Origin of the sequence: Streptomyces sp. NPDC048106, from assembly GCF_040706415.1 — a bacterium.
Taxonomy (GTDB): Bacteria; Actinomycetota; Actinomycetes; order Streptomycetales; family Streptomycetaceae; genus Streptomyces.
In genome coordinates this window covers 145,908-202,939 of record NZ_JBEZND010000006.1, presented here as the reverse complement: position 1 = coordinate 202,939, position 57,032 = coordinate 145,908, and the positions used below count along the sequence as shown (strand labels likewise).

Sequence of the window (57,032 nt, the reverse complement as noted above, 5' to 3'; positions counted from 1 at the left end):
CCGGCGGTGCCGTGAACGCCGGCTCCGGCGGGCGGATGCGCGGCATCTCACCGATCGCCTTCACGAGCTCCTCCGGCGTGGTGCACGGCGCCTCGTGCCGGGACGCGGTGGCCCCGTCGTTGGCGAGCGCCCGCATGGCCAGCTCGGACAGGCCCCGGTGGATTCCGGCCCGCACCTGGTCCGGTGCGATGAGGCCGACGTCCTTGGGCAGGCCCGACAGGCCGTAGGCGTCGTCCTCGTAGGGCCAGCGCTGGGTCAGCGCCGCGTACAGGAGGGCGCCGATCGCCTCGGTGTCGGTGCGCTGCGGGGTGTCGGAGCTGATGCCGCGCAGCGCGGCGTTCACCGCGAGGCCGCGGATGCGCCACTGGCCGGTCGAGGTGCGCAGCACGGCGTTGGGGTTCAGCCGCAGATGAGCGAGGCCCTCGCGGTGTGCGGCGGCCATGGCGGAGGCCACCTGACTGACCATCTGGTAGGCGTCGTGCGGCTCCAGCGGACCGGCCGGGAGCAGCGTGGTCAGCTCGGTGGCGTCGGGCAGCCATTCGTGGACGACGTAGACGAGGTCGTTCTCCTCGACGGCGTCGAGGACCTGGACGAAGCGCGGGTCGCCGAGCAGCGCGGAGGACCGGGCGGCGGCGAGGACCGAACGGGCCCGTGGATGGTCGGCCGGCAGTATATGGACGCCGACGGCGCGGCGGAGTTTCTCGTCGACGGCACGCCAGCTGCTGAATCCGTCCAGACGGGTGACGCACTCCTCCAGCCGGTAGCGTCTGGCGAGCTTGTGACCGCTGTGCAGTTCGGGCGGCGAGGCATGCTTGCGGGGACTCTCCGCGTCGTTCCCCTGCACCTCGTCGCCGTCCGTGTCCCGCTCCGGGTTCTTGGCCACCCCGTCGGCCGTGGACTGGTCCGCCTTCGCGGTCAGCGGCTGCTCGCCGCTGTTGTCTGCCACGTCGACGGCAGCCGTGCTCCGTTCCGCCACCGTCGTCCCTGCCTCCCCATCCGTTGCACGCTGTCCGACGCCGAAACCAATTGTGCCCACAGTCCGCCGCTATGCACGACACACGGCAGCGGACGATGGTTGTGCGCCTACCCCCGCCTCAGCGGCCCAGACGCCCCCGCACCATTCCCACGAGCGAGTTCAGTTCGTCGATCCGCATTCGGCGGGCGGCGACGAAGAAGACACCGAACAGTACGGCGCCACCGACGATCAGCGCCGCGAAGGAGCCGACGACGCCCTGGCCGAGGGTGTGCCCGATGCCGTAGCAGGCCGCGCCGCTGAGCAGGGCCGCCGGCACCGAGGCGATGCACAGCCGCGCGTACGTCCGCAGCACCCGTGCGCCGTCCAGGTCGCCGCCCAGCCGCTTGCGCAGCCGTCGCCAGGCGACGATCACGCCGATCGCGTAGGCGACACCGTACGCGGCCGCCATGCCGGCGACCGCCCAGCGGGCCGGCAGCAGGAAGAAGCACAGGGCCGAGGCGCCCGCGTTGACCGCGGCGACGATGACGGTGTTGTAGAAGGGGGTGCGGGTGTCCTCGTAGGCGTAGAAGGCGCGCAGGACGACGTACTGCACCGAGAACGGGATCAGACCGAGGCCGAAGGCCATCAGCATGTAGCCCATGTTGGTGGCCGCGCTGGTGCCCGAGCTGCCGAAGATCAGGGTGCACATCGGGATGCCCAGCGCCAGGAAGCCGAAGGCGACGGGGACGATGGCGACCGCGGTGGTCCTGAGGCCCTGTGAGATGTCGTCGCGTACGGCGCCGCCGTCGCCCTCGGAGGCCGAGCGGGAGATGCGCGGCAGCAGGGCGGCCATCAGGGAGACCGTGATGATGGCCTGCGGCAGGCCCCAGATGAGCTGGGCGTTGGCGTAGGCGGCGAAGCCGGTGCCCGTGACGCCGGAGTCCTTGCCGGCCGCGGTGGACAGCTGGGTGACGATCATGGCGCCGGCCTGGTTGGCGAGGACGAACAGGACCGTCCACTTGGCGAGGGCCGCGGCCTTGCCCAGACCGTGGCCGCGCCAGTCGAACCGCAGCCGGATCCGGAACCCGGTCTCGCGCAGATAGGGGATCATCGCCAGCGCCTGCACGACCAGGCCGAGCAGCACACCGATGCCCAGCAGCCGCTGGCCCTGCGGCGGGATGTTCCTGACCGTCATGTGGGAGTGGGCGGCGGTGCCGTAGACCCAGATGAACATGCCCAGCGTCACGATGATGACGATGTTGTTCAGGACCGGCGTCCACATCATCGCGCCGAACTTGCCGCGCGCGTTGAGCACCTGACCCATCACCACATGGATGCCCATGAAGAAGATCGAGGGCAGGAAGTAGCGGGTGAAGGTGACCGCGACATCGTTGGCCGCCGGGCTGCTGGCGACCGGGTTGGACAGCATGCGCACCAGCAGGGGCGCCGCGAGCATCGCGAGGCCGGTGAGTACGGCAAGCGCCACCATGACGAGGGTCAGCAGCCGGTTGGCGAAGGCCTCGCCGCCGTCCTCGTCCTCCTTCATCGAACGGACCAGCTGCGGCACGAAGACCGAGTTGAGGCCGCCGCCGACGGTGAGGATGTAGATCATGGTCGGCAACTGGTAGGCGACCTGGAAGGAGTCGCCGAGGAAGCCGAGGCCGAGCGCGGAGACGATCAGCGCGGAGCGGACGAAGCCGGTGAGCCGGGAGACCAGGGTGCCGGCCGCCATGACGGCGCTGGACTTCATCAGCCCGCCGACCTTGCCGCCCTTCTTCGCGGGCGCGGCGGGCGCGGAGGGCGCCGCGGAGGCCGTGGGCGCCATGGCTGCCGCGGCCCCGGCCGGGACGGCGGAACCCGGGGCCCCGGCCGGTGCCGGCACCGGGGTCTGCATCGGGTTCTGGGCGGAGGCGTAGGGCGCGGCGGGCGCGGACGGGTATCCCTGCCCGGCGTAAGGGTTCTGCTGCTGCGGGTGCTGGCCATAGGCCGACGGGTACTGGCCGCCGGGCCCCGCTCCCATGCCCGGCGCGGCGGCCGGTCCCGGGACGCCCGGGGGATCCATCGGCGTATGCCCGCCGCTGTGCTGCTGGTCCTTGAAGAGATGCGCGAAGGCGTCCGGCTCGTGGTACTCCTCGCCGGAGTTCGAGACCAGGTCGTCCACGCCCACGAACTGGGTCGTGCGGGGGTCGTCGCCGTAGGGCAGGTAGGGCGCCGCGCCGTCCGGCTCGGGCGCCGGGGTCTGCGCCCACACTCGCGGGTCGGGCGCGTACGGCGACTGGGCGGGCTGCGCGTACAGCGGCTGCTCGAAGGGGCCCGGGGGCGGCGGGGGGTGCGCGGCACGGTCGTAGAGCGCCTCGGCGACCGGGTCCTGGGCGGTCAGGTCGTGTGCCCGGTAGGGATCCTGGGCGTAGGCGTCCTGGAAGTACATGTCCGCCGCTTGCTGCGGCGGCACCTGGCCGGGCTCGGGCGGTGTCTCGGGGTAGCCCGAGCCGGCCGCGCCCTGGCCGCGGTCACCGTCGTACGGCGCGTTCATGCCTTACCCCACCTCATCGTCCCGGGCCCACCGGCCACGACATCGCTCAACGGTCCACTCTCTCACCCGTCCCGGACGGGTCGGCGCTTTCCGGAGCGGTGTCCGGCGCAGGGTCACTCGGCTGCTCCGGGTCGTCTGCCCCGGCGGCGGAGTCGGTCTCCCCGGGGAGACGGTCCCCGGGTGCGTCGGGGTTCCCCGGCTCGTCGGAGTGCTCCCCCGCCGTGCCCGCGCCACCGTCCCCGGCCTGGCGGGCGGCCGCGCGCTTGCGCTGGGTGTACATCCGGAAGCCGGCGAGGACGAGGAGCAGCACGCCGCCGCCGATGACCAGCATCACCGTGGGCGTGACCTCGGTGACCTTCACATCGAAGCTGACGGGGGCGCCGTACTCCTGGCCGTCCTCGGTGTACAGCTGGGCGATCACCGTGGCCCGGCCGTTGGCGTTGGCCGACGTGGTGAACTTCACGGACTGTGCGTGGCCGCCGGCGATGTCGACGGGCTGCTCGGAGTAGGCCCTGCCGCCGATCTTCAGTCGGGTCGGCTGGGTGGAGGTGAGGCGCAGCACCAGTTGGCCGACCGGCTGGACGAGGTTGTTCTGGACGGTCACCGGGATGGTCGCGCTGCGTCCGGACAGCTTGGTCTCGGACTTGTCGATCAGCCTGACCTGGCCGGTCAGATCGTCCAGCCACGCCTTGACGCCGCTGCGGAAGCTGTCCCCGGCCTGGCTCCGGCCCCGCCACGACGTGGACATCCCGCGGTTTATGGCCCGCCCGAACGGGGTGACCACGCGGGACTGGTCGGAGAGGATCACCTGGAAGTCGTCGAGCTTGTCCTGGGTCCGGGCGATCTGCTGGAACGCCGAGGCCGGCAGCTCCCGCCGGCGCAGGGACGAGGGGTAGGCGGAGGTCGACGGGATGCGCGTGGTGGCGCTCGGGTCGGGCTTGGCCTTGGCTGCCGCCGTCAGGTCCTGCGCCTGGGACCAGGTGCCGCCCTGGAGCGCCCGCACCGCCGTGGCCATCGCCTTCGCCTGGTCCGCCGTGGGCATGCGCTGCGGGGCGACCACGATGCTGCGCTGCTGGTCCGTCTGCTCGTTGATCTCAAGGCTCTGGGCGAGGAACTCCTGCACGGCGAGCGTGGCCGAGTCCGCCTTCGTCAGATCGCCCTGGAAGGCCGTGGACAGCTTGGCGTCGGCGACGACCGCGGTGGTGCCGCCGCCGACCGGGCGGGCGGCGGAGGGCGTGTACGGCAGCCCGGCGGTCTCCTGGAGGCTGTCGCTGCGGGCGATCACCCGGTCCGCGCCGGCGGACGTCGCGACCCGCATGATCGAGGGGTCCACGGCGCCGTTCACGGGCCACGCGTAGTCGGTGCTGGGGGTGACGTGGAGCACGGTCTTCACCGTGGTGGCGGCGACGTCGGTGGCGTCCTTGAGATGGCTGAGGGAGCCGGTGACGCTGGTGCCGCGGTGCGCGAGGGAGGCCAGGTCGGGGTCGGCGAAGGGCAGCGCGACGACCTCCTTGCCCACGACCGCCTTCTGGAGGTTCGCCAGCCACTGCTTGGCCAGCGCCTGGTGCTCCTTGGGGCCGGGCACGGTGGTGTCGCCGTCTCCCTGGAGCCGGTAGTTGCCCGATGCCATGGCGTCCACGGAGGCCAGCAGGTCCGGGTCGATCACCCAGGTGACGTCCAGGTCCTTGCCCAGGCCGACCATCTGGTCGAGCCGGCCGCCCGGCGCGAGCTCCTTGGCCAGGTCGTCGTCGAGGAACACGGGCGTCTGCAGCTCTCCGGCGCCCGTCTTGGCCGTCATGTGGACGGTGGACAGCAGCGGCCACATGACCGTCGTCCTGGTCCTGGTGTCGGCGTCGGACGGCTGCCACGGCAGGAACGTCCGCTGGACGCCGAGCACCTGCTCCCAGGGCTGGGCTGAGGTCTGCCCGGACAGGGCGACCCCGAACTCGTAGACGCCGTTCGCGCCGAGGTCGAGCTTGTCCACCGGCACGGAGATGCTGAAGTGCTGGGCGATGCCCGGCGCCAGCTTGGAGAACTTCTGCTCGTACTTGCCGCCGACCTCGGGGCCGGTGACGCCCTGGAGCTCGTCGGGGTGCCGGGCGACGTCGTTGATCCCCGAGCGGGTGTTCAGTATCGGGCCGACCCGCAGGCCCACATGGGCGCCGGTGACGGCCTGCTTGCCGTTGTTGGTCACCGTGCCGGAGACGGTCAGGGTGTCGCCGTCCGTGGGGGTGTTGGGGCTCAGCGAATCCAGGGAGACGGAGACCGGGTCCCCGGACGCCGCCGCGGCGGGCGTGGCGGCGGGCAGCTGGCACAGTCCGGCCAGCAGGGGCGCCCCGGCGAGCAGCGCTCCGGTGCGCCGCAGCCATCGGCGCGCAGGTGAGGCACTGGTCCCCTGGAAGTCAGCCGCCTCGGCCACGCGCTCGCCCGTCCCTCGTCGTCTCAGTGGTCGTCGGAATGTGCGTCCCCGCATGGTAACGATGTGCGCCGAGCGGAAGTGCCGCGGTGTAGGTCACAAGATCGCTGGACGGCGACGACCCGTCCTCTATATCCAGTATCGAGGGGAGAGTGGCCGTACGCCGCAAGAGCTGTGCTTGCGCGGGTATGCCGGAAGCGGTCGGTACCCGCTCCGGCCGGGGCCTCCCGACCCTTGTGAGGGCGCCCCGGAGCGGCGGGACACGTACCCTCTTCTGTTGTGCCGAACCCCAACGAAGACACTCCCTCCGCCCTGAGCCAGGCGCAGCAGCGCGCGGTCACCGAGCTGCTGCGGGTGGCGCCGGTCGCCGACGATCTCGCCCGCCGATTCCAGGAGGCGGGGTTCTCCCTCGCCCTGGTCGGCGGGTCGGTGCGTGACGCACTGCTCGGCCGGCTCGGCAATGATCTGGACTTCACCACCGATGCCCGCCCCGAGGACGTGCTGAAGATCGTCCGCCCCTGGGCCGACGCCGTCTGGGAGGTGGGGATCGCCTTCGGCACGGTCGGCGTGCACAAGGGCGCCCGGGTCGAAGACACCGACATGACCTTCCAGATCGAGATCACGACCTACCGGTCGGAGGCGTACGACCGCACCTCGCGCAAGCCCGAGGTGTCCTACGGCGACTCCATCGAGGAGGACCTCGTGCGCCGGGACTTCACGGTCAACGCGATGGCCGTGGCCCTGCCGGAGAAGGAGTTCATCGACCCGCACGGCGGCCTCGTGGACCTCGCGGCACGCGTGCTGCGGACCCCGGGCACACCGGAGGACTCCTTCTCGGACGATCCGCTGCGGATGATGCGGGCCGCCCGTTTCGCCGCCCAGCTCGACTTCGAGGTCGCCCCCGAGGTCGTCGCCGCGATGACGGACATGGCCGGGCGCATCGAGATCGTCTCGGCGGAGCGGGTCCGGGACGAGCTGAACAAGCTGATCCTCTCCGACCATCCGCGCAAGGGGCTGAGCCTGCTCGTGGACACCGGGCTCGCCGCCCAGGTGCTGCCCGAGCTGCCGGCGCTGCGCCTGGAGAGCGACGAGCACCACCGGCACAAGGACGTCTACGAGCACACTCTGATCGTCCTGGAGCAGGCGATCGCGCTGGAGGAGAACGGACCCGACCTCGCGCTGCGGCTGGCCGCGCTGCTGCATGACATCGGGAAGCCGCGCACGCGCCGCTTCGAGAAGGACGGCCGGGTCTCCTTCCACCACCACGAGGTGGTCGGCGCCAAGATGACCAAGAAGCGCATGACCGCCCTGAAGTACTCCAACGAGCTGGTGAAGGACGTCTCGCGGCTCGTGGAACTCCATCTGCGCTTCCATGGCTATGGCACCGGGGAATGGACGGACTCGGCGGTCCGCCGCTACGTCCGTGACGCGGGCCCGCTGCTGGATCGTCTGCACAAGCTGACCCGCTCCGACTGCACCACCCGCAACAAGCGGAAGGCGGCGGCGCTGTCCCGGGCCTACGACGGCCTGGAGGAGCGCATCGCTCAGCTTCAGGAGCAGGAGGAACTCGACTCCATCCGCCCGGACCTCGACGGCAACCAGATCATGGAGATCCTGGGTGTCGACCCCGGCCCGGTGATCGGCAAGGCGTACAAGTACCTGCTGGAGCTGCGGCTGGAGAACGGCCCGATGGAGCACGACGACGCGGTGGCCGCGCTCAAGGAGTGGTGGGCCGGACAGGGCTGAGGGGCTCGGCCCGGCCGTTGTTTCACGTGAAACATCCGCCGGGGCGGTCACGCCGGGGTCGATGTTTCACGTGAAACATCGACCCTTTTCTCGTCTTCCCGCTCCTCGCAGCAGTCGATCGAAGTACGCCAGCGAGGCGGCGACAGCCGCGTAGATCACGGCGACCAGGGCGATCAGCAGCGGCGATCTGCCGTCCGGCGGGAGCATCAGGGCCGCCACACCGGCCGCGCCGACGAAGGCCACATTGAAGAGGACGTCGTAGACGGAGAAGATCCGTCCGCGGAAGCCGTCGTCGACGCAGGACTGGACGATGGTGTCGGTGGCGATCTTGGCGCCCTGGGTGATCAGCCCCAGCACGAAGGACGCGATGAGCAGGGGTGCGGTGGCGAACGGCAGGCCGAGCGCGGGCACCAGCAGCGCGGCCGCGGCCGAGCACACCACGATCCAGCGGATCGGCCCCAGCTGTCCTGCCGCCCAGGGGGTCACCGCGGCCGCCGTGAAGAACCCGGCACCGGAGAGGGCCAGTGCCAGACCGAGTAGCCGCAGCCCTTCCTCGGGGCCGGACGCGAGGGTGTAACGGCACAGCATGAGAAGCAGGACGAGGAGCGCGCCGTAGCAGAAGCGCATCAGCGTCATCGAGGCCAGCGCCCAGGCTGCCTCCCTGCGCCGAGGAGCGGCGAGATGCCGTATGGCCGCGAGTAGATCGCGTGCCGTGTCGGCGAGCGCGGTCAGCAGGTGCGACTGAAGCTGCTGCCGGTCGGGGCCCAGGAGAGCGGGCGCCATGCTCAGCGAGACCAGGCCCGCGCACAGGTAGAGGAAGGCGCCCAGCAGCACCACCGCGGCGTCGGAACCCGAGGACAGCAGCCGTACCCCGAAAGCGAGTCCGCCCCCGGCGGTCGCGGCGAGTGTGCCGGCCGTTGGGGACAGTGAGTTGGCGATCACCAGGCGCTCGGTGTCCACCACGCGCGGCAGGGCCGCGGACAGCCCGGCGAGGATGAAGCGGTTGACGGCCGTGACACACAGCGCGGAGACGTAGAAGAGCCAGGCCGGGACATCGCCCGCCATCAGCACGGCGGTACCGACGGCCAGCAGGGCGCGCAGCAGATTGCCGTAGACGAACACCTGACGGCGCCGCCAGCGGTCCAGCAGGACGCCCGCGAAGGGGCCGACGAGCGAGTAGGGGAGCAGCAGCACCGCCATCGCCGAGGCGATCGCGGCCGCCGAGGCCTGTTTCTCGGGGGAGAAGACGACGTAGGCGGCGAGCGCGACCTGGAAGACACCGTCGGCGCCCTGGGACAGCAGACGGACGTAGAGCAGGCGCCGGAAGTACCGCAGGCGCAACAGGACGCGCAGGTCACGGACGACGGGCATGAGGGACAGCCTCACATATGCGGAAGGTCCCCGGGCCGGGACCCGGGGACCTTCACAGCCCTGGCAGGAGCGATTTTGTACGAGCCGTTCCCCTGGCGCGTCGTGCTCCGAGGAGCCGACGCGCCACGCCGTCAGGCGATGCCGAGCGCCGACACGCCGCGCCCTGTCGAGCCAGCTGGCCGCGCCCTGTCGAGTTAGCGCTCGACGTCGCCGCGGATGAACTTCTCGACGTTCTCGCGGGCCTCGTCGTCGAAGTACTGGACCGGCGGGGACTTCATGAAGTACGAGGACGCGGAGAGGATCGGGCCGCCGATGCCGCGGTCCTTGGCGATCTTCGCGGCGCGCAGGGCGTCGATGATGACACCGGCGGAGTTCGGGGAGTCCCAGACCTCGAGCTTGTACTCCAGGTTCAGCGGGACGTCACCGAAGGCACGGCCCTCAAGGCGGACGTAGGCCCACTTGCGGTCGTCCAGCCAGGCCACGTAGTCGGACGGGCCGATGTGGACGTTCTTCTCGCCGAGGTCCCGGTCGGGGATCTGGGAGGTGACGGCCTGCGTCTTGGAGATCTTCTTGGACTCCAGGCGCTCGCGCTCGAGCATGTTCTTGAAGTCCATGTTGCCGCCGACGTTGAGCTGCATCGTGCGGTCCAGGATGACACCGCGGTCCTCGAACAGCTTCGCCATGACGCGGTGCGTGATGGTGGCGCCGACCTGGGACTTGATGTCGTCACCGACGATCGGCACACCGGCCTCGGTGAACTTGTCCGCCCACTCCTTGGTACCGGCGATGAAGACCGGAAGGGCGTTGACGAAGGCGACCTTGGCGTCGATGGCGCACTGGGCGTAGAACTTCGCCGCGTCCTCGGAACCGACCGGCAGGTAGCAGACCAGGACGTCGACCTGCTTGTCCTTCAGGATCTGGACGATGTCGACCGGCTCGGCCTCGGACTCCTCGATGGTCTGGCGGTAGTACTTGCCCAGGCCGTCGAGGGTGTGGCCGCGCTGCACGGTGATGCCGCTGTTCGGCACGTCGCAGATCTTGATGGTGTTGTTCTCGGAGGCGCCGATCGCGTCCGCGAGGTCGAGGCCGACCTTCTTGGCGTCCACGTCGAACGCGGCCACGAACTCGATGTCGCGCACGTGGTACTCACCGAACTGCACGTGCATCAGGCCGGGCACCTTGGACGACGCGTCGGCGTCCTTGTAGTACTCGACTCCCTGCACCAGCGACGCGGCGCAGTTGCCCACGCCGACGATGGCTACGCGAACCGAACCCATTCCGGTTGCTCCCTGTGTGTACGAGTGAGGCCCTGACTGGGACTCACGTGGCGGTGTCGCCGGGCGTATCCGTCCGGGAAGTGCTCCCCGGACGGGGCAGGCCGCCCGTCGATCCAGTGGTGGTGTCCTCTTGAGCGGGCCCCCCGGAAGCGGAACCCCTCAGGTCCCGTCCGGCTCGCTCGCTCTCGATGAGCTCGTTCAGCCAGCGCACTTCGCGCTCCACGGACTCCATCCCGTGGCGCTGGAGCTCGAGTGTGTAGTCGTCCAGGCGCTCCCGCGTCCGACCCAGGGAGGCGCGCATCTTCTCCAGGCGCTCCTCCAGGCGGCTGCGCCGGCCCTCCAGCACGCGCATGCGCACATCGCGCGAGGTCTGCCCGAAGAAGGCGAACCGTGCGGCGAAGTGCTCGTCCTCGTACGCGTCGGGACCGGTCTGCGAGAGCAGTTCCTCGAAGTGCTCCTTACCTTCCGCCGTCAACCGGTAGACGATCTTGGCGCGGCGTCCGGCGAGCGGAGCGGCGAGGGCGTCCTCGTGGGTGTTGCCCGGTTCCTCGGTCAACCAGCCGTTCATGACCAGCGTCTTGAGGCAGGGATACAGGGTTCCGTAGCTGAACGCGCGGAACACACCCAGGGACGTGTTGAGTCGTTTACGCAGCTCGTAACCGTGCATAGGGGACTCGCGCAGCAGGCCGAGTACGGCGAACTCGAGGATGCCGGATCGCCGGCTCATCGTCGCCTCCTCTCGGCCCGCGGCCCCACCGCAGGTCTCCCAGTGCCTTCTCAACGTCTTTATCTCGCGCTGATGTATCGACTCGATACATCACGACGATAGAACGGTGTCTCGCGTGCGACAAGGGGGACGGTGGTGAACGGGATCACATAACCGATTCGTAGGAGGCAACTTGCCTGATTTGCGGTGAACTTCGGGGCTCGGCGGGTTTTGGCGGTGCGTAGTCTGTGCGGCATGCAGACCACCGGGAACCATGCGCCGCCTGGGGAGCGTCGTCGTCCCCGGTGCAGTACGGGTGAATGCGCGACCGACCACATCCGTACGTCGGGGGGACCGGAAACCAGCCGCCAGTCCAGGCGCGCAAGGGTGCGCCTGCCCGAGGAGTAATCGTTCGATGAGCGAGCACCGTCGCAAACCGCCGCAGCCGCAGGGAGGCGGACGTGCCGCGGCCCGACGCGGCCAGCCCGGTTCGTCCCCTGGCCGCCGCGCGGCACCGCGAGGCGCCAGCGGATCGCCTGCCGACTCTCCGGGAGACGAGGGGCGGTCGCTCGGCGGCCGCGCCGAGGCCCGGCGTGCGGCCCAGAGAAGCGGCGGCGGCCGCCGCAGAGCCGATCCCGTCGGCCGCCGCGGTGGTCCCGGCGGCCCGTCCGGACCCGGACGCGGACGGGGGCGTACGGCCCCGCCCGGAAAGAAGCGGATCATCGACTATCCCCGCGCGGACAAGTACGGGTGGCACCGGTGGGTGCCGTCCTGGAAGCTCGTGTCGGGCATGTTCATCGGCTTCATCGGCTGTCTGGTGGCCGTCGCCGGCATCGGGTACGCGATGGTGAGCGTCCCCGACGTGGCCAAGACCGCGCAGGCGCAGAACAACGTCTACTACTGGTCCGACGGATCGGTGATGGTCGCGACCGGCGGTGAGACCAACCGCCAGATCATCAACTACGAGGACATCCCCAAGGAGATGCGCTACGCCGTCATCTCCCAGGAGAACAAGACGTTCGAGACCGACAGCGGCGTGGACCCCAATGGCATCGCGCGAGCGGTCTTCAACATGGCCCGGGGCGGTCAGACCCAGGGTGGCTCGACGATCACCCAGCAGTACGTCAAGAACGCCATGCTCGACGACCAGTCGCAGACCATCTCCCGTAAGTTCAAGGAGATCTTCGTCGCGATCAAGGTGGGCGCCACGGTCCCCAAGCCCAAGATCATGGCCGGTTACCTGAACTCGGCGTACTTCGGCCGCGGCGCCTACGGCATCCAGGCGGCGTCCCGCGCGTACTTCAACATCGACGCCAAGGACCTCAACCCCGGCCAGTGCGCCTTCCTCGCGGCGATGCTGAAGGGCGCCACCTACTACGACCCGGCCGGCGCGACCTCCCTCGACCCCGCCGCCACGGCCGACGCGAACAAGAAGCGTGCCCTGGGACAGATGCAGGACACCCTGGACAAGATGGTCAAGTACGGCCATCTCAGCGCCGCGGAGCGGGCCAAGTACACCACGCTCCCCCACTCGCAGAACCCGCGGTCGAACAGCCGGCTCAGCGGCCAGGTCGGCTATCTGGTCGACCTCGCCAAGTCCTACCTGATCAACAACAGCGACAAGACCCACGTCACCGCGGACGACCTGCAGAAGGGCGGCTACCGGATCCACACGACCTTCGACAAGAAGAAGGTCAACGCGCTGGAAGCCGCCGTCAAGAAGGTCCAGAAGGCGAACATCAAGCCCAAGGAACGTCCGAAGTACGACACCTACGTCCAGTTCGGCGGCGCCTCGGTCGATCCGAAGTCGGGAGCCATCAAGGCCATCTACGGCGGTGAGGACGCGACCAAGCACTTCACCGACAACGCCGACTCGACCGGTGCCCAGGTGGGCTCGACGTTCAAGCCCTTCGTGCTGGCGGCCTCGATGAAGTGGGGCGTGCGCGACCCGCACGGCCCGGCCTCACAGGGCGAGGACGAGCGTACGATCGCCTCTCCCAAGAGCCTGTACAGCGGCAAGAACAAGCTCAAGATCAAGAACTACGACCACACCGTCTGGACGGACAAGGACGGCAAGGAATGGCTCCAGACCAACGACGGTGATGCGTCCGTCGGTGACGCGCCGGACTACAAGATCGACCTCCGTGAGGCGATGCAGTACTCGGTGAACTCCGCCTACGTGCAGCTCGGCATGGACGTGGGCCTGGACAAGGTCGAGCAGTCCGCGCTGGACGCGGGCCTGCTGAAGAGCAGCCTGGCCAGCTCCAACTACCCGTCCTTCTCGATCGGAACCTCCGACCCGAGCGCCATCCGCATGGCCGGGGCCTACGGCACCTTCGCCAACAGCGGCAAGCAGAACGACCCGTACTCGGTCGACAAGGTCGAGAACAAGGACGGGGACGTCTACACGCACGAGGCGAAGCCGAAGGAGGCCTACTCCGAGGACGTGGCGGACAACGTCACCGACGTCCTGCGGACCGTGGTCGACAAGGGCACGGGTACCAACGCCCAGCTGCCCGGTCGTGAGGTGGCCGGCAAGACCGGTACCACCGACGGCAACAAATCGGCCTGGTTCGTCGGCTACACCCCGCAGCTGTCCACCGCGATCAGCATGTTCCGCCTGGACGACAATGCGAACAACAAGAAGCGCGAGTTCCTGGAGATGTACGGGACGGGCGGCCAGAAGGAAATCCACGGTGCCTCGTTCCCGTCGGAGATCTTCCACGACTACATGACCCAGGCGCTGCAGGGTCAGCCGGTGCTGACGTTCCCGACGCCTCAGCCCATCGGCGAGGTACTGAACCCCGAGCCGAGCGCGCCGCCGACTCCGTCGGCCCCCCCGAGCCCGTCCTCCACCCCGTCCACGTCTCCGTCGCCGAGCATCAGCGCCCCCCCGAGCCCGACGAACAGCCAGACCTGTGGCTTCTTCGGCTGCACCGACGGCGGCAACGGTAATGGCGGTGCCAACGGCGGTCCCGGTGGGAACGGCCCCGGAGGCGCGGCCGGCGGGCCGTCGCCCTCGGCGACGACCACCGATTCCACCAACGGCGGCACTCGGGGCAACGGCAACGGAGGAACACTCTGGGGAGGCGCGACGGGGTAGCCCCCGCCGGTCCGACCGATTGGCGGCCATATCGCCCGCCATGCGTGTTTCACGTGAAACATGGGCCGCCGCACCCACCAGGTGCGGCGGCCCACCGCGTTTTCATGGGTAGGTACGGCAGGATGTGGCCCATGCCCAGTGCAGAGATGACACCCCCGGGCGTGTACGAGCCCGAGCCGGAGCGGCCCGCCCCACCGGAGCCGGTGCGGCCGACCCGGGAGGACGAGGTCGCGGCGGCCGCCAGCGAGCTGGTCGGCGGCCCCATCGGGCGGTACGCCCTGCTCGGAACCTCCTGGTGGACGCCCGTGCGGGTCGTCGCGCTCGTGGCGATCGGCATGTTCGCCCTCGGCCTGGTCCAGAAGGCGCCGTGCTACCACAGCGCCTGGTTCTTCGGCGCCAGCTCGCAGTACACGAAGGCCTGCTACTCGGACATCCCGCACCTCTACCAGGGCCGTGGCTTCGCCGACCATCTCGTGCCCTACTTCGACCGGCTCCCCGACGCCCTCTCCGGCGGCATGGGCTACCTCGAGTACCCGGTGCTGACCGGAGTGTTCATGCAGGTGGCCTCCTGGCTGACCCCGCACAGCGGCAGCATCCAGCACCAGGAGCAGTGGTACTGGTTCGTCAACGCCGCGATGCTGATGGTCTGTGCGGCCGTGCTCGCCGTCTGCACGGCCCGCACCCACCGCCGACGCCCCTGGGACGGTCTGCTGGTCGCTCTGGCGCCCGCCGCGGCGCTGACCGCAACCATCAACTGGGACCTGCTGGCGGTGGCGCTGACGGCCGCAGCGATGCTGATGTGGTCCCGCAGCCGGCCGGTCGCCTTCGGTGTCCTCCTGGGGCTCGCCACGGCCGCCAAGCTCTATCCCGTGCTCCTGCTCGGCCCGCTGTTCGTGCTGTGCTGGCGGGCCGGCAGATGGCGGGAGTACGGACAGGCCGTGGCGGGCACGGCGGTCGCCTGGCTGGTGGTGAACCTGCCGGTGATGCTGTACGCCTACCCGGGCTGGTCGAAGTTCTACGCGTTCAGCCATGACCGGGGCGTCGACTTCGGCTCGTTCTGGCTGATCTGGTCCCAGAACTCGAGCAACCCGCCCAGCACCGGCTTCGTGAACACCGCCGCCATCGTGCTGGTGGTGCTGTGCTCCCTCGGCATCGCCGTGCTCACGTTCACCGCCCCGCGCCGGCCGCGCTTCGCCCAACTGGCCTTCCTGATCGTGGCGGTCTTCGTCCTCACCAACAAGGTCTACTCGCCGCAGTACGTGCTCTGGCTGGTGCCGCTGGCGGCCCTCGCCCGGCCCAAGTGGCGGGACTTCCTGATCTGGCAGGCGTGCGAGGTGGCGTACTTCCTCGGCATCTGGATGTACCTCGCCTACACGACCAGCGGAGACGCCCACAAGGGTCTGCCCACGCACGGCTATCAGTGGGCGATCGTGCTGCACCTGCTGGGCACGCTGTACCTGTGCGCCGTCGTCGTACGCGACATCCTGATGCCGGAGCGGGACGTGGTGCGCCGGTCCGGGGACGACGATCCCTCGGGCGGGGTGCTCGACGGAGCGGAGGACGTCTTCGCGCTCACAGCCGTGGGCCATCCGCCCCGGTACGCCGACCCGCACGAGGCACCGCAGGTGCAGTGGGGCAGGCCGGATGCGCCGCCACGGCAGGATGGTTCGCTGTGAGCGAACGGATCCCTAGGGCATGAAGAAGGCCGTACACGGCTCCGTGTACGGCCTTCCCGCTGCTGTGGGCCGGCAGGCTTCGCGCCCTGCCTCAGCAGTCCACGATGCGGTCGAACTGCGTGGTGGTGTGGCGCAGATGGGCCACCAGCTCGTCGCCGACCTTGGGCTCCGCGGCGTCCGAGGGGACGAACAGGATCGACACCTGCATGTGCGGCGGCTCGGCGAACCAGCGCTGCTTGCCGTCCCAGACGAACGGCGCGAGGTTCCGGTTGACCGTGGCGAGACCGGCACGGGCCACGCCCTTGGCGCGCGGCATGACGCCGTGCAGGGCCTTCGGGGCCTCCAGGCCCACCCCGTGCGACGTACCGCCCGCCACGACCACCAGGAAGCCGTCGGAGGCCGCCTTCTGCTGCCGGTAGCCGAACCGGTCGCCCTTGGCCACCCGCGTGACGTCCAGGACGGCACCGCGGTACTCGGTCGCCTCGTGGTCGCCCAGCCACAGCCGCGTGCCGATGCGGGCGCGGAACCGGGTCTGCGGGAACTGCTGCTGGAGCCGGACCAGCTCGTCGGCCTTGAGATGGCTGACGAACATCGTGTGCAGCGGCAGCCGGGCCGCGCGCAGCCGGTCCATCCAGCCGATGACCTCCTCGACGGCGTCCGAGCCGTCGGTGCGGTCCAGCGGCAGATGGATGGCGAAGCCCTCCAGGCGGACGTTCTCTATGGCCTGGTGCAGCTGCGGCAGCTCCTGCTCGCTGATGCCGTGCCGCTTCATCGAGGACATCACCTCGATGACGACGCGGGCGCCCACCAGGCCGTACACGCCGTCGATCGAGGAGACCGAACGGACGACCCGGTCGGGCAGCGGCACCGGCTCCTCGCCGCGCCGGTAGGGGGTCAGTACCAGCAGGTCGCCACCGAAGTAGTCCTTGATGCGCGCGGCCTCGTACGTGGTGCCGACGGCGAGCAGGTCCGAGCCGAGCCGGGTGGCCTCCTCCGACAGCCGTTCGTGCCCGAAGCCGTAGCCGTTGCCCTTGCAGACCGGGACCAGGCCCGGGAACTGCTCCTGCACGTGCTTGTGGTGCGCCCGCCAGCGCGCGGTGTCGACGTAGAGCGTGAGCGCCATGGCCGGACCCGGACCCTTTCTCGTGGCTGAGGTGTATCGGGGGTGTGAGTGCTGAGAACCCTATGGAATCAAACGCCGGCGGCTCAGCGGCGCGACATGTAGATGTCGAGCGCCTTGTGGAGCAGCTTGTTCAGCGGGAAGTCCCATTCGCCGAGGTACTCGGCGGCCTGGCCGCCCGTGCCGACCTTGAACTGGATCAGGCCGAACAGGTGGTCGGACTCGTCCAGCGAGTCGGAGATGCCGCGCAGGTCGTAGACGGTCGCCCCGAGCGCGTAGGCGTCGCGCAGCATGCGCCACTGCATCGCGTTCGAGGGCCGGACCTCGCGGCCGATGTTGTCGGAGGCACCGTAGGAGTACCAGACGTGCCCGCCGACGATCAGCATGGTGGCCGCGGAAAGGTTCACGCCGTTGTGCCGGGCGAAGTACAGCCGCATGCGGTTGGGGTCCTCGGTGTTGAGGGCCGTCCACATGCGCTGGAAGTACGACAGCGGGCGCGGCCGGAAGTGGTCGCGCACGGCCGTGATCTCGTACAGCCGCTGCCATTCGGCGAGGTCCTGGTAGCCGCCCTGGACGACCTCGACGCCGGCCTTCTCGGCCTTCTTGATGTTGCGCCGCCACAGCTGGTTGAAGTTCTTGTGGACCTCTTCCAGCGAGCGGTTCGCCAGCGGCACCTGGTAGACGTAGCGGGGCTGCACGTCGCCGAAGCCGGCGCCGCCGTCCTCGCCCTGCTGCCAGCCCATGCGGCGCAGCTTGTCGGCGACCTCGAAGGCGCGCGGCTCGATGTAGTCGGCCTCCAGGTCGCGCAGGCGCTTGACGTCCTGGTCCTGGATGCCCTTCTTGATCGTCTCGGCGTTCCAGCGCCGGATGATCACCGGCGGGCCCATCTTCACGGAGAAGGCGCCCTGCTGCTTCAGGTGCGCGAGCATCGGCTGGATCCAGTCGTCCAGGTTCGGCGCGTACCAGTTGATGACCGGGCCCTCGGGCAGATAGGCGAGGTAGCGCTTGATCTTGGGCAGCTGGCGGTAGAGGACCAGACCGACGCCGACCAGCTGACCGGTGCGCTCGTCGAACCAGCCGAGGCTCTCCGAACGCCACTCCGCCTTCACGTCGGCCCAGGCCGGGACCTGCATGTGGCTCGCCGCCGGCAGGCTCTGGATGAAGGCCAGATGGTGCTCGCGGCTGATGGTCCTCAGGGTCAGGCTCATGTAGGGGCGCTCCTCGGGCTGGTGTGTCCCCATGGGTACAGGGGCTCCGGCTCTCGCGCCGAAGCCTACTGCGCCGGGTGAGCGCCCCGACTGGGCGGACGGCTTAGAAGAGTCCGCCCGCGGGAGGCGGCCTCCGCGGAGGACCTTCGCGGAGGCCGCCTCGGGCGAGGCCGCGTCAGAAGAGCCCGCCGAACAGTCCGCCGTTCGACATGCCGATCAGCAGGCCGATCCCGGAGGCGCCGAGGCCCAGCACCAGCCCGAAGCGCTCGCGTGTGGTCACCGAGACCCACTGTCCGTAGGCGCCGGTGACGATGCCGACCAGACCGGCCCAGGATGTGATCAGGTGCAGGCCGGGGAAGAACGCGGTGATGAAGGACAGCAGGCCCAGGACCAGCGTCACGGCCATCAGGATGTCCGGGACTGGATGGGTCTTGCCGTCGCTGGCGAAGAGGGATCCGGCGGTGTTGGGCTGCAAAGCCTGTGCCATGGGGCACCTCCTGCGGAAGGCGGCGCATCGTAGCGCCGTACACACCCGACGTATACAGATTGGCGGCCCTCACGGCCGGATTTCAACCGGAAGCGGGTGTGCGGGTAGTCTGTACCGTCTGCACCGGTGTCTGCCCGGATCCGCGGCGGGGAATCCTCGCGGAGCCCTGATCGTCAGTGGAAACCCCTGATTGTCAGTGCCGGCCGATACCGTTGCGAACGCATCACGACCCTCCTGCCACGGAACGACCGTGGCCGCTGAGTCCAAAGGAGGTGGGTTCCACATGCGTCACTACGAGGTGATGGTCATCCTCGACCCCGATCTCGAGGAGCGCGCTGTCTCCCCGCTGATCGAGAACTTCATGTCCGTCGTCCGTGATGGCGGCGGCAAGGTGGAGAAGGTCGACACCTGGGGCCGTCGTCGTCTCGCCTACGAGATCAAGAAGAAGCCCGAGGGCATCTACTCGGTCATCGACCTGCAGGCCGAGCCTGCGGTCGTCAAGGAGCTCGACCGCCAGATGAACCTGAACGAGTCGGTCCTCCGGACCAAGGTCCTCCGTCCCGAGACCCACTGAGCCTCGCGCTCGGCTGATCCCGGGATTCGAGTAGCAGCAAGCAGCCAGCAGCAAACCCGCCGAGAGGTTCCCCCATGGCAGGCGAGACCGTCATCACGGTCATCGGCAATCTTGTCGACGACCCCGAGCTGCGCTTCACCCCGTCCGGTGCGGCGGTCGCGAAGTTCCGTGTCGCGTCCACTCCCCGCACCTTCGACCGTCAGACGAACGAGTGGAAGGACGGCGAGAGCCTCTTCCTCACCTGCTCGGTCTGGCGTCAGGCGGCGGAGAACGTCGCCGAGTCGCTCCAGCGAGGCATGCGCGTGATCGTGCAGGGCCGGCTGAAGCAGCGGTCCTACGAGGACCGTGAGGGCGTCAAGCGCACGGTCTACGAGCTGGACGTCGACGAGGTCGGCCCCAGCCTGCGCAACGCCACGGCCAAGGTCACCAAGACCTCCGGTGGTGGCGGTGGCCGCGGTGGCCAGGGCGGTTACGGCGGCGGTGGCCAGGGCGGCGGCCAGGGTGGCGGCGGCTGGGGCGGTGGCTCCGGCGGCGGCCAGCAGGGCGGCGGCGCTCCGGCCGACGACCCGTGGGCGACCGGCGGTCCCGCCGGTGGCAACCAGGGCGGCGGCTGGGGCGGTGGCTCCGGCGGCGGTGGCGGCTACTCGGACGAGCCTCCTTTCTAAGGGTTCAAGGGCTCGTATCCACACTTCTTGATCACACAGGAGAACACCATGGCGAAGCCGCCTGTGCGCAAGCCGAAGAAGAAGGTCTGCGCTTTCTGCAAGGACAAGGTCACGTACGTGGACTACAAGGACACGAACATGCTGCGGAAGTTCATTTCCGACCGCGGCAAGATCCGTGCCCGCCGCGTGACCGGCAACTGCACCCAGCACCAGCGCGACGTCGCCACGGCTGTGAAGAACAGCCGTGAGATGGCGCTGCTGCCCTACACGTCCACCGCGCGCTAAGGGAAGGGTGACCGACTCATGAAGATCATCCTCACCCACGAGGTTTCCGGCCTCGGTGCCGCCGGCGACGTTGTCGACGTCAAGGACGGCTACGCTCGCAACTACCTGATCCCGCGGAAGTTCGCGATCCGCTGGACCAAGGGTGGCGAGAAGGACGTCGCGCAGATCCGCCGTGCGCGCAAGATCCACGAGATCCAGACCATCGAGCAGGCCAACCAGGTCAAGGCCCAGCTCGAGGGCGTGAAGGTCCGTCTGGCCGTTCGCTCCGGCGACGCCGGTCGTCTCTTCGGTTCCGTCACCCCGGCCGACATCGCGTCCGCGATCAAGGCTTCCGGTGGCCCCGAGGTCGACAAGCGCCGCATCGAGCTGACCGCCCCGATCAAGACCCTGGGCGCCCACGAGACGTCCGTGCGTCTGCACCCCGAGGTGGCCGCCAAGGTCAACATCGAGGTCGTCTCGGCGTGACCCAGCGCTCGGTCTGAGCAGCTGAGAGAGGGGCCGTACCCATCGCGGGTACGGCCCCTCTCCCTTGCCGGGACGGCCCCGAAGGGGGCGCCGGCACATGTTTCACGTGAAACGGTCAGCGGGTCGCGCCCGTCACGAGCCAGCGGCCCGAGCGGCTGCGCCACCAGAGGGTGGCCATGCGAACGGCCATCATCAGCGTCATCGCGGCCCAGAGCGCGGTCAGACCGCCGCCGAGCACGGGGACGAGCAGGGCCGCCGGTGCGAACACCGCCAGGGTGAGCAGCATCGCCCAGGCCAGATACGGTCCGTCGCCCGCGCCCATCAGGACTCCATCCAGGACGAACACGATCCCGCAAACGGGCTGTGACAACGCCACCATCAGCAGAGCGGGCAGTGCCGCGTCCTTGACCACCTGGTCGCTGGTGAACAGCGGGAGGAAAAGCGGCCTGGCGGCTACGACAAGCAGGCCGAGTACGACACCGGTGGCGATGCCCCACTGGACCATCCGCCGGCAGGCCTCGCGGGCGCCTCGGGTGTCGTCCGCGCCGAGGTAGCGGCCGATGATGGCCTGCCCTGCGATCGCGATGGCGTCGAGCGCGAAGGCCAGCAGGCTCCACAGGGACAGGATGATCTGGTGGGCGGCGATGTCGGCGTCACCGAGACGGGCCGCGACGGCGGTGGCGATCATGAGGATCGCGCGCAGTGACAGGGTACGGACCAGGAGCGGGACACCGGCCTGTGCCGAGGCCCGGATACCGGCCGCGTCCGGGCGCAGGGACGCCCCGTGCCGACGGGCGCCGCGTACGACCACGGTCAGATAGACGGCCGCCATGCCGCACTGTGCGATGACCGTGCCCCAGGCCGAGCCGGCGATGCCCAGTCCGGCGCCGTAGACCAGGCTCACGTTGAGGGCTGCGTTGGCGATGAAACCGGCGATGGCGACGTAGAGCGGTGTTCTGGTGTCCTGGAGGCCGCGGAGCACGCCGGTGGCGGCAAGCACCATGAGCATGGCCGGGATGCCCAGGGAGGAGATGCGCAGATAGGTCGTGGCGTAGGGCGACGCTGTGACGGAGGCGCCGAAGAGGTCCACGATGCCGGGCGCCAGCGGAAGGACAACGGCGATGACGGCGAGCCCGAGCAGCAGCGCCAGCCAGATGCCGTCCATGCCCTGGCGGATGGCGCCCTGGCGATCGCCCGCGCCCACCCGGCGGGCCACGGCGGCCGTGGTGGCGTAGGCGAGGAAGACGAACACGCTCACGGCGGTCGTGAGCAGGGCGGAGGCGACCCCGAGACCGGCGAGCTGAGCGGTGCCGAGGTGACCGACAATGGCGCTGTCCGCCATGACGAAGAGAGGCTCGGCGACGAGTGCGCCGAAGGCCGGGACGGCCAGCGCGACGATCTCCCGGTCGTGCCGTCGGCGGGTGACCTCGGGAATCTCTGGGGCCTGGGTCATGGGCGCTAATGTAATCGTCCACAGGTAAGAGATGCAATTGCACTGTGCCCCTTACTTGTGATCCTGGCCGCTGTCCGCTCGCGCACCGTTCGAACCGATCTTGGCCCGACCGGGAAAGTTTTTCTTCTGCACAGCCGGTGGACGCTGAAACTGCAGGTCAGAGACGTGCCGTGGAGGGGGGCGAGGGCTTGTTCACAGGGCTGTCCACCGAGTCGTGCACAGGTTTCGGCGAGTTCTCCACAGCATCGGGGCCGTCGTCCACATGGCCTGTGGATAACCAGATTGGCTGACGGTGCCGACGGGCCTACCGTTGTCCGGCGCCCGCTCCTTCTCCCGGCCCCGGCAGACGTTCTCTCCGAGACCCGGGAAACGGCACAAAACCGACGCGCCTTGAGCGGAGTTGGGCCCCCTGATTTGTCAGTGACGTGCCGTAGAAAAGAGGACACGGCGAGGTCCGCCGTGTCACGGGAGGAGGTGGCTCGGTGAGCATTTCCGAGCCCTTGGACGATCCGTGGGCCGACAGCGGACCCAGCGATCGTCTGCCGGCCTCCCGTCGGCGGCCCGAGGGCGGCCGGGGTCGTGACGAACAGCACGACCGGGGCCGGGACAGCAGCGGCTGGGACGGCGGAGGTGCCGCCTTCGAGCGCGTGCCCCCGCAGGACCTCGACGCCGAGCAGTCGGTGCTCGGCGGCATGCTGCTGTCCAAGGACGCCATCGCCGACGTCGTCGAGATCCTCAAGGGCCACGACTTCTACAAGCCGGCACACGAGACGATCTACCAGGCGATCCTGGACGTCTACGCCAAGGGCGAGCCGGCCGACCCCATCACCATTGCCGCGGAACTCACCAAACGCGGCGAGATCAACAAGGTCGGCGGCGCCGCGTATCTGCACAGCCTCGTCCAGACCGTGCCGACGGCGGCCAACGCCGAGTACTACGCGGAGATCGTCCACGAGCGCGCAGTACTGCGCCGCCTGGTCGAGGCCGGCACGCGGATCACGCAGATGGGATACGCGGCCGACGGCGACGTCGACGAGATCGTCAACAGCGCCCAGGCCGAGATCTACGCCGTCACCGAGCAGCGCACCAGCGAGGACTATCTGCCGCTGGGCGACATCATGGAGGGCGCCCTCGACGAGATCGAGGCGATCGGTTCGCGCAGCGGTGAGATGACCGGTGTGCCCACCGGGTTCACCGACTTCGACTCGCTCACCAATGGACTGCACCCGGGCCAGATGATCGTCATCGCGGCCCGCCCCGCCATGGGTAAGTCGACCCTCGCGCTCGACTTCGCGCGGGCCGCGTCGATCAAGCACAACCTGCCGAGCGTCATCTTCTCGCTCGAGATGGGGCGCAACGAGATCGCGATGCGTCTGCTGTCCGCCGAGGCCCGGGTCGCCCTGCACCACATGCGCTCCGGCACGATGACCGACGAGGACTGGACCCGGCTCGCCCGCCGGATGCCGGACGTCTCGGCCGCCCCGCTCTACATCGACGACTCCCCGAACCTGTCGATGATGGAGATCCGGGCCAAGTGCCGCCGTCTGAAACAGCGCAACGACCTGAAGCTGGTCGTCATCGACTACCTCCAGCTGATGCAGTCCGGCGGCTCCAAGCGCGCCGAGAGCCGCCAGCAGGAGGTCTCGGACATGTCCCGTAACCTCAAGCTCCTCGCCAAGGAACTGGAGATCCCGGTCATCGCGCTGTCCCAGCTGAACCGTGGCCCCGAACAGCGCACCGACAAGAAGCCGATGGTCTCCGACCTGCGTGAGTCCGGCTCGATCGAGCAGGACGCCGACATGGTCATCCTGCTGCACCGTGAGGACGCCTACGAGAAGGAGTCCCCGCGCGCCGGAGAGGCCGACCTGATCGTCGCCAAGCACCGTAACGGCCCCACGGCCACCATCACGGTCGCCTTCCAGGGCCACTACTCCCGCTTCGTGGACATGGCCCAGATCTGAGGCCCACCTGTACCGGCACGCTGCTCAGCCCGGACAAGGCCCATGCGCCGGAAATGGATTCGACGCCCGGCGTTCCGGCAGGTGGACTGGGGGGATGACGACTTCACAGGATGCGCTGCTCCCGGGGACGCGGCGCGCGTTGCTGCACAGGATCGCCGTGGCGCAGAGCGAGGGGCGGGCGCCGTCGCTGGTCGCCGCCGTGGTGCGGGACGGGCGGACCGTGTGGCACGGGGCGCGGAGCTCGGTGGACGGGCACGGGCCGGACGAGAACGTGCAGTACCGGATCGGGTCGATCACCAAGACCTTCACCGCCGTTCTGGTGATGCGGCTGCGCGACGAGGGCGTGCTCGACCTCAACGATCCGCTGGACAAGCACCTGCCGGGCACCGGCGTGGGGGAGGCCACCATCGCCGAACTGCTCGCGCACACGGGCGGGGTGGCGGCCGAGTCGCCCGGTCCCTGGTGGGAGCGGACCCCGGGCTCCCTGCGGCCCGAACTCGGTGATGTTCTCGGCGAGCAGCCCCTGTTGCACCCCGTCGGCCGCCGGCACCACTACTCCAACCCCGGTTACACGCTGCTCGGCGCGCTGGTGGAGGAACTGCGCGGCGCCCCCTGGGAGGAGGTGCTGCGCCGGGAGATCCTCGAACCGCTCGGCCTGCACCGGACCTCCCCTCAGCCGCAGGCCCCGCACGCGGGCGGCTGGGCGGTGCATCCGTGGGCCGACGCCCTCCTGCCGGAGCCGGTGGAGGACCTCGGCCGGATGGCCCCCGCCGGCCAACTGTGGTCGACCACGGGGGACCTGGCGAAGTTCGCGGTGTTCCTGACCCATGGTGACGAGCGGGTGCTCGGCGCGGAGTCGGTGCGCGAGATGCGGACCCCGGCGGCGCCGGCCGAGGCCGCCGATGTCGTGGACGGAGTCACCTACGGCCTCGGTATGCAGCTCCACGCCCGCGACGGGCGGCTGCTGGTCGGCCACTCCGGCTCGCTGCCCGGCTTCCTGGCGAACCTCACCATCAGCGTGGCGGACGACGTGGCCGCGGTGGTGCTCGCCAACTGCACCAGCGGTCCGTCCCTGGGCGCGGTGGGCGACGACCTCGTACGGATCGTCGCCGAGGCGGAACCCCGCATCCCCGAGCCCTGGCGTCCGCTGCGCGAGGTCGACCCGGCGGTGCTGGAGCTGGCCGGGCAGTGGTACTGGGGGACCGGCGTGTTCGGCCTGCGGGTGACGGCCGACGGCCTGCTCTCGCTCGGCCCGCTGACCGGCGGCGGCCGCCGATCCCGCTTCCGGCCGAACGGCGATGGCACCTGGACGGGCCTGGAGGGCTACTACGCAGGGGAACGGCTGCGGCCCGTGCGACGCCCTGACGGGTCCCTGAGCCACCTCGACCTCGGCTCGTTCGTGTTCACTCGGCAGCCGTACGACCCCGACGCCCCGGTGCCCGGCGGCGTGGATCCGGAGGGCTGGCGAGGCATCGGCTGAGCCGAAGATCAGAGGCGCAGTTTGAAGCCCTCGTGCGAGGCGGTGAACCCGAGTCGCTCGTAGAAGCGGTGGGCGTCGAGGCGTGTCTTGTCGGACGTCAGCTGCACCACCTGGCAGCCGAGCCGCCGGGCCGTGCCGATGGCCCACCGGATCAGCTCGGTGCCCAGTCCACTGCCGCGCTCGTCGGCGTGGATGCGAACGGCCTCGATGAGCGCACGGGTCGCGCCCCGGTGGGACAGCCCGGGGATGATCGTGAGCTGGAGGGTGCCGATCACCCGGCCGTCGCGCACGGCGACGACGAGGTGCTGGTTCGGGTCCGCGGCCAGCTGCTTGAACGCCGACTGGTAGGGGGCCGGATCGTCGGGGGATTCCCGCTGCGCGCCCAGTGGATCGTCGGCGAGCATCGCGATGATCGCCGGAAGGTCGTCCGCACCCGCCGGACGTATCTCAAGATCTCCCATGACCGCACTCTATGCGGGCACGTGCAGCGACTCCACCGCCCGGACCAGGCCTGATCACACGGTCCGGAACGGACACAGGCCCCGCCGCTTCGTGCGACGGGGCCTGTCCGTGTCGTACGGCGTCCCACGACGTCGTACGGTGCCTCAACCGGCGGCCACCGTCAGCGGGGCGAACCGCCGCGTCCAGTCGCCCGGAAGCTCCGGGGTGCCGTACGTCATCACGGAGTTGGACGTCACCGATGCCAGGCCCCGCTCCTTGGCCCAGGCCAGCAGATCCTCGTGGCGTACGTCGATGTCGGTACGCAGCGGCCGGTCCGTGCCGGCCGCCAGCGAGGCGACGAGTGCCTGGGCGGTCTCCGTGTCCCGGGCGATCAGCGGCCCGACGACATGGGTGCCCATGTTGGGCCACGCGGCCGCGTACCCGATGATCCGGCCGTCCTCCTCGGCCACTCGTAGCTGGTCCGCGAAGGCGGGCAGCCGCGTGACCAGTGGCGTCCGGTCTGCGCCGAACACCTCCTCGTCCAGCCGCAGGATCGGGGGAAGATCCTCCGCGGTGGCGCTACGTGTCTTGACCTTGATGTCCGGACCGCCGGGAGTGAAGCGGCCCCTGAGCATCTCCGCCTGTCCCGTCACCTTGAAGCCCAGCTGCTCGTACAGGGGACGGCCGTTCTCCGTGGCGTACAGCGTCAGCGGGGTGTCGCCCATGGTGGACACCACATGCCGCATCAGGCGGCGCCCGACGCCCCGGCGGGCGTGGCGTTCGGCGACCAGGACCATACCGATGGCTCCGAGTTCCGGGCGCCCCCAGGAGCCGTACTCGGTGATGACGCACGCGGCGACGAGGCCACCCTGAGGGTCGTCGATGCCGAAGCCGCGGCCGGCGGTGAGGAGGAAGCCCCACTTGTGTTCCTCGCGTGGCCACCCCCGGTCCTCGGACAGGTCGGCGCATGCGGTGAGATCGCGGAGCGTCAGACGGCGGATGGGCAGTGCGTCGAGGGAAGGTGTTGGCACGCACGTCAGGCTGTCCGAAGCAGGCCCTCGGCGTCCACCCGTTTCACGTGAAACATGTCCTCGTCGGCCAGCCGGCGGAGGATGCCTCGCTACCCCAGGTCGGGAGCATGCATGGCCCGTACACCCTCGATGTTGCCGTCCAGATAGTGCCGCAGCGACAGCGGGACGAGGTGAACGGACGCGATGCCGACGCGGGTGAACGGGATACGCACGATCTCGTACTCGCCGGCCGGCTCTTCCACCTCGGGACCATGACGCAGGGACGGGTCCATGGACTCCAGGCGGCAGACGAAGAAGTGCTGCACCTTCACGCCGGTCGCGCCGCCGTCCTCACCGATGTGCTCCACGGTGTCCACGAAGCACGGCACCACATCGGTGATCTTGGCGCCCAGTTCCTCGTACACCTCCCGGTGCAGGGCGTCCACCACGGTCGAGTCCCCGGGCTCGACCCCGCCACCGGGAGTCACCCAGTAGGGATCGACGCCGGGCTTGGTGCGCTTGATCAGAATCAGGTCGTCACCGTCCAGCAGAACGGCACGGGCGGTGCGCTTGACCACGGGTCGGACGGTCATGGGAGAAATGTGGCCCGGCTGGTTCCACGTGAAACATCGCAAAGCGGGACCGGGCGACCGCGTTGCGTGGCCTTAAGGGCCTCAGCACCAGCTCACGGCCGCCCGCAGCAGCCATTCATGGGCGCGGGCCACGGGCGGCAGGGCGAGCGTGCCGGTGCGCACCACCAAGAAGTACGTGCGCAGCGGAGGCACCACCGGGTCGTGCAGGGCCACGACCGTGCCCCGGTCGAGGGCCGGTGCGCAGAGATAGCGGGGCAGTACGGCCAGACCCGCGCCCGCGATCGCACAGGCGAGCACGGCCCGCAGATCGGGGACGACGACCGTGCCGGGGACGGCTGGGCGGGCGTCGAAGACGGAGGCCCAGTAACGGGAGACGAAGGGCAGCGACTCATGGACGTCGACCACGGGCAGCTCCGGGAGCGCGGGCGCCCCCTTCAGCCGTAGCGCGTCCGGGGCGAGGCGCTCCGCCCAGCGGGGAGCGGCGACCAGTACATGCTCCTCGTCGCAGAGCGCCGTCGCGGTGAACAGGGCGCCGCGTGGCCGGGCGGTGCTGATGGCCAGATCGTGGTGACCGGCCGCCAACCCCTCCAGAACCTCCTCCGGGGTGCCGAAGGAGGCGCGCAGCGCCAGACCTCGGGGGCCCTCCCCGGCCAGTTCCGCGAGGGCGGGCAGGGCTCGTTCGGCGGTGAACTCCGGGGGCCCGGCCAGGTGCAGTGTCGTCGGCGAGGAGTCGTCGTCCAGTCGGTACTCGGCTATCTCCACCAGCGCGTCGAGGTGGGGCGCGGCCTTGTGCGCGAGTTCGTCGCCGATGGTGGTCGGGGTGACTCCGCGCGCCTGGCGCAGGAAGAGGGGCTTGCCCAGCTGGCGTTCCAGGGTGCGGATCTGGGATGTGACGGCGGGCTGGGACAGGCCGAGCAGGGCCGCGGCGCGGGTGAAGGAACCGGCCCGGTGCACGGTGACAAAGGTGCGCAGCAAGGCCAGATCCATGGCATGCCCTCCCCTGCCTCGCCCTCGTCCGGCCCCGGCAGGTGTCAACTATAAATAAGTCGATAGGCCCCTGTCGCTAGCGTGATTGGACACTGACAGAGAGTCAACTAGCCTAGGTCGCACGGTTCTTCGCAAGCGGAACCGGAGACGGTCCGAGCCACGAGGGGGGAGGCTCGGACCGTCGTTCGACGTGGGCCGTACGGCACCTCTCGGGGGCGCCCCGGCCGGCGGCGCCCGGGTTACTCCGCCGATTCGTCGAGGGCGCGCAGAATGTCCGCCACCAGGTCCTCGGGGTCCTCGGCGCCGACAGACATCCGGATGAAGCCCTCCGGGACGGCGTCTCCGCCCCAGCGGCCACGGCGCTCGGCCGTGGAGCGCACTCCGCCGAAGCTCGTCGCGTCCTCCACCAGGCGCAGGGCCGCCAGGAAGCGTTCGGCGCGCGCCCGCGTGGGCAGCGTGAACGACACGACGCAGCCGTAGCGCCGCATCTGCCGGGAGGCGATCTCGTGCGAGGGGTCGTCCGGCAGCCCGGGATGGCGCAGGCCGGTGACCTCCGGCCGCTGCCGCAGGGCCTCGGCGACGGTGAGCGCGGTGGCGTTCTGCCGATCGACACGGAGCTGGAGCGTGGCGATGGACCGGTGCGCGAGCCAGGCCTCCATGGGCCCGGGGATCGCCCCGACGATCTTGCGCCAGCGGCGCACGGCGGCCATCGCCTCGGCGTCTCGGCCGACCACGTACCCGAGGAGGACGTCGCCGTGCCCGGTGAGCTGTTTGGTGCCGCTGGCCACGGCGAAGTCGGCGCCCAGGGCCAGCGGGCGCTGGCCGAGCGGGGTGGCGAGGGTGTTGTCGACGGCCACCAGGGTGCCCTGGGCGTGTGCCGCGACCGCCAGGCGCCGGATGTCGCAGACATCGAGTCCCGGGTTCGACGGGGACTCGATCCACAGCAGCCGGGCCCCGTCCAGGACCTCCAGCTGGGCGTCTGCGCCGGTGGGGGCGGTGCGCACCTCGACGCCGTACGCCTCCAGCTGGGCGCGGACCAGCGGTAGCGCCTGGTACCCGTCGGACGGCAGCACCACCGCGTCCCCTGCGCGCAGCTGCGAGAACAGCACGGCGGAGATCGCGGCCATGCCGGAGGCGAACACCAGCGTCTGGATGTCCGCCAGCCCGGGAGCCTCCAGCTCGCCGATGGCGTTCTCCAGCAGAGTCCAGGTCGGGTTGTCGTCACGGCCGTAGGAGTACGGTCCCGTCACGTCGCCCGGTAGATGGAAATGCGCGGCGAAGACGGGGCCCGGCAGCGTCGGCTCGTGCTTGACCGGCTCGGGCAGCCCCGCCCGGACCGCGCGCGTGCCGTCGCCGACGGCCTCCTCGTCCACAGATGCGTCGTTCATGCGGCCCGTCCCTCCAGGTGTTCCCGCACGGCGGCGACCAGTCCGGCGCTCGCCTCCTCCACCATCTCAAGGCACTCCTCGAAACCGTCCAGGCCGCCGTAGTACGGGTCCGGCACGTCGAGGTCGTCGCCCAGGTCCGGGTCCGGCGCGAGGGCGCCGGGCGACCGGTGGGCGTACGCGCGCAACAGGCGGACCTTGCGCGCGTCCTCCTGGGTGGGCGCCAGGCGGCGCAGGGCCCTGAGGTGACCGGCGTCCAGGGCGATCACGAGGTCGCGGCGGGCGAACCAGGAGGGCTGGAACCGGCGTGCGACGTGGTCGCAGTCGTACCCGTGGTCGTGGAGGACGGCGACGGTGCGAGGGTCGGCGGACTCGCCCTCGTGCCAGCCGCCGGTGCCGGCGCTGTCGATCTCCACCCGGTCCGCCAGCCCGGCCTCCGCCACCCGCGCGCGGAAGACGTACTCGGCCATCGGGGAACGGCAGATGTTGCCGGTGCACACGAAGCAGACGCGGTAGGTCATGGGGCGCTCAGTCCTCGTCCGGCAGGATCATGTGCAGGGCCCAGGAGACGACCGAGATGATCAGACCGCCGAGGACGGCCGTCCAGAACCCCTCCACATGGAAGCTCAACTGGAGCTTGCCGCACACCCACGACGTCAGCATCAGCATCAGCGCGTTGACGATCAGGGTGATCAGGCCCAGGGTCAGGATGAACAGCGGGAAGGTGAGCACCTTCACGATGGGCTTGACCAGCCAGTTCACCAGGCCGAAGATCAGCGCGACGACGATCAGCGTGCCGGCCTTCTTGGCGGTGCTGTCACCGGTGAGAGTGATTTTGTCGAGGAGCCAGACGGCCACCGCGAGGGCACCCGCGTTCGCGATCGTCTTGACTACGAAATTCTTCATGTGTCTGATCGTGGCAGACCCGATCGGGAGCGAGCAGTGAGGCGAGGGCGGCAACGCAGATGAAGGCATTCCGGCTGGACGACCTGGAGGCGGAGCGCGCCGCCAACGAGGGGGCCTACCTTCAGTTCCTGCGGGAGCGGAACATGTCGGTCGGTCTCTACGCCCTCGACGCGGGCGAGCACGACCCGCAGAAGCCGCACAACCAGGACGAGGTGTACTTCGTCGTCAGCGGCCGGGCGTCGATCACCGTCGGTCTGGAGACGACCGAGGTGGCGCGGGGCAGCGTGGTGTACGTGCCCGCCGGCGTCGCGCACAAGTTCCACCACATCAGCGAGGACCTGAGAGTTCTCGTCGTGTTCTCTCCACCCGAGGCGTGAGGGTCGCTCCCCGGGATTCCCTAGGGGACGGTTCAGGGGCGGACAAGGGCCCCGAGGCCCCCGTGGGACCCTGCCGCGGCCCTAGCATCGAGTGCGGAACACCGAGACCGTACGAGACGTACACGTACGCATGAGACGAGAAGGACGAGGGCCATGCGAGGGATCTTCGCGGGACTGCCGTGGTGGGTGAAGTGGGTCGCGGTGCCGGTCATCGCCATGGTCGTGTTCGGCGGCCTGATAGCGAGCATCGTCGGATTCGTGATCGGCCTGCTGTTCAAGGCGCTGGTCTTCGTGGCCCTGGTCGGGGGGCTGATCTACATCGTGCGCAAGTTCATGTCCGGCTCCTCCTCGCGCGGCGACTGGTGAGGTAAGCGGGAACCGGTGACCGGTAAGGGGGTGCCGGTTCCCTCGGGGGAGGGAAGTTTCCCCGTGAGCCCGGCCACGCGTGGTGGCGGGCGGTTAGAGTCCGGAACTCCCCGTGGGGTGCGGCCCCGCGGGTGGCGCAGACACCCATCCGTGCTTCCCGCCCAGGCACGGGCTGCCCCCTCGCGCTTCCGGAGTAATCCTTGGCCACGGTCGACACCCCACCGGCGGAAACCGCCGCACTCCCCGCCCAGCCCCGTCCCCGCACATCTCCTTCCCGGCGGCCGCCCGGGATGGGCGTACCGTCGCAGCCTGCCGCCACGACCCTCATCGGCTCCGTGCAGCGCGCCATGCGCCTGCTGGAGACGGTCGCGGCCCATCCGTACGGCGCCCCCGCCAAGCAACTCGCCCGCGCGACCGGCCTGGCCCTGCCCACGACCTACCACCTGCTGCGCACCCTGGTGCACGAGGGCTATCTGCGGCGGGACAAGGGGCTCTTCTTCCTGGGCGAGGCGGCCGAGCGGCTGAGCAGCGGCGCGGCCCGGGAGAAACGTCGCGGCAAGGTCATGGACACGCTCGCGCACTGGCGCGATTCCATCGGCGCCCCGATCTACTACGCGATGTACCGGGACGGGGAGATCGAGGTCCTGTGCGTCGCCGACTCCCGTGAAGCCCCCGCGGCCGAGGAGTGGGCCGACTTCCGCGAGACCGGGCACGCGCACGCCATCGGGCAGTGCCTGCTCTCCCAGTTGGACGAGGGAGCCCGGCGGGAGCACCTCGCCCGCTATCCGGTGCAGGCGCTCACGCCGTACACCGCGCGGGACAGCGACGCCCTGCTGCGGCGGCTGGCCCGGGTCCCGCGCATGGAGCCGGTCACGGAGCGCCAGGAGTACGCGCTCGGCACGGTCTGCGCGGCGGTCCCCATCACGGTGGGCACGACCGCGGCCACCGTGGCCATCTCCCTCCCGGCCCACCAGGCCGACCGGCTGCTGCCGGCGGCCCGGCGGCTGCAGACGGAGATCGGACGGCACCTGGGGTCCCTCACCCTCTGTATCAGTATCTGAAAACTTACTCCTTGTAATTCGCTGTGTACTTTCAGCAAGATTTACCACGGTCAGAGGGATCAAACCCGGCCAGTCGATGTCATATGACGGGGTAGGCGATGCGCGAGTCCGTACAGGCAGAGGTCATGATGAGCTTTCTCGTCTCGGAGGAGCTCTCCTTCCGCATTCCGGTGGAGTTGCGCTACGAGACCGGCGATCCCTACGCCGTGCGGCTCACCTTCCATCTGCCCGGTGATGCCCCGGTCACCTGGGTCTTCGGTCGGGAACTGCTGATCGACGGCGTCGGACGGCCGTGCGGGGAGGGGGATGTGCGGATCTCCCCCGTCGAGGAAGAGGTGCTGGGCGAGGTGCTGATCAGGCTTCAGGTCGGCGGCGACCAGGCCCTGTTCCGCTCGTCGGCGTCGCCGCTCGTGGCCTTCCTCGACCGCACGGACAAGCTGGTGCCGCTCGGCCAGGAGGGTGCGCTCGCCGACTTCGACGCGCATCTGGACGAGGCGCTGGACCGCATTCTGGCCGAGGAGCAGAGCGCGGGTTGAGACGCCGCGCGACGCGACTGGACGCTCCGCCCGGTGGTACGGAGCCATGCAGTAACGCTTCTGCGTCTGCACGGCCTTCTGCACAGGCTTCCGCGCGAAGTGGCGGGCGGGCGGTGCCCGGCTTGCCGCCGGGACCCGCCCCGTCTCATCGCTTCCGGCGCCGCCCCCGCCCGCTCCGGGCCGGCAGGGTCTGGGTGCCGGTGGGAGTCTCCGGGGCCGGGGCGCTCCGGTCGGCCGCCACCACCAGGGCGGCGAGCGCGGTGGTGACCGGGACCGAGGCGACCAGTCCGATGGATCCCACCAGGGTGCGCACGATCTCCTCGGCCACCAGCTCGCTGTTGGCCACCGCCCCCACGCTGCTCTGCGCGATGGAGAACAGCAGCAGCAACGGCAGCGCGGCACCGGCATAGGCGAGCACCAGGGTGTTGACGACGGACGCGATGTGGTCGCGGCCGATGCGGATGGCCGCCCGGTACAGCCCGCGCGGGCCCATCGAAGGATTGGCCTCGTGTAGTTCCCACACGGCCGAGGTCTGGGTCACCGTCACATCGTCCAGGACGCCCAGCGAGCCGATGATGACGCCGGCCAGCAGCAGACCGCTCATGTCGATTTTCGGATAGAGCCCGTGGATCAGACCGGTGCTGTCGTCGGTGTTGCCGGTCAGGGCGGCCCAGCCGATGAACACCGAGCCGAGCAGCCCGATCAGGGTCAGCGAGATCAGCGTCCCGAGCACGGCCACCGAGGTACGGGCCGACAGGCCGTGACACATGTACAGGGCGATCAGCATGATGGCGCTCGACCCGATCACCGCCACGAGCAGCGGGTTGGAGCCCTGGAGGATCGCGGGCAGGATGAACTGGTTCAGCACCAGGAAACTCACCGCCAGCGCCACGAGGGCCATCACCCCGCGCATCCGGCCCACCACCACGACCGCGAGCGCGAAGATGCCCGCGAGCAGCGCCATGGGGAACTTACGGTTCACATCGGCGACCGAGTACTGGAGGTCCTTCGGAGCGGTGGGTTCATAGGCGGCGACGACCTGCTCGCTCTGGTGCAACTGCCGGGGCTGGTCGGGCTGCACGATCTCGGTGAACGTACGGCCCTTGTCCTTGCCGGTGTCGATCCGGATGGTCGCCTTCTTGCAGGTGCCGCCGGGCTGTCGGCCGGTTGAGCTGTCCCCGGGGGTGCCACCGGCCGGGGTCCCGCCGGAGGCGTTCACCGAGGCGCAGCTCACCTCGGCCACATGGGTGACGGTGGCCTGTTGGGTCTGCCGGTCGAAGCCGACGCCGCTGTGCTTGTGCGAGGGGGCGCCACCGGGCCAGAGCACCATCAGGCCGACCACGACCGCCGCGGTGAACGGGACGAGGATCGCCGCGATCACCTTGCGCAGATGCCGGGAGACGGGCGCGGCGGGCCCATGGCTGTGGCTGTGCCCATGCCCGCTCCCGGCGCTGTGGCCATGCCCATGCCCATGCCCGTGTGCCTGGGTCTGGGCGGGGGCGTGACCGTGGTCGGGACGGTGGTCCTGGCTCGGGGGCTCCGAGCCGTCGTGCCGGTGCGGGCCGGGCGGCTGGTACGGGTGCTGGTCCATCCGGGTCATCGCCAGATCATCGCAAGAACCGGGAGGGCCCACTGTTCATCGCCTCATCGATGACGCTAGCGTGGAGGCACCTTTGCACACGCGGGAGCTCGGAGCACCGGGCTGAGAGGGCGCTGACCTCCGTAGGCGCGATGTTTCACGTGGAACATGCCATGTTCCCCGGGAGACCTCGGACGACGGAAGCCGCTGCGTCGACCGCCGAACCTGTTACCGGGTAATGCCGGCGTAGGGAGTAGGTCTCATGACCAACAAGGACGCAAGCACGCCTGCCTCCGCCCAGGACGACACGTCCTCGGAGGCCGGGAAGTCCATCGGCTGGCACAAGGCGTACGTCGAGGGCTCGCGCCCCGACCTGCGCGTGCCGGTCCGTCAGGTGCATCTCACCAACGGGCAGTCGGTCACGCTGTACGACACGTCGGGCCCGTACACCGATCCGCTCGTCGACACCAACGTCCGCCGGGGACTGACGCCGCTGCGGGAGAACTGGATCATCGCCCGCGGGGACACGGAGGAGTACGCGGGCCGTCCCGTCCGTCCCGAGGACGACGGGATCAAGCACACCTCGCCGCGCGGCGGGCTGCGGAACCTGGACGCGGTCTTCCCCGGCCGTCCGCGCCAGCCGCGGCGGGGCCGCGACGGGCAGGCGGTGACGCAGCTCGCGTATGCGCGCCGGGGCGAGATCACGCCGGAGATGGAGTTCGTGGCCCTCAGGGAGAACGTCTCCCCCGAGGTGGTGCGCGACGAGATCGCCGCGGGCCGGGCGGTGCTGCCGGTCAACGTCAACCACCCGGAGATCGAGCCGATGATCATCGGCAAGCGGTTCCTGGTGAAGGTGAACGCCAACATCGGCAACTCCGCGGTGACGTCGTCCATCGAGGAGGAGGTCGAGAAGATGACCTGGGCGACCCGCTGGGGCGCCGACACGGTCATGGACCTCTCCACCGGCCGCAACATCCACACCACCCGCGAGTGGGTGCTCCGTAACTCCCCCGTCCCGATCGGCACGGTGCCGCTGTACCAGGCGCTGGAGAAGGTCGACGGCAAGGCCGAGGAACTGACCTGGGAGATCTACAAGGACACCGTTATCGAACAAGCCGAGCAGGGCGTGGACTACATGACCGTCCACGCGGGCGTGCGGCTGCCGTTCGTACCGCTCACGGCCAACCGCAAGACCGGCATCGTCTCGCGCGGCGGCTCCATCATGGCCGCGTGGTGCCTGGCGCACCACAAGGACTCGTTCCTCTACGAGAACTTCGAGGAACTGTGCGAGATCCTCGCCGCCTACGACGTCACGTACTCGCTGGGCGACGGACTGCGGCCCGGCTCCATCGCGGATGCCAACGACGAGGCCCAGTTCGCCGAACTGCGGACGCTCGGGGAACTCGGCAGGATCGCCAGGCGGATGAACGTACAGACGATGATCGAGGGCCCCGGGCACGTCCCGATGCACAAGATCAAGGAGAACATCGATCTCCAGCAGGAGATCTGCGACGAGGCTCCGTTCTATACGCTCGGCCCGCTGACCACGGACATCGCGCCGGCATACGACCACATCACCTCCGGCATCGGCGCCGCGATGATCGCCTGGTGGGGTACGGCGATGCTCTGCTACGTCACCCCGAAGGAGCACCTGGGCCTGCCCAACCGGGATGACGTCAAGACCGGTGTCATCACCTACAAGATCGCTGCCCACGCCGCCGACCTCGCCAAGGGGCATCCGGGCGCTCAGGAGTGGGACGACGCCCTCTCGGACGCCCGTTTCGAGTTCCGCTGGGAGGACCAGTTCAATCTGGCCCTCGACCCGGACACGGCCCGCGACTTCCACGACGAGACCCTCCCGGCCGAACCCGCCAAGACGGCCCACTTCTGCTCCATGTGCGGCCCGAAGTTCTGCAGCATGAAGATTAGTCAAAGCATCACAGAGCGATTCGGTGGTGCGGCGGCTGAGGGAGCGTCGTCTGAGGAAATCGCTGAGGGGATGCTCCAGAAGTCGAAGGAGTTCGCCGAGGCGGGGAATCGGGTGTACCTGCCGATCGCCGACTGAACCATCTAGATTGGCGCTGCTCCTTGGGTCCGACGCCTCGGGAGCAGCGCCATCGATGGTCGGCGGTCAGGGGGGCGGGTGATGGATCCCGTGATGTTGCAGGCGGCTTCGGTGCCGGTCCAGTCACTTGTCTGGCAGGGCGATGACCTGGTTGATCTGGTGGGAGGACGCGCCTGGAACACCGCCGGCGTGGAGCGTCGGATCTTCACCGACCGCGGTCCTGCGTTCGACAGAAGTGTTGTCTCTCCCTCCGGCCGTTACAGCGTCGTCTACGCCGAGCGCGGGACGAATGCCCTACTGCTGGAAGGAGCGCGTGTTGTGCGGGAGCTCACGCGCAGCACTTACCACGCCGATGACTTCGACTATCCCGTGGCGCTGGGGACGCTGCGGGACGGTCGGGAGATCCTGGTTCACTGCCCGGACGAGTATGCCGTCCTCCAGGTCGAGGACGTTGAATCGGGACAGCGACTCACTGCGGGTACACGTCAGGCCAAAGATGTGTTTCATTCCCGGTTGTCGGTGAGCCGCGACGCCAGGCATCTGCTGGTGGCCGGCTGGGTGTGGCATCCGTATGGAGTCGTGGCAGTGTTCGACCTGGACAGTGCGCTGAAAGATCCGGCCAACCTGGACGGGCCAGGGGCCTTGCCCATGGAACCGGGACTGGATGCCGAAGTGGTGTCGGCTTGCTGGCTCGACAACGATCGCCTGGCTGTGGCCACCGGCGACGAAGTCCTTGATGACGAGGAAGTGCCGACTCTGGGCCCTCAGCACCTCGGCGTGTGGTCCCTCTCCCAGCGCAGGTGGTTGCACCTGAACCGCGCCGATTACAAGATCGGCACCCTGATCGCCGAGGGCGGCCGAGTCGTCTCCTTGCACGGGCACCCCAGACTGATCGACGTCACCACCGGTTCGGTACTGGCGGAGTGGCCCGAGCTGGACGTATCGAGGCGATGCGGGGCTTACGGAGTCACCCATGTTCCTACCCCGGTTGCGGCCTTGCACCCGGACGGTACTCGCCTGGCAGTCGCTCAGGCAGAGGGCATCGCGCTCGTCGCACTACCCGATCTCACCGCGTGACCAAGGGGTGATCCGGCTCGAACTTGTCCAGCATGAAGATCTCCCAGGGCATCCGCCGCGAACACGGCGGTAACCGGGCCGAGATCGAGGAGGGCATGGCCCAGAAGTCGGAGGAGTTCGCCGAGGCGGGGAACCGGGTGTACCTGCCGATCGCGGACTGATGCGTGGCGGAGCGGTGTTCATGGCCGGCGGCCCCGGGCACCGCTCCCTCGCAGGCCGGACCCGCCGTACCGGAGCCGGTTGACGGCGGCTCGTGGGACGGCGGGCGCGGGCCGTGTCGTGACGGCGGGGGTCAGTCCGGCTGGTGTTCCGGGCCGCCGTGGTCGGAGCCGGTGTAGTGGGAGTGGTCGGCGAGCGCCTCCTTGAGGAAGGGCAGGATGCCGCGTTCCAGGAGGGCGGTTTCCCACGCCGCTCTGGCTCTGGCGACCTCCTCGGTGGCGGCGTCGCGGGCCCGGGACTCGGGGGAGGCGCCGTTGCGCAGGGCGGTGACGAGCAGGCCGACGGCGGCGACGAGGAGCGCGGCCACGGTCAGGGCCCCGAACACCCATCCCGCGGTGAGCATCGTGCCCGCGATGGGCTGTCGGGGGTCCAGGGATCTCAGGATGTACCCGATGAGCAGGAATATCGCCGCCGCGGTGGCGGAGAGGAGCGGCGCCAGGACGGCGACGACCGCGACCGCGCCCGCGCCGTGCGGGGCGGCGAGCTCCGCCGCGGCCGGACCGGGCTCGGCGGGGGCGGAGCCGGCCGCCCCCGAGGCCTGCTCCGGGTGGCGCAGTTCGTCGCGGATCCGCACATAGCGCTGGTATTCGGCGGCCGCGGCCACCGTGATGAGTGCGGACGCGGCGATGGCCATGGTGCGCAGTTGTGCGGGGCTGAGCCGCCGTCCGACGGCGGCCAGTTCCGGTCGGTGTGGTGCGGAGCGCAGAACCTCGTCGAGGAGCCGCTCGAACTCCCGGCGGTCCTCGCTCCGCAGGTGCTGCGGAAGGCTGTTCATGTGCATCCCCCGATGCTCCGTAGGGCTTGGGGCTCGCACACCGGCGAGCCGTCGGGCAGAAACGGAGGGGAGCCTGCTACGGATAAGCCGATGGTAGAGCCGTGGCGGCGCGCGGTGACAGGGGATTGCCGGAAATTGCGTCCCGGCCTGCGTGTACTGCGGTGGGGCGGGACCCGCCCCGGGAACGGTCAGTGTTCCAGCGGGAGTTGCCTCACCAGCAGCTTTCCGGCCATGGTCACTCCGCCGTCCATGGCGATGGCGAGTCCGTCGGCGTAGACGTGCGGCCCCTCGACCACCGGGCCGCCGCTCTCCTCGCCGTCCTCGGAGCCCACCTCGCCCAGGAGGTAGGGGATGGGGCTGTGGCCGTGCACGATCCGGGTGCCGCCGTAGGCGTCCAGCAGGGCGCGCACGGCGTCGGCGCCGCCTTCATCGCGGAAGGAGAAGCGCTTGGTGAACTTGCGGAACAGATCCCAGCACTCGTTCGCGTCATTGCGGGTGAGCTTCTCGTGGACCGTGTCGTTGACGGCCTCGATCGAGTCGCCGTAGTCGAGGTAGGCGGTCGTGTCGGAGTGCACCAGCAGATAGCCGTCGACCTCCTCCAGCGCGTCGAGACGGGACATCCACTGCAGATGGTGGTCCTGGAGACGGTCCATGTCGGTCTTCTGGCCGCCGTTGAGCAGCCAGGCCGCCTGGAAAGTGGCGGTGCCCGCACCCGAGTTGACCGGAGTGTCGCCGAACCGCTTGGCACCGAGCAGCAGCAGCTCGTGGTTGCCCATGAGGGCCTTGCAGTAGCCGCCGGCCGCGGCCGCCTCGGCGGACAGCCGCATCACCAGGTCGATGACGCCGATGCCGTCCGGACCGCGGTCGGTGAAGTCGCCGAGGAACCACAGCCGCGTGGTGCCGGCGCACCACTGGCCCGCGTCGTCGATCAGCCCCTGCTCCCGCAGGGCGGCCATCAGTTCGTCGAGGTAGCCGTGCACGTCGCCGACGACGTAGAGCGGGCCGGGACCGGCCGCGGGCTGGGGAGCCGGGGCGGCGGGGGCCGGATCGGCGGCGACCTGGAGCGTGTCGCCACGGTGGACGACGGGCAGGTCGCGCTCGGTGGGCGTGTACCCCTCGGGGTACGACTCCTCGGCGGGCGGCGCGGTCTCGTCCTGCGAGGCATGGGAGACGTACGGACCGGACTCGTGGACGTACGCGGGCACCCGGAAGTCGCGCAGCGTCGCCGTCCGCTCCACCTCGGGTCCCTGACCGGCCCCCTGAGTCATCAGACCCCTCCACCATCGCGCCGCATCTGCACCGCTTCGGACTGCCTGGTCGCAGCGGTCCGCGGTGTCGTGGGCCCATCATAGGAATGCGCGTCGCGCCATGTGATGACCCAGGGGTGGTGAATCGGAACAAGACTCCGCTTCACCGCGGCTTTCGCCCCGTTTGGGCAGGTGTTCGCCGACGGCCGGGGACCGCCGGGCCTGTGTGGCCCGCGCGGCGGCCCGGCCGAACGGTCGTCCCCGCCCCCTCCGCGCGGTCCCTCCTACGTGTCGGCCCCTCTACGTGTCGTCCGGGGACCGGGGCGGGCTGACCGTGGTGCGCGGGGGCCGCCGCTGGGATGAGGTGCGCACGATCAGCTCGGTCGGTATGACCTGCTCCACCGGCTGCTCCGACTCCACTCCCTCGATGGCATCGATGAGCAGTTGGACGACGGCCGTGCCGATGCGGCGCGGCTTGAGGGAGAGCGTGGTGACGGGCGGCTCGGTGCTGGCGTACACGGTGGACTCGCTGCAGCACACCAGCAGCAGATCGTCCGGGACGCGCAGTCCGTAGCGGCGGGCGGCGGCGAGCAGGTCGGTGCCGTTGGGGTCGAACAGCCCGTAGACGGCGTCGGGCCGGTCGGGGCGGGCGAGCAGCCGGTCGGCGGCGACGGCGCCCGCGCACGGGTCGTGCGCCGGGTAGGCCTCGTAGACCGGGTCCTGGCCGACCCGCTCGCACCAGTGCAGGTAGGCCGTGGTCGACAGATGGGTGTACGTGTCGGTCGAGGTGCCCGTGAGCAGGCCGATGCGACGGGCGCCGGCGGCGGCGAGATGGTCGAGGATGCCGAGGACGGCGGCCTCGTGGTCGTTGTCCACCCAGGCGGTGACCGGGAGCGCGCCGGCCGGGCGGCCGTCGGAGACGACGGGCAGGCCCTGGCGGACGAGTTCGCTGACCACCGGGTCCTGGTCGGAGGGGTCGATGACGACGGTGCCGTCGAGGGCGACGTTGGACCACACGTCGTGGCGGGAGGTCGCGGGCAGGATGACCAGGGCGTAGCCCCGGGCCAGCGCGGCCGAGGTGGCGGCCCGCGCCATCTCGGCGAAGTACGCGAACTCCGTGAAGGTGAAAGGTTCATCCCCGTACGTGGTCACGGTCAGGCCGATCAGCCCCGACTTGCCGGTACGGAGGGTGCGGGCGGCGGCCGAGGGACGGTACCCCAGCCGGTCGGCGACCTCGCGGACATGGCGCCGGGTGGCGTCCGGGAGCCGGCCCTTGCCGTTGAGGGCGTCGGAGACGGTCGTGATGGAGACTCCGGCGGCGGCGGCCACGTCCCTGATGCCCGCCCGGCCCGGCCGACTGCCTCGACGGGAGGTTTCCGCGCGGCTCACCTGGTGCTTCCCTGCTGCTGTCATGGCGAGCCGATAGTAGGGCTCAGGCGGTGGGGTAGTGCGGACGCATATGCACTCGTTGACAGGCACGTTTCTGCATGGCGGTGATGGGCGAACTGCCTTGGAATCACAGGCAGTTGGGCGCTTTCCTGGCAGGACATGGCCTAACGGCGCGTATGAGCCTGCCAATGGTCCGATGTTTCGAAGAGGTCTCAACTCACCTGCACGGGTGAAGCGCGCTACGGCGCGAGCCACCGGCGCATAGATATATGTACGGCGCGCCCCCCGAAAGATCCGCCTTCAGGGAGCGATGCCCGGCGATGCCCGTGTTGCGGCGGTGGTCCACGAGGTTTGCCCACGGCCAGTACTCACCACAGCCGAATCCTCATATGGTGAGCAGTATTGGAAGCCGGTGGCGTCGACGGTCCACCGGTGGTCGCGAGGAGGACTGTGGTGAGCGAGACGAGCCCCAAGCTGCGCGCCGAGCTGGAGGGTATCCCCACCTACAAGCCGGGCAAGCCGGCCGCGTCCGAGGGACCGGTCGCCTACAAGCTGTCCTCGAACGAGAACCCGTACCCGCCGCTGCCCGGTGTGCTGGAGAGTGTGACCGCGGCCGCCGCCTCCTTCAACCGCTACCCCGACATGGCGTGTGCGGCCCTGACGGAGGAGCTGGCGGAGCGCTTCGGGGTGCCGGCCGCCCACGTGGCCACCGGCACGGGCTCGGTGGGCGTTGCCCAGCAGCTGATCCAGGCCACCAGCGGGCCCGGCGACGAGGTGATCTATGCCTGGCGGTCCTTCGAGGCGTACCCGATCATCACGCAGATCAACGGCGCCCGGTCGGTGCAGGTGCCCCTGACGCCGGGCGATGTGCACGACCTGGACGCGATGGCGGAGGCGATCACCGACCGGACGCGGCTGATCTTCGTCTGCAACCCGAACAACCCGACCGGCACGGTGGTGCGGCGGGCCGAGCTGGAGCGCTTCCTGGACCGGGTGCCCAAGGACGTCCTGGTGGTGCTGGACGAGGCCTACCGGGAGTTCATCCGCGACCCCGAGGTGCCCGACGGCGTCGAGCTGTACCGGGAGCGGCCCAACGTCTGCGTCCTGCGGACCTTCTCCAAGGCGTACGGCCTCGCCGGGCTGCGGGTCGGTTTCGCGATCGCCCATGAGCCGGTGGCCGCCGCGCTGCGCAAGACGGCGGTGCCGTTCGGTGTGAGCCAGCTGGCACAGGAGGCGGCGATCGCCTCGCTGCGGGCCGAGGACGAGCTGCTGGGCCGGGTCGGCTCGCTCGTGTGCGAGCGCAACCGCGTGGTCGACGCGCTGCGCGCGCAGGGCTGGACGGTGCCGGAGACGCAGGCCAACTTCGTGTGGATGCGGCTCGGAGAGCGTACGGCGGCGTTCGCGCAGGCCTGTGAGGAACACGGTGTCGTGGTCCGGCCGTTCGCGGGCGAGGGCGCCCGGGTCACGGTCGGCGAGGCCGAGGCCAACGACATCTTCCTGAAGGTGGCGGAGGCCTTCCACAAGGAGCTGTAATTCGGCTCACGAAGCGGCTGTAATCCGGCTCACGCCGGAGAGATCACGGGCGTCCGGCTCTGCCGGGCGCCCGTTTCACGTGAAACAGGGACATCGGCGACATCTGTGCCGCTCCTGGCGGGGGTTACCCGAGGTTCGAAGATCCATGCCCGCCCTATGGCCCCTTCGAAAGGGCATGGCGGGGACGTCGGGGATCTTGACTCGGGGGCAAGAGGGCGACCCCGAACCTTCTGGCCGGAAAAGGGTGCGCCATAATGGCTTGTGAATGTGAACGCGTTCACAAGCGCGTCCCGTTTTGCCCCGTATGTAGGTGACAGATGGGGCGAATCGCCGCAGTACCACGGCGTAGTAAGGAGAGTGACGACGTGGACCTGGCTTTGGCGCCGGAGACACTGGCGCGCTGGCAGTTCGGCATCACGACCGTCTACCACTTCCTGTTCGTTCCGCTGACGATCTCCCTGGCCGCTCTCACGGCCGGGTTGCAGACGGCCTGGGTACGCACGGAGAAGGAGAAGTACCTCAGGGCGACGAAGTTCTGGGGCAAGCTTTTCCTGATCAACATCGCGATGGGTGTGGTCACCGGCATCGTGCAGGAGTTCCAGTTCGGCATGAACTGGTCGGACTACTCGCGTTTCGTCGGCGACATCTTCGGCGCCCCGCTCGCCTTCGAGGCGCTGATCGCGTTCTTCTTCGAGTCCACGTTCATCGGGCTGTGGATCTTCGGCTGGGACAAGCTGCCGAAGAAGATCCACCTGGCCTGCATCTGGATGGTCTCGATCGGCACGATCCTGTCGGCGTACTTCATCCTCGCGGCCAACTCCTGGATGCAGCACCCGGTCGGCTACAAGATCGACAAGGCCAAGGGACGCGCCGAGCTGACCGACTTCCTGGCGGTGCTCACCCAGAACACCGCGCTGAGCCAGGCCTTCCACACACTCTCCGCCGCCTTCCTGACCGGTGGCGCCTTCATGGTCGGCATCTCCGCCTACCACCTGGCCCGCAAGAAGCACATCCGCGAGATGAAGACCTCGCTGCGGCTCGGCCTGATCACCGTGGTCATCGCGGGCCTGCTCACCGCGGTCAGCGGCGACACCCTCGGCAAGGTCATGTTCAAGCAGCAGCCGATGAAGATGGCGGCCGCCGAGGCGCTGTGGGACGGCCAGAAGCCGGCCCCGTTCTCGATCTTCGCCTACGGCGACGTGGAGAAGGGCCACAACACCGTCGCGGTCGAGATACCCGGCCTGCTCTCCTTCCTCGCCGACGACAACTTCACGTCGGAGGTTCCTGGGATCAACGACGTCAACAAGGCCGAGCAGCAGCAGTTCGGGCCCGGCGACTACCGGCCCAACATCCCCGTGGCCTTCTGGGGCTTCCGCTGGATGATCGGCTTCGGCATGGCGTCCTTCGCCATCGGCCTGGCCGGACTCTGGCTGACCCGCAAGAAGTTCATGCTGCCCGAGGGGCTGCGGGTGGGCGAGGACGAGGTGCCGCACCTGGTGCTGTTCCCGAAGAAGGTGCTCGGCTCCAAGCTGACGCCCTGGTGCTGGCGCATCGCGACCTGGACCATGGCCTTCCCGCTGATCGCCAACTCCTGGGGCTGGATCTTCACCGAGATGGGCCGTCAGCCGTGGGTCGTCTACGGAGTGCTGCGGACCCGGGACGCGGTCTCCCCCGGCGTCTCCCAGGGAGAGGTCCTCACCTCGTTGATCGTCTTCACCTCGCTGTACGCGATCCTCGCGGTGATCGAGGTCAGGCTGCTCGCGAAGTACGTCAAGGCCGGCCCGCCCGAGCTGACCGAGGACGACCTCAACCCGCCCACGAAGATCGGCGGCGACACCCGTGACGCCGACAAGCCGATGGCCTTCTCGTACTAGGCCGAGGGGACAGTCATGGAACTTCACGACGTCTGGTTCGTCCTGATCGCCGTCCTGTGGACCGGCTACTTCTTCCTGGAGGGCTTCGACTTCGGGGTCGGCATCCTCACCAAGCTGCTGGCCCGGGACCGGGCCGAGCGCCGGGTGCTCATCAACACCATCGGTCCCGTCTGGGACGGCAACGAGGTGTGGCTGCTCACAGCGGGCGGCGCGACCTTCGCCGCCTTCCCCGAGTGGTACGCCACCCTCTTCTCCGGCTTCTATCTGCCCCTGCTCGTCATCCTGGTCTGCCTGATCGTGCGGGGCGTGGCCTTCGAGTACCGGGCGAAGCGGCCCGAGGAGAACTGGCAGCGCAACTGGGAGACCGCGATCTTCTGGACCTCGCTGCTCCCGGCGTTCCTGTGGGGCGTGGCCTTCGGGAACATCGTGCGGGGCGTCAAGATCGACCAGCACTTCGAGTACGTCGGCAGCGTCGGGGATCTGCTCAACCCCTACGCCCTGCTCGGCGGGCTGGTGACGCTCACGCTGTTCACCTTCCACGGGGCGGTGTTCACGGCGCTCAAGACCGTCGGTGACATCCGGGGGCGGGCGCGGCAGCTGGCGCTGTGGGCCGGCCTCGTCGCGGCCGTGCTGGCGGTGGGCTTCCTGCTGTGGACGCAGGCCGACAGCGGTGACGGCAAGAGCCTGGTCGCGCTGGTCGTGGCGGTCGTCGCCCTGGTGGGCGCGCTGGTCGCGAACCAACTGGGGCGCGAGGGCTGGGCGTTCGCCCTGTCCGGCGTCACCATCGTGGCGGCCGTGGCGATGCTCTTCCTCTCGCTCTTCCCGAACGTCATGCCGTCCACCCTCAACGGGGAGTGGAGCCTGACGGTCGCCAATGCCTCGTCCAGCCCCTACACCCTCAAGATCATGACCTGGCTCGCGGTGATCGCCACTCCGCTGGTGGTGCTCTACCAGGGCTGGACCTACTGGGTGTTCCGCAAGCGGATCGGCACACAGCACATCGCCGAACCCGCACATTGAGTCCGCCGGGGTGTGTTTCACGTGAAACACACCCCTTGGACCGAAGGGCCTGTTTCACGTGAAACCAGTCGATCCTCGTCTACTGCGTTACGCCCGCGCCACCCGCTTCTTCCTGGTGGCGGTCGTCGCCCTGGGTGCCGCCGGTGCCGGGCTGGTCATCGCCCAGGCGATGCTCATCGCCGAGGTGGTCGCCGGCGCCTTCCGGCATGGTCGCTCCCTCGCCGAACTGTCCACTCCCCTGCTCATGCTGGTGGCGGTGGCCGTGGGGCGGGCCCTGGTCGCCTGGCTCACCGAGCGTGCCGCCCACCGGGCGAGCGCGGCGGTGAAGTCCGAGCTGCGGGGGCGGCTGCTCGACCGGGCGGCGGCGCTCGGTCCCGGGTGGCTCGGCGGCCAGCGCACCGGCTCGCTGGTCAACCTCGCGACGCGGGGTGTCGACGCCCTCGACGACTACTTCTCGCGCTATCTGCCGCAGCTGGGGCTCGCGGTGGTGGTGCCGGTGGCGGTGCTGGCGCGGATCGTCACCGAGGACTGGGTGTCGGCGGCGATCATCGTCGGCACCCTGCCGCTCATTCCGCTGTTCATGATGCTGATCGGCTGGGCCACGCAGGCTCGGACGGACCGGCAGTGGCGGTTGCTGTCCCGGTTGTCCGGTCACTTCCTGGACGTGGTCGCGGGGCTGCCCACGCTGAAGGTGTTCGGCCGGGCCAAGGCGCAGGCCGAGTCCATCCGGCGGATCACCGGTGAGTACCGCCAGGCGACCATGCGGACCCTGCGGATCGCCTTCATCTCCTCCTTCGCGCTGGAACTGCTGGCCACGCTGTCGGTGGCGCTGGTCGCCGTGACGATCGGCATGCGGCTGGTGCACGGCGACATGGATCTGTACACCGGGCTGATGATCCTGGTGCTGGCGCCGGAGGCGTACCTGCCGCTGCGTCAGGTGGGTGCGCAGTATCACGCGGCCGCGGAGGGGCTGGCGGCCGCGGAGGAGATCTTCACCGTGCTGGAGACGCCGGTGCCGGTGTCCGGGACCGGTGCGGTGCCCTCGGGGGCGGTGGCCTTCGAGGGGGTCACGGTGCGGTACCCCGGGCGGTCCGGGAACGCGGTGAGCGAGGTGTCGTTCACCGTCGCGCCCGGGGAGACCGTGGCGCTGGTCGGGCCGAGCGGGGCGGGCAAGTCGACGCTGCTGAACGTACTGCTGGGGTTCGTCCGGCCCGCCGCGGGGCGGGTGCTGGTCGGGGGCGTCGATCTCGCCGAGCTGGACATGGCGGAGTGGCGGTCACGGATCGCGTGGGTGCCGCAGCGGCCGCATCTGTATGCCGGGACGATCGCGGAGAACGTGCGGCTGGCACGGCCGGACGCGGACGACGAGGCGGTGCGTCGGGCCTTGCGGGATGCGGGCGCGTCGGACTTCGTGGACGCGTTGCCCGAGGGTGTCCGCACCGCGCTCGGGGAGGACGGGGCGGGACTCTCGGCGGGGCAGCGGCAGCGGTTGGCGCTGGCACGGGCGTTCCTCGCCGACCGGCCCGTGCTCGTGCTGGATGAGCCGACGGCGGCACTGGACGGGGCGACCGAGGGGGAGGTCGTCTCGGCGGTACGCCGGCTGGCGGCCGGGCGGACGGTGCTGGTGGTGGTGCACCGGCCCGCCCTGCTGGAGGTGGCCGACAGGGTGGTGCGGCTGGCGGAGCCGACGGCGCTGCGTGGGGCCGCCGGACCCGCCGGTGGGCTCCGCCCCTCGGAGCCCCGGCTCGGCCTGCCCGCCCCCCGGGACCCCGGGCCGGAAGGCGAGCCCGGGGCGCTCCGGGAGCCGGCGCCCCGGCGGAGTGCGCTCGGGTGGATCCGGGGGCTCGGCAGTGGCCGGTGGGCGCGGTTGGGGCTGGCTCTGGTGCTGGGGAGTCTCGCGCTCGGGAGTGCCGTCGGACTGATGGCGACCTCCGGGTGGCTGATCTCGCGGGCGTCTCAGCAGCCGCCGGTGCTGTATCTGATGGTGGCGGTGACGGCGACGCGGGCGTTCGGGATCGGGCGGGCCGTGTTCCGCTATGCCGAGCGACTGGTCTCGCACGAGGCCGTGCTGCGGATGCTGGCCGACACCCGGGTCGCGGTCTACCGGCGACTTGAGCGCCTGGCGCCCGCGGGGCTGCGCGGCGCCCGCCGCGGTGATCTGCTGACCCGGCTGGTCGCGGACGTGGACGCGCTCCAGGACTACTGGCTGCGCTGGCTGTTGCCCGCCTCCGTCGCCGTACTCGTCTCCGGCGCGGCTGTGGGCTTCACCGCCTGGCTGCTGCCCGGGGCGGGCGCCGCCCTCGCGGTGGGACTCCTCGCGGCCGGGGCCGGCGTGCCCCTGGTGACCGCGGCCGCGGCCCGGCACACCGAGCGCCGGCTGGCGCCCGCCCGCGGTGAACTCGCGACCCGTGTCACCGATCTGCTCACCGGCACCGCCGAGCTGACCGTGGCCGGGGCGCTGCCCGCGCGTACCGGTGCGGTCCGGCGGGCGGACGGCACCCTGACCCGGATCGCCGCGCGCGCCGCCGCCGTCACCGCGCTCGGCGACGGGCTCACCGCGCTGGTCTCCGGCCTGACCGTCACCGCCATGGCCCTGCTCGGCGTCCAGGCGGTGGCGGCGGGGCGGCTCGGCGGTGTCGCGCTGGCCGTGGTCGTGCTCACCCCGCTGGCCGCGTTCGAGGCCGTACTCGGGATGCCGCTCGCAGTCCGTTACCGGCAGCGGGTGCGGCGCAGCGCGGAACGGGTGCGGGAGGTGCTGGACGCGCCGGAGCCGGTGCGTGAGCCCGAGCGGCCCCGGCAGTCGCCCGTGACGCCGTTCCCGGTGGTCCTCAAGGGGCTGGTCGCGCGGCACGAGGGGCAGCGGGGGGAGGCGCTGACCGGACTCGACCTGACGCTGGAGCAGGGCCGCCGGATCGCCGTGGTCGGGGCCTCCGGCTCCGGCAAGACGACCCTCGCCCAGGTGTTGCTGCGCTTCCTCGACCCGCGCTCCGGCTCCTACACCCTCGCCGGGGTCGACGCCCGCGAGCTGTCCGGCGACGACGTGCGGCGGCTGGTCGGGCTGTGCGCCCAGGACGCGCATCTCTTCGACAGCTCGGTGCGCGAGAACCTGCTGCTGGCCAGGAAGGACGCCACCGAGGCCGAGCTGCGCGGGGCGTTGGCGCGGGCCCGGCTGCTCGACTGGGTGGACGGGCTGCCCGACGGCCTGGACACGCTGGTCGGCGAGCACGGGGCGCGGCTGTCCGGCGGCCAGCGGCAGCGCCTCGCGCTGGCCCGCGCGCTCCTCGCCGACTTCCCCGTGCTGGTCCTGGACGAGCCGGCCGAGCACCTGGACCTGCCGACGGCGGACGCCCTCACCGCCGATCTGCTGGCCGCCACCGAGGGCCGTACGACGCTGCTGATCACCCACCGGCTCGCCGGTCTCGACGAGGTGGACGAGGTGCTGGTGCTCGACGCGGGCCGCGTCGTGCAGCGGGGCCCCTACGCGGAACTGGCCGCGGTGGACGGACCGTTGCGCGAGATGGTGCGCCGGGAGGCGGAGGCCGAGTCGCTGGTCGGAGCGCGGTGAAAGCCCGCGACCGGGGGCAGGACCCGAAAGAAGGACCTTAGGTGTGCTGGGCGAGCAGCCGCTCGATCACGGCGGCCACGCCGTCCTCGGTGTTGGCGGGCGCCCGGCCGGAGGCGGCGGCGATGGCGTCGGGGTGGGCGTTGCCCATGGCGTACGACTGCCCGGCCCAGGTCAGCATCTCGATGTCGTTGGGCATGTCCCCGAAGGCGACGACCTCCTCGTGTGAGATGCCGCGCTCGGCGCAGCACAGGGCGAGCGTGCTGGCCTTGGAGACGCCGGGGCCGCTGAGTTCCAGCAGGGCGCTGGGGCTGGAGCGGGTGACGGTGGCGCGCTCACCGATGGCCAGACGGGCCAGGGTGAGGAAGGCGTCGGGGTCGAGGGTGGCGTGGTGGGCGAGGATCTTGAGCACGGGCTGGCCGGCGGTCGGGCCGTTCAGCGCGAGCAGTTCCTCGGCGGGCAGCAGGTGCCCCGGCACCTCCATGTGCAGCCTGGGATAGGTGGGCTCCTGGTGGAAGCCGTACGTCTGCTCGATCGCGAAGACCGTGCCGGGCGCGGCCTCGCGCAGCAGCCGTACGGCGTCCAGGGCGTTGCCGCGGGCCAGTTCGCGCACCTTGGTGAACCGGTGGGCGCCGGGGCCGCCGTGCAGGTCGACCACGGCGGCGCCGTTGCCGCAGATGGCCAGGCCGTGGCCGTGGACATGGTCGCTGACGACGTCCATCCAGCGGGCCGGCCGGCCGGTGACGAAGAAGACCTCGATGCCCGCCTGCTCGGCGGCGGCCAGGGCGGCGACGGTCCGCGGGGAGACCGACTTGTCGTCGCGCAGCAGGGTGCCGTCGAGGTCCGTGGCGATCAGCCGCGGGCGGATCGCGGCGGCGGGGGTCCCGGGTTGCCTGGTCGCTGAGGTCATCCGGTCATTCTCGCGCATATGCCCGCACGAGCGTGCGGAACTGTGCACAGATGAGACACAGATGACGCTCTCGCCGCCCCTGCCGCCCCAGGACGTGTCGCAGGACACGTCAGTCCAGCTGTGCGAGGGCCTCCATGGCGATCTGCTCGAACACCTTCTGGTCCGCGGCGAAGTACGAGTCCGGGATGGGCCAGTGCAGGACGATCTCGGTGAAGCCCAGCTCCCCGTGGCGGCCGGCGAAGTCGACGAACGCGTCCAGGGAGGTGAGCGGGCGGGCACGGTCCGGGGTGAAGCCGGTGAGCAGGATCTTGTCCATGCCGGCGGCGTCCCGGCCGGCCTCCGCGCAGGCCTCGGTCAGCCGGGCGAGCTGGCCGCGCAGCGCCTCCACCGACTGTTCCGGGGTGCCGGCCTCGTACAGCTTCGGGTCGCCCGTGGTCACCCAGGCCTGGCCGTGACGCGCGGCGAGCTTCAGCCCGCGCGGTCCGGTGGCGGCGACGGCGAACGGCAGCCGGGGGCGCTGGACGCAGCCGGGGATGTTCCGGGCCTCGTGTGCCGAGTAGAAGCGGCCCTCGTGCGACACAGCGTCCTCGCTGAGCAGCCGGTCGAGCAGCGGCACGAACTCGGCGAACCGGTCGGCGCGCTCGCGCGGGGTCCACGGGTCCTGGCCGAGGGCGGTGGCGTCGAAGCCGGTGCCGCCGGCGCCGATCCCGAGGGTGATCCGGCCGCCCGAGATGTCGTCCAGGGAGATCAGCTCCTTGGCGAGGGTGACGGGGTGGCGGAAGTTCGGGGAAGTGACCAGGGTGCCCAATCGCATACGCTGCGTCACCATCGCTGCCGCCGTCAGCGTGGGGATCGCGCCGAACCACGGCCCGTCGCGGTAGCTCCGCCAGGAGAGATGGTCGTAGGTGTACGCGGCGTGGAAGCCGAGGTCTTCGGCCTGCTGCCAGATCTTCTGTCCTTCGGCCCATCGGTGGATGGGGAGGATCACCGTGCTCAGACGCATGGCCCCGACGATACGCGGGCTTCCGCCGCCACCGATGTGCCAGCCGGCGGCGCAGGTTCCGGTAGCTGTGCCACTGTCGCGGCGGGGATCGCTACCGTGGCGGCATGAGCACGCTGGGCAGCGCCGAGCTTGAGGCCATGATCGAAGAGGCGACGGTGGACGCCTACGGCGACGACGAGCAGCGGACCGGCTTGTTCACCATGCTTGAGGAGCATCTCGCTGTGCCCTTCACCACCATGGTTCTCGGCGTCGAGGTGACGGTGCGCGGCGTCGACCTCACACCCGACGGCGCGATCGTCGCCCTGTGCTCTCGTGGCCGCGTCCGGCAGTCGATCGGCATCCTGGAGCTGCCTCTGCCCAGCCCGGCGCCCGAGGGGGCGCAGTGGATCGAGGCGTACCGCCACTGGGCCGGTTGAGGCCGGACGCCTCTCACTTCACACGGAACTGGTTCGTACGAAAGGGATGAACGTGCCTGAGGCCGTGCAGGGCGTGCGTCAGGATGCCGCCGAGCCGTCGCCGACCGATCTCATCGAGCGCAGTGCCGAGTTGAAGGGTGAGCTGGTCGCCTTCGCCCAGGGCGCCTGTTTCGACCGCTGGTTGACGCCCCTCCTGCTGGAGGCGGCTGGGCCTGAGCGACTGCTGGACGAGGGTGAGCTGATCAGGGTCACCGACCACTTCATCCTGCGACACCGCCTGCCGGACGGCTCGACCGTAGTGGACCGGTTCGTCACCGGACGGAAGGACCTGACCCCGTCGGACCGGGAGATGCTGCTCGGCTGGCGTGACCCGGTCGAGGGCATCTTCGAGGTCCGGCGGAAGGAAGGGGATGCCGTCGTCCTGCTCGACCTGATCAGCGACCTGGAGTACCGCACCTACTCGAACGTCGGGCGGGCGGCGTTCCGCGGAGTGTCCAAGGGAGGATTCCTCCACACCTGCCTGGTACCCGTTCAGTCGGCCGACGGGGCGTGGCTGGTGTCCGGGGCGATGTCGTACTACCCCAGGTCCAGTGCCACCGACATCGCACAAGCGGCACTCGAACTGGCCACCAGCCAGCCCGAGCTGGTCTTCCGCAACCCCCAGAAGATCGAGCAGGGGTGGCAGCGGATGAGGGAGGACCGGGCCGCGTTCGTCGAGTTCTTCGACGGCGACGAGTTGGTCCTTCCGCCTGCCGAAGCCGAGGGCCTCCTCAATGCCTACTACCGTCACCGCCGGCAGGCCGCTGTCGCCGCACAGCCCGGCCGTGCCCGGCGCCGCCGGCTCCCTGGACTGGACCTGCCCTTCTTCGCGTTCCCGCGGGAACTTGCGGACGCGGACACCATCGGCGTCATCCACGACCAGGTCGACGGGCTCAACTTCTACGCCGACTACGGGATGCTGCGGGATCTCTTCGCGGACCCCGCCCGCACGGGCCGCAGCCGGCACCAGGACCTGCTGCGCACGTACCTCCGCGAGGAGTCGATCACGCCACTGCCGATCCGCCGTCTGGCCGCCGCCCACCCGGAGACCGTCGACGCGGTGTTCCGAAAGCTCCTGCGGAAACCGGGATTCACCTGGAGCGAGCATGGCGAGGCGCTGCTGCGTCGGCGTAAGCCCTGGTACTACGAGAGCGACCCGCGCCCGGGGGTGTCCGTGATCGGCGACCGTCTGGCGAGCTGCTCGGTGCGGGACGGCGCTGAGCTCGTACGTGAAGAAGCACCGGCAGATAGCGCGCATACCGCAGCATGCTGGCCCCATGGCTGATACGACCCGCATCACGGTCACTCTGCCCACTGAGCAGGTGGCGGAGCTGAAGAGGCTCACGGACAACGTTTCCGGCTACGTCGCGGAGGCCGTTGCCCGTCAGATCAGGCATCAGCTGCTCGGTGAGGAGCTGCGCCGCTACGAGGAGGAACACGGCGCGTTCACCGACGAGGAGCTGGCCGCGGTTTAGGCCGGAATCTTCGGCACGGCAGAGCGCGAGGAGTCGGCGAGCGCGGCGTGAACCACCGCATCGAGACCGTCGTACTGGACTCACAAGGGCTGTCCGTCTGGATCTCTCAGGACCGGGCCGTGCTCGCGATGATCCGGTCCTTCCATTCGATGGCTGCCGATCTGGTGGTCTGCTCCAACACCATCGTGAAAGTCGTGCACGCCCGGGTGAACACCGCCCGACTGAACTGGGTCCTCTCACAGGCCAAGGTCGAATCGGTCACCGAGCAGGCGGCCAGAGCCGCCGCCGTGCTGCTGAAGGAGACTGGCCTCCACGGCCACAAGTACGCGATCGATGCCACCGTCGCCGAGCTGGCGCTCCGCCAGCCGGGCCCGGTGGCCATGCTCACGTCGGACCTCGACGACATGGCCAAGCTGTGCGGTAGCCGCGTCAGACTCATCGCGCTCTGAGCCGCTTCGGTCGGCACCAAGCCCCCGACGTACGTCTTCGCAGGTCAGGATGCGATTGGTGAACGAGGCTCGACTGAGGTTCCAGGGTGCCGAGGCGAAGGTGCTCGGTGGCGGCCGCGGCGGCGGTCAGGGTGGGGACGGCGCCGAACCAGGGGCCGTCACGGAAGCTGCGCCAGGAGAGGTGGCGGGGTCAGCGGGGGCCGGGGAAGCGCAGGTACCGCGGCGGGACGGCGGCGGTCAGCCAGACGCCGTTGGCGCTGACGTGGAAGACATGGCCGTCGCGGTGCATGGCGCCGGCGTCGACGGTGAGGACGACGGGGCGGCCGCGGCGGGCGCCGACGCGGGTGGCGGTGGCGCGGTCGGGGGAGAGGTGCACGGCGTGCCTGCGCATGGGTTTCAGGCCGGTGGCCCGGATCGGGTCAAGCGCGCCGGGGTGGGTGCCGTGGTAGAGGTACGGCGGCGGGGTGGCCGGAGGCAGGCCCAGGTCCACGGCGATGGTGTGGCCCTGGTTGGCGCGGATCCTGGTGCCGTCGATCGTGAAGCGCTGTTTGTCGTTGGCGGCGACGACGTGGTCGAGCTCCTGGCGGGTGAAGGGGAAGCCGTGCGCGCCCGCCGCGGTGATCAGGGTGTCGATGTCCACCCAGCCGGCGGGGTCGGGGGCGAGGCCGAGGCGGGCCGGTTGGTGGCGGAGGTGTCTGGAGAGGTACTTCGAGATCTTGACCGTGCGTCTTTCGTCCATGGGCTCAGAGTGCGGGAGAGACGCGGATCACGCAGGTTGTTTTCGCGGGCAGGTTTGATCCACAGACAACTGCGGTTATCCACAGGTGAATCGGCGAAGCTGTGGACAACGCGGGCTGTGGAAAGGGGTGTTGAGCGACGAAAGCCGCCAACACCGCCCCACCACAAGCCCCCACACCGCCCCCGCCACCCTTCGACTCACACCTTCGGCTCGACCTTCGCCAGTCGCCGCAGCGCCCCCGGCATCACCCTGGACAGGAAGTGCGCGCCCCGCGCCTCCGGCGTCACCGGGACCACCGGACGGTTGTGCGCCACCGCGTCCAGGATCGCCGAAGCCACCTTCTCCGGAGGGTAGTTGCGCAGGCCGTACAGGCGGGCGGAGCTCTTCTGGAGGCGGCGCTCCTCCGTCTCGTCGGCCCCGGCGAAGCGCGCCGTGGACGTGATGTTCGTGTTGACGATGCCGGGACAGATCGCCGTGACGCCGATGGACCGGGACGCCAGTTCCGCGCGGAGGCACTCGGAGAGCATGAGGACCGCCGCCTTGGAGGTGCTGTACGCGGGGAGGATCCGCGAGGGCTGGAACGCGGCGGCGGACGCGACGTTGACGATGTGGCCGCCCTGACCCCGCTCGGCCATCCGCGCCCCGAAGAGCCGGCAGCCGTGGATCACGCCCCAGAGGTTGACGTCGAGGACCTTGCGCCAGTCCTCGGTGGTCGTGGCGAAGAAGGAGCCGGACAGACCGATGCCCGCGTTGTTGACCAGCACGTCCAGCACGCCGTACGCGCGGTGGACCCGGTCGGCCAGCTTCTCCATCGCCTGCTCGTCGGAGACGTCCGCCGTCTCGGCCCATGCCTGCGGCGCGCCGATCAGCCGGGCCAGTTCGGCGGTGCGCGCCGCCGCCTCCGCGTCGCGGTCGACGGCCACCAGCCGCGCGCCCGCCTCCGCGAACGCGAACGCCGTCGCCCGGCCGATCCCGCTGCCCGCGCCGGTGACCAGCACCAGCTGCCCGCCGAAACGCGCCGCGTGGGGTCCCGTGGCCTTCGGCTCGGGGCGGCCGCCCTCCACCGACACCACGAACTCCTCGATCCAGGCGGCCAGCTGGTCCGGCCGGGTACGCGGCGCCCAGTGCTTGGCCGGGATCGTGCGCCGGGTCAGCCGGGGCGCCCAGCGGTCCAGGTCGTCGTAGAGCCGCTCGGAGAGGAACGCGTCGCCCTGCGGGGTGATCAGCTGCACCGGCGCGTGCGCGTACGCGTCCGGGCGGGGGTGGGTCAGCCGCGGGCGGACGTTGTCCCGGTAGAGCCAGGCGCCGTGGGCCGCGTCGGAGGGGAGGGACGCGGTCGGGTAGTCCCCGGCCGGGAGCCGTTCGACCCGCTCCAGGATCTTGGGCCAGCGCTTGCCGAGCGGGCCGCGCCAGGCCAGCTCCGGCAGGGCGGGCGTGTGCAGCATGCCCACGTACCAGGACTTGGCGCCCTGGTTCAGGAGCTGGGCCAGGCGGCGGGGCGTCGGACGCTTCAGGCGGTCGTTGATCCAGTGCCCGAAGTGGTCCAGGGACGGCCCGGAGATGGTGGTGAAGGAGGCGATACGGCCCTCGGTGCGGCCGACCGTGACGAACTCCCAGGACTGCACCGAGCCCCAGTCGTGGCCGACGAGATGGACCGGGCGGTCCGGGCTCACCGCGTCCACCACGGCCAGGAAGTCGTCCGTGAGCTTGGCCAGCGTGAACCCGCCGCGCAACGGCCGCGGCGCGGTGGAACGGCCGTGGCCACGGACGTCGTACAGCACCACGTGGAAGCGCTCCGCGAGGCGCGGGGCGATCTCGGACCACACCTCCTTGCTGTCCGGATAGCCGTGCACCAGGACCACCGTCGGCTGCTGCGCGTCGCCCAGTTCGGCCACGCACAGCTCGATCCCGCCGGTCCGTACCGTGCGCTCGCGCGCACCCTTCAGGGTCGTCACTTCTCCTCCGCCCAGCGCCGCACGTGCGGCAGCTCGTCGTCCAGCCAGAACGCGCTCTGCTCGGGGTCCTTCGAGTCGGTGACCACGAGGATCTCCTCGAACTTCGCCCCCGTATCCCGGAAGCCGAGGTGCGGTTCGACCGCCCACAGGCCCGGCTTCGGCGGATGGTCCGAGAAGCGGTACGGCGACCACAGCGGCGACCAGCCCTCGCGGTGGCCGTGCAGCGCGTCCGAGGCCAGGCCCCTGAGGGACCGGGTGCCGAAACCGAACACATGGGGCGCCCAGCGGCGCTCCCCGACCCGGTCCACCTTGTGCGCGATCACGCCGAAGGGGTAGGCGCGATGCCGGTTGGCATAGCCCTGGCGGACCATCAGCCGGTCCACGTCCTCGTAGATCTCGCGCAGCGAACGCCGCTCGCGCACCTCGCGCAGGATCAGCTCCCGGTGTGCCTCCAGGTCGGCCATCAGCCGGTCCTGTACGGGATTCACCCCGAGGGACCCCGAGTAGCCGATGTCCGCCGTGTATCCCTCGTACACCGGGGCCATGTCCAGGATGAACGGCAT

The 57,032-nt window shown here is 70.1% G+C and carries 50 protein-coding genes, 2 pseudogenes and 1 riboswitch (2 of these 53 cut by a window edge); of the genes and pseudogenes, 25 read left to right on the top strand and 27 right to left on the bottom strand.

The features are described from left to right. The 3 genes from AB0927_RS08700 to AB0927_RS08690 form a co-directional block, all read right to left on the bottom strand. On the bottom strand, positions 1-976 hold the 5' portion of the coding sequence (locus AB0927_RS08700; RefSeq protein ID WP_366666791.1) for a protein kinase family protein. 743 nt of this gene lie to the left of the window's left edge; the window shows 976 of its 1,719 coding nt (coding positions 1-976); it begins with the start codon at positions 974-976; its stop codon lies off the left edge, out of view. A gap of 118 nt (positions 977-1,094) precedes the next feature. Further along, complete coding sequence (gene murJ, locus AB0927_RS08695; protein ID WP_366666790.1) at positions 1,095-3,488, bottom strand: murein biosynthesis integral membrane protein MurJ; 2,394 nt, start codon at positions 3,486-3,488, stop codon at positions 1,095-1,097. 46 nt (positions 3,489-3,534) lie between these two features. Next, positions 3,535-5,907 carry a DUF6049 family protein gene (locus AB0927_RS08690; protein WP_366666789.1) on the bottom strand — a complete coding sequence of 791 codons (2,373 nt, stop codon included), beginning with the start codon at positions 5,905-5,907 and terminating at the stop codon, positions 3,535-3,537. A 276-nt stretch (positions 5,908-6,183) separates the two neighbouring features. Between AB0927_RS08690 and AB0927_RS08685 the strand changes: the two genes are divergently transcribed. After that, complete coding sequence (locus tag AB0927_RS08685; protein WP_366666788.1) at positions 6,184-7,650, top strand: CCA tRNA nucleotidyltransferase; 1,467 nt, start codon at positions 6,184-6,186, stop codon at positions 7,648-7,650. A 66-nt stretch (positions 7,651-7,716) separates the two neighbouring features. On the opposite strand, the gene AB0927_RS08680 is transcribed toward AB0927_RS08685, so the two are convergent. The 3 genes from AB0927_RS08680 to AB0927_RS08670 all read right to left on the bottom strand — a co-directional run bounded on the left by AB0927_RS08680 (position 7,717) and on the right by AB0927_RS08670 (position 11,025). Next, on the bottom strand, positions 7,717-9,021 hold the full coding sequence (locus tag AB0927_RS08680; RefSeq protein WP_366666787.1) for an MFS transporter: 1,305 nt from the start codon (positions 9,019-9,021) through the stop codon (positions 7,717-7,719). Between the two features lie 194 nt (positions 9,022-9,215). Beyond that, complete coding sequence (locus AB0927_RS08675) at positions 9,216-10,298, bottom strand: inositol-3-phosphate synthase (protein WP_366666786.1); 1,083 nt, start codon at positions 10,296-10,298, stop codon at positions 9,216-9,218. A gap of 43 nt (positions 10,299-10,341) precedes the next feature. Continuing rightward, on the bottom strand, positions 10,342-11,025 hold the full coding sequence (locus tag AB0927_RS08670) for a helix-turn-helix transcriptional regulator (protein WP_366666785.1): 684 nt from the start codon (positions 11,023-11,025) through the stop codon (positions 10,342-10,344). A 440-nt stretch (positions 11,026-11,465) separates the two neighbouring features. Here AB0927_RS08670 and AB0927_RS08665 point away from each other — a divergent pair, with 440 nt between their 5' ends. The 3 genes from AB0927_RS08665 (at position 11,466) to AB0927_RS08655 (ending at position 15,783) form a co-directional block, all read left to right on the top strand. Continuing rightward, positions 11,466-11,855, top strand: a complete 390-nt coding sequence (locus AB0927_RS08665; protein WP_366666784.1) for an IgG-binding virulence factor TspB family protein — start codon at positions 11,466-11,468, stop codon at positions 11,853-11,855. Further along, entirely contained in the window at positions 11,795-14,107 is a 2,313-nt protein-coding gene (locus tag AB0927_RS08660; protein ID WP_366666783.1) for a transglycosylase domain-containing protein, read from the top strand. The genes AB0927_RS08665 and AB0927_RS08660 overlap by 61 nt, the downstream gene beginning before the upstream one ends. Positions 14,108-14,238: 131 nt before the next feature. Further along, the gene (locus AB0927_RS08655) at positions 14,239-15,783 is read left to right on the top strand and encodes a glycosyltransferase 87 family protein (protein WP_366666782.1); all 1,545 of its coding nucleotides are present in this window, start codon (positions 14,239-14,241) and stop codon (positions 15,781-15,783) included. A gap of 91 nt (positions 15,784-15,874) precedes the next feature. Here AB0927_RS08655 and AB0927_RS08650 read toward each other — a convergent pair whose 3' ends face one another. The 3 genes from AB0927_RS08650 to AB0927_RS08640 form a co-directional block, all read right to left on the bottom strand. Then, a complete protein-coding gene (locus tag AB0927_RS08650; RefSeq protein WP_366666781.1) occupies positions 15,875-16,906 on the bottom strand; it encodes an alanine racemase in 1,032 nt (343 codons plus the stop codon). Between the two features lie 83 nt (positions 16,907-16,989). Next, complete coding sequence (locus AB0927_RS08645) at positions 16,990-18,111, bottom strand: peptidoglycan bridge formation glycyltransferase FemA/FemB family protein (protein WP_366666780.1); 1,122 nt, start codon at positions 18,109-18,111, stop codon at positions 16,990-16,992. Positions 18,112-18,286: 175 nt separating this feature from the next. After that, complete coding sequence (locus AB0927_RS08640; protein WP_366666779.1) at positions 18,287-18,598, bottom strand: hypothetical protein; 312 nt, start codon at positions 18,596-18,598, stop codon at positions 18,287-18,289. 283 nt (positions 18,599-18,881) lie between these two features. Between AB0927_RS08640 and rpsF the strand changes: the two genes are divergently transcribed. From rpsF to rplI, 4 genes are all read left to right on the top strand, one after another. Continuing rightward, on the top strand, positions 18,882-19,172 hold the full coding sequence (gene rpsF / locus AB0927_RS08635) for a 30S ribosomal protein S6 (protein WP_070028831.1): 291 nt from the start codon (positions 18,882-18,884) through the stop codon (positions 19,170-19,172). A gap of 74 nt (positions 19,173-19,246) precedes the next feature. Next, positions 19,247-19,837 (top strand): single-stranded DNA-binding protein, encoded by a 591-nt coding sequence (locus AB0927_RS08630; protein ID WP_366666778.1) that lies wholly within the window; start codon positions 19,247-19,249, stop codon positions 19,835-19,837. A 48-nt stretch (positions 19,838-19,885) separates the two neighbouring features. Continuing rightward, entirely contained in the window at positions 19,886-20,122 is a 237-nt protein-coding gene (rpsR, locus tag AB0927_RS08625) for a 30S ribosomal protein S18 (protein WP_003949403.1), read from the top strand. Between the two features lie 18 nt (positions 20,123-20,140). Further along, a complete protein-coding gene (gene rplI / locus AB0927_RS08620; RefSeq protein WP_366666777.1) occupies positions 20,141-20,587 on the top strand; it encodes a 50S ribosomal protein L9 in 447 nt (148 codons plus the stop codon). A 115-nt stretch (positions 20,588-20,702) separates the two neighbouring features. Here rplI and AB0927_RS08615 read toward each other — a convergent pair whose 3' ends face one another. Then, positions 20,703-22,040, bottom strand: coding sequence for an MATE family efflux transporter (locus AB0927_RS08615; protein ID WP_366666776.1), 1,338 nt, complete (start codon positions 22,038-22,040; stop codon positions 20,703-20,705). A 482-nt stretch (positions 22,041-22,522) separates the two neighbouring features. Here AB0927_RS08615 and dnaB point away from each other — a divergent pair, with 482 nt between their 5' ends. Further along, the gene (gene dnaB, locus AB0927_RS08610; RefSeq protein ID WP_366666775.1) at positions 22,523-24,001 is read left to right on the top strand and encodes a replicative DNA helicase; all 1,479 of its coding nucleotides are present in this window, start codon (positions 22,523-22,525) and stop codon (positions 23,999-24,001) included. Between the two features lie 94 nt (positions 24,002-24,095). Continuing rightward, the gene (locus tag AB0927_RS08605; protein ID WP_366666774.1) at positions 24,096-25,481 is read left to right on the top strand and encodes a serine hydrolase domain-containing protein; all 1,386 of its coding nucleotides are present in this window, start codon (positions 24,096-24,098) and stop codon (positions 25,479-25,481) included. Positions 25,482-25,489: 8 nt separating this feature from the next. On the opposite strand, the gene AB0927_RS08600 is transcribed toward AB0927_RS08605, so the two are convergent. From AB0927_RS08600 to AB0927_RS08570, 7 genes are all read right to left on the bottom strand, one after another. Continuing rightward, a complete protein-coding gene (locus AB0927_RS08600) occupies positions 25,490-25,942 on the bottom strand; it encodes a GNAT family N-acetyltransferase (RefSeq protein WP_366666773.1) in 453 nt (150 codons plus the stop codon). Positions 25,943-26,086: 144 nt separating this feature from the next. Continuing rightward, positions 26,087-26,953 carry a GNAT family N-acetyltransferase gene (locus AB0927_RS08595; protein WP_366666772.1) on the bottom strand — a complete coding sequence of 289 codons (867 nt, stop codon included), beginning with the start codon at positions 26,951-26,953 and terminating at the stop codon, positions 26,087-26,089. An 89-nt stretch (positions 26,954-27,042) separates the two neighbouring features. After that, positions 27,043-27,525 carry an NUDIX hydrolase gene (locus AB0927_RS08590; RefSeq protein WP_030615062.1) on the bottom strand — a complete coding sequence of 161 codons (483 nt, stop codon included), beginning with the start codon at positions 27,523-27,525 and terminating at the stop codon, positions 27,043-27,045. 81 nt (positions 27,526-27,606) lie between these two features. After that, entirely contained in the window at positions 27,607-28,512 is a 906-nt protein-coding gene (locus tag AB0927_RS08585) for a LysR family transcriptional regulator (protein ID WP_366666771.1), read from the bottom strand. 239 nt (positions 28,513-28,751) lie between these two features. Then, positions 28,752-29,900 (bottom strand): cystathionine gamma-lyase, encoded by a 1,149-nt coding sequence (locus tag AB0927_RS08580; RefSeq protein ID WP_366666770.1) that lies wholly within the window; start codon positions 29,898-29,900, stop codon positions 28,752-28,754. Beyond that, positions 29,897-30,418 (bottom strand): low molecular weight protein-tyrosine-phosphatase, encoded by a 522-nt coding sequence (locus tag AB0927_RS08575; protein ID WP_366666769.1) that lies wholly within the window; start codon positions 30,416-30,418, stop codon positions 29,897-29,899. The genes AB0927_RS08580 and AB0927_RS08575 overlap by 4 nt, the downstream gene beginning before the upstream one ends. A 7-nt stretch (positions 30,419-30,425) precedes the next feature. Continuing rightward, entirely contained in the window at positions 30,426-30,803 is a 378-nt protein-coding gene (locus AB0927_RS08570) for a phage holin family protein (RefSeq protein ID WP_366666768.1), read from the bottom strand. Between the two features lie 59 nt (positions 30,804-30,862). On the opposite strand from AB0927_RS08570, the gene AB0927_RS08565 reads away from it, so the two are divergent. The 4 genes from AB0927_RS08565 to AB0927_RS08550 all read left to right on the top strand — a co-directional run bounded on the left by AB0927_RS08565 (position 30,863) and on the right by AB0927_RS08550 (position 33,143). Then, a complete protein-coding gene (locus AB0927_RS08565; protein WP_070028815.1) occupies positions 30,863-31,180 on the top strand; it encodes a cupin domain-containing protein in 318 nt (105 codons plus the stop codon). Positions 31,181-31,333: 153 nt separating this feature from the next. Next, positions 31,334-31,546, top strand: coding sequence for a DUF5326 family protein (locus AB0927_RS08560; RefSeq protein ID WP_366666767.1), 213 nt, complete (start codon positions 31,334-31,336; stop codon positions 31,544-31,546). A 290-nt stretch (positions 31,547-31,836) separates the two neighbouring features. Then, positions 31,837-32,607 (top strand): helix-turn-helix domain-containing protein, encoded by a 771-nt coding sequence (locus AB0927_RS08555; RefSeq protein ID WP_366666766.1) that lies wholly within the window; start codon positions 31,837-31,839, stop codon positions 32,605-32,607. A 98-nt stretch (positions 32,608-32,705) separates the two neighbouring features. After that, on the top strand, positions 32,706-33,143 hold the full coding sequence (locus AB0927_RS08550) for an SsgA family sporulation/cell division regulator (protein ID WP_366666765.1): 438 nt from the start codon (positions 32,706-32,708) through the stop codon (positions 33,141-33,143). A 145-nt stretch (positions 33,144-33,288) separates the two neighbouring features. On the opposite strand, the gene AB0927_RS08545 is transcribed toward AB0927_RS08550, so the two are convergent. Then, positions 33,289-34,743, bottom strand: a complete 1,455-nt coding sequence (locus AB0927_RS08545) for a YibE/F family protein (RefSeq protein ID WP_366666763.1) — start codon at positions 34,741-34,743, stop codon at positions 33,289-33,291. Between the two features lie 71 nt (positions 34,744-34,814). After that, positions 34,815-34,992: riboswitch (TPP riboswitch) on the top strand. Between AB0927_RS08545 and thiC the strand changes: the two genes are divergently transcribed. The 3 genes and pseudogenes from thiC to AB0927_RS08530 all read left to right on the top strand — a co-directional run. Further along, positions 34,985-36,787 (top strand): phosphomethylpyrimidine synthase ThiC, encoded by a 1,803-nt coding sequence (gene thiC, locus AB0927_RS08540; protein ID WP_366666762.1) that lies wholly within the window; start codon positions 34,985-34,987, stop codon positions 36,785-36,787. (Overlaps the previous riboswitch by 8 nt.) An 81-nt stretch (positions 36,788-36,868) precedes the next feature. Then, positions 36,869-37,864, top strand: coding sequence for a hypothetical protein (locus tag AB0927_RS08535; protein ID WP_366666761.1), 996 nt, complete (start codon positions 36,869-36,871; stop codon positions 37,862-37,864). Between the two features lie 29 nt (positions 37,865-37,893). Continuing rightward, positions 37,894-38,025, top strand: a pseudogene (locus AB0927_RS08530) (thiamine biosynthesis protein ThiC); the annotation flags it as partial. A 131-nt stretch (positions 38,026-38,156) separates the two neighbouring features. Here AB0927_RS08530 and AB0927_RS08525 read toward each other — a convergent pair. The 3 genes from AB0927_RS08525 to AB0927_RS08515 form a co-directional block, all read right to left on the bottom strand. Beyond that, complete coding sequence (locus tag AB0927_RS08525; protein ID WP_366666760.1) at positions 38,157-38,864, bottom strand: hypothetical protein; 708 nt, start codon at positions 38,862-38,864, stop codon at positions 38,157-38,159. A 182-nt stretch (positions 38,865-39,046) separates the two neighbouring features. Continuing rightward, on the bottom strand, positions 39,047-40,126 hold the full coding sequence (locus AB0927_RS08520) for a metallophosphoesterase (RefSeq protein ID WP_366666759.1): 1,080 nt from the start codon (positions 40,124-40,126) through the stop codon (positions 39,047-39,049). A gap of 279 nt (positions 40,127-40,405) precedes the next feature. Beyond that, positions 40,406-41,518 carry a LacI family DNA-binding transcriptional regulator gene (locus AB0927_RS08515; RefSeq protein ID WP_366666758.1) on the bottom strand — a complete coding sequence of 371 codons (1,113 nt, stop codon included), beginning with the start codon at positions 41,516-41,518 and terminating at the stop codon, positions 40,406-40,408. Between the two features lie 429 nt (positions 41,519-41,947). On the opposite strand from AB0927_RS08515, the gene hisC reads away from it, so the two are divergent. The 4 genes from hisC to cydD all read left to right on the top strand — a co-directional run bounded on the left by hisC (position 41,948) and on the right by cydD (position 49,486). Beyond that, positions 41,948-43,027, top strand: a complete 1,080-nt coding sequence (hisC, locus tag AB0927_RS08510; protein ID WP_366666757.1) for a histidinol-phosphate transaminase — start codon at positions 41,948-41,950, stop codon at positions 43,025-43,027. A 365-nt stretch (positions 43,028-43,392) separates the two neighbouring features. Next, positions 43,393-44,901 (top strand): cytochrome ubiquinol oxidase subunit I, encoded by a 1,509-nt coding sequence (locus AB0927_RS08505; RefSeq protein ID WP_366666756.1) that lies wholly within the window; start codon positions 43,393-43,395, stop codon positions 44,899-44,901. A gap of 15 nt (positions 44,902-44,916) precedes the next feature. After that, positions 44,917-45,921: a cytochrome d ubiquinol oxidase subunit II gene (gene cydB / locus AB0927_RS08500; protein ID WP_366666755.1), complete on the top strand. Its 1,005-nt coding sequence runs from the start codon at positions 44,917-44,919 to the stop codon at positions 45,919-45,921. Between the two features lie 58 nt (positions 45,922-45,979). Further along, complete coding sequence (cydD, locus tag AB0927_RS08495; protein WP_366666754.1) at positions 45,980-49,486, top strand: thiol reductant ABC exporter subunit CydD; 3,507 nt, start codon at positions 45,980-45,982, stop codon at positions 49,484-49,486. A gap of 37 nt (positions 49,487-49,523) precedes the next feature. On the opposite strand, the gene AB0927_RS08490 is transcribed toward cydD, so the two are convergent. Both AB0927_RS08490 and AB0927_RS08485 read right to left on the bottom strand, forming a co-directional pair. Next, entirely contained in the window at positions 49,524-50,393 is an 870-nt protein-coding gene (locus AB0927_RS08490) for an HAD-IIB family hydrolase (RefSeq protein WP_366666753.1), read from the bottom strand. Positions 50,394-50,502: 109 nt separating this feature from the next. After that, complete coding sequence (locus AB0927_RS08485) at positions 50,503-51,396, bottom strand: LLM class flavin-dependent oxidoreductase (RefSeq protein WP_366666752.1); 894 nt, start codon at positions 51,394-51,396, stop codon at positions 50,503-50,505. Between the two features lie 104 nt (positions 51,397-51,500). On the opposite strand from AB0927_RS08485, the gene AB0927_RS08480 reads away from it, so the two are divergent. Genes AB0927_RS08480 through AB0927_RS08465 form a run of 4 tightly spaced genes read left to right on the top strand, consistent with a single transcriptional unit; the run spans position 51,501 to position 53,775 of the window. Continuing rightward, positions 51,501-51,812 (top strand): hypothetical protein, encoded by a 312-nt coding sequence (locus AB0927_RS08480; protein ID WP_366666751.1) that lies wholly within the window; start codon positions 51,501-51,503, stop codon positions 51,810-51,812. A gap of 52 nt (positions 51,813-51,864) precedes the next feature. Next, positions 51,865-53,136: a hypothetical protein gene (locus AB0927_RS08475; RefSeq protein WP_366666750.1), complete on the top strand. Its 1,272-nt coding sequence runs from the start codon at positions 51,865-51,867 to the stop codon at positions 53,134-53,136. Continuing rightward, complete coding sequence (locus tag AB0927_RS08470) at positions 53,129-53,326, top strand: type II toxin-antitoxin system CcdA family antitoxin (protein WP_366666749.1); 198 nt, start codon at positions 53,129-53,131, stop codon at positions 53,324-53,326. The genes AB0927_RS08475 and AB0927_RS08470 overlap by 8 nt, the downstream gene beginning before the upstream one ends. 47 nt (positions 53,327-53,373) lie before the next feature. Continuing rightward, positions 53,374-53,775: a DNA-binding protein gene (locus tag AB0927_RS08465; protein ID WP_366666748.1), complete on the top strand. Its 402-nt coding sequence runs from the start codon at positions 53,374-53,376 to the stop codon at positions 53,773-53,775. Positions 53,776-53,857: 82 nt separating this feature from the next. On the opposite strand, the pseudogene AB0927_RS08460 reads toward AB0927_RS08465, so the two are convergent. The 4 genes and pseudogenes from AB0927_RS08460 to AB0927_RS08445 form a co-directional block, all read right to left on the bottom strand. Beyond that, a pseudogene (locus tag AB0927_RS08460) lies at positions 53,858-53,959 on the bottom strand (LLM class flavin-dependent oxidoreductase); the annotation flags it as partial. Positions 53,960-53,965: 6 nt separating this feature from the next. Continuing rightward, entirely contained in the window at positions 53,966-54,514 is a 549-nt protein-coding gene (locus AB0927_RS08455) for an RNA 2'-phosphotransferase (RefSeq protein ID WP_366666747.1), read from the bottom strand. A gap of 197 nt (positions 54,515-54,711) precedes the next feature. Then, positions 54,712-56,469 (bottom strand): SDR family oxidoreductase, encoded by a 1,758-nt coding sequence (locus tag AB0927_RS08450; RefSeq protein ID WP_366666746.1) that lies wholly within the window; start codon positions 56,467-56,469, stop codon positions 54,712-54,714. Further along, on the bottom strand, positions 56,466-57,032 hold the 3' portion of the coding sequence (locus AB0927_RS08445) for a M24 family metallopeptidase (RefSeq protein ID WP_366666745.1). Its footprint extends 276 nt past the window's final position; only the last 567 of its 843 coding nucleotides appear in the window; the start codon falls outside the window, past its right edge; the stop codon is at positions 56,466-56,468. Before AB0927_RS08445 ends, AB0927_RS08450 begins: the two co-directional genes overlap by 4 nt.

Coding starts and splice junctions, on each gene's coding strand:
- murJ (WP_366666790.1), bottom strand. CDS start 3,488: ATGAACGCGCCGTACGACGGTGACCGCGGCCAGGGCGCGGCCGGCTCG.
- AB0927_RS08680 (WP_366666787.1), bottom strand. CDS start 9,021: ATGCCCGTCGTCCGTGACCTGCGCGTCCTGTTGCGCCTGCGGTACTTC.
- AB0927_RS08675 (WP_366666786.1), bottom strand. CDS start 10,298: ATGGGTTCGGTTCGCGTAGCCATCGTCGGCGTGGGCAACTGCGCCGCG.
- AB0927_RS08670 (WP_366666785.1), bottom strand. CDS start 11,025: ATGAGCCGGCGATCCGGCATCCTCGAGTTCGCCGTACTCGGCCTGCTG.
- AB0927_RS08660 (WP_366666783.1), top strand. CDS start 11,795: ATGTTCATCGGCTTCATCGGCTGTCTGGTGGCCGTCGCCGGCATCGGG.
- AB0927_RS08655 (WP_366666782.1), top strand. CDS start 14,239: ATGCCCAGTGCAGAGATGACACCCCCGGGCGTGTACGAGCCCGAGCCG.
- AB0927_RS08650 (WP_366666781.1), bottom strand. CDS start 16,906: ATGGCGCTCACGCTCTACGTCGACACCGCGCGCTGGCGGGCGCACCAC.
- AB0927_RS08645 (WP_366666780.1), bottom strand. CDS start 18,111: ATGAGCCTGACCCTGAGGACCATCAGCCGCGAGCACCATCTGGCCTTC.
- AB0927_RS08640 (WP_366666779.1), bottom strand. CDS start 18,598: ATGGCACAGGCTTTGCAGCCCAACACCGCCGGATCCCTCTTCGCCAGC.
- rpsF (WP_070028831.1), top strand. CDS start 18,882: ATGCGTCACTACGAGGTGATGGTCATCCTCGACCCCGATCTCGAGGAG.
- AB0927_RS08630 (WP_366666778.1), top strand. CDS start 19,247: ATGGCAGGCGAGACCGTCATCACGGTCATCGGCAATCTTGTCGACGAC.
- rpsR (WP_003949403.1), top strand. CDS start 19,886: ATGGCGAAGCCGCCTGTGCGCAAGCCGAAGAAGAAGGTCTGCGCTTTC.
- rplI (WP_366666777.1), top strand. CDS start 20,141: ATGAAGATCATCCTCACCCACGAGGTTTCCGGCCTCGGTGCCGCCGGC.
- AB0927_RS08615 (WP_366666776.1), bottom strand. CDS start 22,040: ATGACCCAGGCCCCAGAGATTCCCGAGGTCACCCGCCGACGGCACGAC.
- AB0927_RS08605 (WP_366666774.1), top strand. CDS start 24,096: ATGACGACTTCACAGGATGCGCTGCTCCCGGGGACGCGGCGCGCGTTG.
- AB0927_RS08600 (WP_366666773.1), bottom strand. CDS start 25,942: ATGGGAGATCTTGAGATACGTCCGGCGGGTGCGGACGACCTTCCGGCG.
- AB0927_RS08590 (WP_030615062.1), bottom strand. CDS start 27,525: ATGACCGTCCGACCCGTGGTCAAGCGCACCGCCCGTGCCGTTCTGCTG.
- AB0927_RS08585 (WP_366666771.1), bottom strand. CDS start 28,512: ATGGATCTGGCCTTGCTGCGCACCTTTGTCACCGTGCACCGGGCCGGT.
- AB0927_RS08580 (WP_366666770.1), bottom strand. CDS start 29,900: ATGAACGACGCATCTGTGGACGAGGAGGCCGTCGGCGACGGCACGCGC.
- AB0927_RS08575 (WP_366666769.1), bottom strand. CDS start 30,418: ATGACCTACCGCGTCTGCTTCGTGTGCACCGGCAACATCTGCCGTTCC.
- AB0927_RS08570 (WP_366666768.1), bottom strand. CDS start 30,803: ATGAAGAATTTCGTAGTCAAGACGATCGCGAACGCGGGTGCCCTCGCG.
- AB0927_RS08565 (WP_070028815.1), top strand. CDS start 30,863: ATGAAGGCATTCCGGCTGGACGACCTGGAGGCGGAGCGCGCCGCCAAC.
- AB0927_RS08560 (WP_366666767.1), top strand. CDS start 31,334: ATGCGAGGGATCTTCGCGGGACTGCCGTGGTGGGTGAAGTGGGTCGCG.
- AB0927_RS08555 (WP_366666766.1), top strand. CDS start 31,837: ATGGGCGTACCGTCGCAGCCTGCCGCCACGACCCTCATCGGCTCCGTG.
- AB0927_RS08550 (WP_366666765.1), top strand. CDS start 32,706: ATGCGCGAGTCCGTACAGGCAGAGGTCATGATGAGCTTTCTCGTCTCG.
- AB0927_RS08545 (WP_366666763.1), bottom strand. CDS start 34,743: ATGACCCGGATGGACCAGCACCCGTACCAGCCGCCCGGCCCGCACCGG.
- thiC (WP_366666762.1), top strand. CDS start 34,985: ATGACCAACAAGGACGCAAGCACGCCTGCCTCCGCCCAGGACGACACG.
- AB0927_RS08535 (WP_366666761.1), top strand. CDS start 36,869: ATGGATCCCGTGATGTTGCAGGCGGCTTCGGTGCCGGTCCAGTCACTT.
- AB0927_RS08525 (WP_366666760.1), bottom strand. CDS start 38,864: ATGCACATGAACAGCCTTCCGCAGCACCTGCGGAGCGAGGACCGCCGG.
- AB0927_RS08520 (WP_366666759.1), bottom strand. CDS start 40,126: ATGACTCAGGGGGCCGGTCAGGGACCCGAGGTGGAGCGGACGGCGACG.
- AB0927_RS08515 (WP_366666758.1), bottom strand. CDS start 41,518: ATGACAGCAGCAGGGAAGCACCAGGTGAGCCGCGCGGAAACCTCCCGT.
- cydB (WP_366666755.1), top strand. CDS start 44,917: ATGGAACTTCACGACGTCTGGTTCGTCCTGATCGCCGTCCTGTGGACC.
- AB0927_RS08490 (WP_366666753.1), bottom strand. CDS start 50,393: ATGACCTCAGCGACCAGGCAACCCGGGACCCCCGCCGCCGCGATCCGC.
- AB0927_RS08485 (WP_366666752.1), bottom strand. CDS start 51,396: ATGCGTCTGAGCACGGTGATCCTCCCCATCCACCGATGGGCCGAAGGA.
- AB0927_RS08480 (WP_366666751.1), top strand. CDS start 51,501: ATGAGCACGCTGGGCAGCGCCGAGCTTGAGGCCATGATCGAAGAGGCG.
- AB0927_RS08470 (WP_366666749.1), top strand. CDS start 53,129: ATGGCTGATACGACCCGCATCACGGTCACTCTGCCCACTGAGCAGGTG.
- AB0927_RS08455 (WP_366666747.1), bottom strand. CDS start 54,514: ATGGACGAAAGACGCACGGTCAAGATCTCGAAGTACCTCTCCAGACAC.